The organism is Candidatus Benthicola sp. (genome assembly GCF_058719085.1).
In genome coordinates this window covers 1-57,671 of record NZ_JBZQEK010000028.1, presented here as the reverse complement: position 1 = coordinate 57,671, position 57,671 = coordinate 1, and the positions used below count along the sequence as shown (strand labels likewise).

Genomic DNA, 57,671 nt, shown 5'->3' with positions numbered 1-57,671 from the left:
TCGACGAATCCGACCTCAGGATCGACACCTACCGGGCCTCGGGTGCAGGCGGGCAGCACGTGAACAAGACGGATTCCGCCGTGCGGATCACCCACGAACCGACCGGCATCGTCGTCTCCTGTCAGCAGGAGAGAAGTCAACACAAGAACCGCGCGAAGGCGATGAAGATGCTCCAGGCGGCGCTCTACCAGCGGGCCATGGAGGAGAAGGAGGCCGAGCGTCAGGCCCTGGAGGATTCCAAGACGGACATCGCATGGGGGAATCAGATCCGGTCGTACGTCCTCCAGCCTTACACCATGGTCAAGGACCACCGGACGGACACCGAGGCCGGAAACGCCGACGGTGTGCTCGATGGAGACATTCACCGCTTCATCGAGGCCTTCCTCCGCCTGAAGGGAGCCAGTTGAGCATGCCTTCGGACGACACCAGCGGCCTGCGGGACGGCCTCCCCATCGGGGAGTGGTACAGCGCTCCGGAGCGTCCGAAGCCGGTTCGGGACCGTTTCGGGAAGCTGAAGAAGCTGCGGGAGCTCGGAGTGGCTCCGTACGCCTATTCCTTCGCGCCCTCGGCCGATCTCTCCGACGCGCTGGCGAGCTTCAAGGACGGGGACGAACCGGTCGAGGTCAAGGTGGCCGGCCGCCTGGAATCTCTGCGGGACATGGGAAAGAGCGCCTTCGGCCACATCGCCGATCGGGATGGTCGCCTGCAGGTCTATCTCAAGCGGGACGAGCTCTCGGAGATCGACCGCGAGGTCTCGCACCTTCTCGATCTGGGGGACTGGGTCGGGGTTCATGGCGAGCTCTTCAGGACCCGCACCGGTGAGATCACGGTGCGCGCGCGATCGCTCGAGCTGCTGGCCAAGTCCATGCGCCCTCTGCCTCAGGGCAAGGTGGAGGTGACCGAGGATGGCGACACCGTCGTTCACAGCGGTTTTGCCGACGTGGAGAGCCGGTATCGTCAGCGCTACGCGGACCTCGCCGTGAACCCCGACGTGCGCTCGGTGTTCGCCACCCGTGCCCGGGTGATCTCGGCGCTGCGGCTTCGACTGGACTCGGAGGGCTACCTGGAGGTGGAAACCCCGATCCTGCAACCGCTCTACGGAGGCGCGTTCGCGCGACCCTTCACGACGCACCACAACAGCCTCGATCGCACGTTGTACCTCCGGATCGCGGACGAGCTCTATCTCAAGAGACTCATCGTGGGCCAGCTCGACCGGGTGTACGAGATCTCCAAGAACTTCCGAAACGAGGGCCTCGACCGCACGCACAACCCCGAGTTCACCATGCTCGAGCTCTACCGGGCCTACGCCGACTATCAAACGATGATGGATACGGCCGAGGAGCTGATCACCCACGCCGCACACGAGGCCATCGGGACGCTCCAGGTCAGCTACGACGGCCACCAGGTAGACCTGTCCCGGCCCTGGACCCGGGTGCCCTTCTTCGAGGCGATCGAGAACTTCGCCGGGTTCGACGCACGTTCGGCGGATACCGACGAGCTCAGGCGACGAGTGGCCTCCTCCGGGCGGGACGACGCGGGTGATCTGTCGCGCACGAAGCTGCTCGACGTGGTCTTCTCGGAGTGGGTGGAGCCGGAGCTCGTGAACCCGACGATCGTCTACGACTATCCGATCGAGATGAGCCCGCTCGCGAAGCCGAAGCGAGGTGACCCCGAGCTCGCCGAGAGGTTCGAGGTCATCGTGGCGGGGACCGAACTGGTGAACGCGTTCAGCGAGCTCAACGATCCGATCGACCAGTGGGAGCGGTTCGCCGCGCAGGCCGCGGACCGAGCCGCGGGCGACGAGGAGGCCCAGGGAATCGATGAAGACTACGTCCGAGCGCTGGAGTACGGCCTCCCGCCGACCGGCGGTCTCGGGCTGGGCATCGACCGCCTCGTGATGCTGCTCACGAATCGACCGACCATCCGGGAAGTGATCCTGTATCCGATCCTGAGGAATGATGAAGCGGACTGACGGGGGACCGACGGCGAGATCGGACCGGGCTCTGCACTGGTTCATCGCGAGGCGCTATCTGTCCAGCCGCCGGGGCAGGGGATTCCTGTCGCTCATCACGCTCATCGCGATCGGAGGCGTCTCGGTCGGAGTCATGGCCCTCATCGTCGTGATCGGCGTGATGTCGGGACTTCAGACGGATCTGAGGGAGAAGATCCTCGGCGCGAACGCGCACGGGATGGTTCTGGAGATCGGCGAGTCCGTCCGCATGGAGAGCTGGGAGTCCGTGCTCCGCCGGGTAACCGAGGACGAGGACGTCGTCGGCGCGGCCCCGTTCATATACACCGAGGTAGGCCTGAACGTCCCGGGAGGCAGCTATTCCGAAGGGGCCGTCCTCCGGGGCGTGGCGAACGACTCGGTCTCGCTCTCGATCACCGAGGTGGACGAACACCTCACGTCGGGCGCCATGCCCTTCGGCGAGACGGAGTCCGGACGGCCCGGGATCGTGCTCGGCAGCACGCTGGCCGATCGGCTCAACCTGTATCCCGGCAAGACGGTGACGGTGGTTTCCTTCCAGGGAGCAGAGCTCACCCCGACCGGGATCCAGCCGCAGATGCGCCTGTACGAGGTCACCGGCATCTTCGAGACGGGGCTGTACCAGTACGACACCAAGTTCGCCTACGTGGAGCTCGAATCGGCTCAGACGCTGCTCAGGATGGGACGGGCCGTGACGGGAGTCGAGTTCAACGTCCGTGACCCGTGGCACAGCGCCGAGGTCGCGGCCCGCCTCCGGGATTCGCTCGGCTTCCCCTACTCGGTGGATGACTGGCAGCGCCAGAACGCGAGCCTCTTCTCGGCTCTGAAGCTCGAGAAGTTCGCGATGGGGATCATCCTTCTGCTCATCGTGCTGGTCGCCTCGTTCAATATCGTCTCGACCCTGATCATGGTCGTGACCGACAAGGTTCGGGAGATCGGGATCATGCGAGCCATGGGTCTGACCGCTTCCGGCATCACGAAGGTCTTCGTCCTTCAAGGTGTCGTGATCGGACTGGTCGGCACCACCGTGGGCACGGCCCTTGGTCTTTCGCTCTCGTGGCTGCTGGACCGTTACCAGTTCATCGAGCTGCCGGGGGACGTCTACTTCATCGACCATCTGCCCGTCGACACCAACCTCCTCGACGTCGGCCTCATCGTGGCAGCCTCTCTGTCCATCGCCTTCATCGCCACGATCTACCCGGCACGACGCGCCGCCGAGTACACGCCGGTAGAGGCCATTCGTCATGAATAGCCTCCCCGGAGCGAGCACCACCGATGTTTCCGCGGTTCGAGCCACCTCGGTGGAGCGGGATTTCGACGGTGCGGACGGCCGTTTGATCCGCGTGCTGCGAGGCGTCGACCTCGACCTGGACAGGGGAGAGACCGTGGCGATCGTCGGTCCGAGCGGATCGGGCAAGTCGACTCTCCTCCACATTCTCGGCGGACTTGATCTTCCCACCACCGGAACGGTGCACCTCGGAGGTCGGGATCTCGCCAATCTGGATGACATGGAACTGGCCCGCATTCGAAATCGCTTCGTCGGCTTCGTGTTCCAGTTCCATCATTTGTTGAGGGATTTCACCGCGCTCGAGAACGTGATGATGCCTCAGCTCATCGCCGGCACCCCCCGCCCGGCTGCTCGCTCCAGGGCCCTCGAGCTCCTGGACCAGGTCGGACTGGCCGACCGGGCCGGGCACGTTCCCGCCAAGCTGTCGGGCGGAGAGCAGCAGCGCGTGGCCGCCGCACGAGCGCTCGTGAACGAGCCCCCGCTGCTCCTGGCGGATGAACCCTCGGGGAACCTGGACCTGGAGACGAGCGAGGTCCTCCACGACGTCCTCTTCGATCTCGTGAAGGATCACGGTACGGCCATGGTGGTCGTCACACACAACCAGGCGCTGGCGGCACGCACGGATCGGATCTTGCGGCTCACCGGGGGGTTGCTGGAGGTTATGGCTGAGGGTGAGCACGAGCGAGGACCGGGGGACTGAACGAGCCATGCGGTGCGATGACTGCGAAAACAGTGAGGCCGAGGTTCATCTGACCGCGGTGGAGGCCGACGAGATGAAGTCGCTCCACCTGTGTCCGGCGTGTGCCGCGCGCCGTGGCTTTCCGACGGAGGCGGGGGACACGACCTCGGACAGTCACCCGCCTCTCGTGGACTTCCTGGCCCAGCTCGGGGCCGCCGGCCCGGCGACCCCGGCGCCCGCCGTCAGCGAGCCCTGCCCCTTCTGCGGCACCTCCACGGCCGATTTCCGCAAGACCGGACGGGTGGGCTGCTCCCAGTGTTACGTGCACTTCGAGGCCCAGCTGCGAGGCCTTCTGAGACGCATCCACGGATCGGCGCAACATGCCGGAAAACTCTACCTCAGTGAGACCTCGGATATCTCGGATCGCTTGGGGCGCATCTCGTCCATGAAGCGACGCATGCGTCGGGCGATCGAGGCCGAAGACTTCGAGACTGCTGCCGACCTCAGGGATCGCATCCACGAGCTGGAGCTCAAGGAGTGATCACGGTCGAAGCTCCGATCGCTGATCTGGGACTCGATTGGGTCCACGGAGGAGATGAGGCGGAGATCGTCCTCTCCTCCAGGGTCCGGGTCGCTCGCAACCTCCAGGGATTTCCGTTTCCCGGCAGAGCGGGGCCCGAAGAGAGGCAGGAAGTACTCGATCGGGTGCGCGTCGCAGCGGACCGACTGGAGGCACTGGACGGAGGATACGGCTGGAACGTGGGATCCCTGGATCCGATGGATCGTCAGATCCTGATCGAGAGGAGGCTCGCCAGCCGGGACCTGATGGATGACCGATCGGGCGGCGGGGCGGCAGCACTGATGCTGGCCTCCGACGCTTCGAGCGGCCTGATGGTGAACGAGGAGGACCATCTCCGCCTCCAATCGCTCCTCGGAGGGCTCGAGCTCCGGTCGGCGTGGCGCCGGGTCGATCGTCTCGACGAAGAGATCGGCAGCCTGGTTCCCTATGCCTACCACCATCAGTTCGGCTTCCTGACCGCGTGTCCGACCAACGTAGGCACGGGACTTCGGGCGTCAGTCCTGTTGCACATCCCCGGCCTCGTTCTCACGAAGGAGATCTCCAGGGTGCTGGAGGGGATCTCCCAGGTGGGGCTGACGTACCGCGGACTGTACGGCGAGGGATCGGAGGTGGTCGGAAACTGCTTCCAGATCTCCAACCAGACGACCCTCGGAAAGACGGAAGACGACCTCATCGACCACCTGGAACGTGTGGCTGGAAAGGTCATCGAGTACGAGAGGAGCGCCCGCACCGTGCTCCTCCGCGAGGCCCCTTCCGTCCTCGAAGACAAAGTCTGGCGAGCCTACGGAATCCTCCGCAACGCACGCAGTCTGGGCCTCGAGGAAATGATGAACCTGCTGTCGGGCGTCCGGCTCGGCGCGTCTCTGAAACTATTGAAATCACCGAGGGTAGAGACGCTCAACGAGATGCTTGTCCGTGGGCAGATCGCACATCTCGAGCGTGCGGCGGGCGCGTCGTTGAGCGAATCGGACGCGGATGTCTGTCGCGCGACCTTCGTCAGGGATAAGCTAGCGAGCGACGAGCGGCCGGCCGCCGAGGCCTCCGCAGACGGATCCAGTGACACGACGGCGGTCGATGGACCGCCCTCGGGGGGTTGATGAATTACAACTTCACCGATCGGGTGAGAAAAGTGCTTGCGATGGCGCGCGAGGAAGCCGTGCGCCTCCAGCACGACTACGTGGGTACGGAGCATATTCTCCTGGGCTTGATCCGCGAGGGAGACGGGGTCGCGGCCGAAGTGCTGCGCAACCTCGCTGCGGATCTGGACGAGCTTCTGAGGCTGGTGGAAGAGAACGTCCGGCCCGGGAAGGCATCGGCCTCGATCGGCGAACTGCCGTATACGACGCGGGCCAAGAAGGTGCTGGAGTACGCCATGGCCGAAGCCCGCGAGCTGAACCACAGCTACGTGGGAACCGAGCACCTGCTCCTCGGCTTGCTGCGAGAGGAGAAGGGACTGGCGGCCAAGGTTCTCGGGGAACTCGGGATCGGCCTGGACGAAGCGAGGGCCGAGATGCTAAAGCTCCTCGGCACCGAGTCGCCCGCCGCCGAGCCGGGCGCGGCGGCGCCGGGCCCGTCCACCCGTGGCGACTCGAAGTCGAAGACGCCCGCTCTGGACCACTTCTGCCGGGACCTGACGGAGCTGGCTCACGAAGGGGTGCTCGACCCGACGATCGGCCGCCAGGCCGAAATCGAACGGGTCATGGAAGTGCTGTCGCGCCGGAAGAAGAACAATCCGGTCCTGATCGGAGAGCCCGGTGTCGGAAAGACGGCGATCGTCGAGGGTCTCGCCCAGAAGATCGATCGCGGGGACGTGCCGGACAGCCTCAAGGACCACAGGGTTCTCGCACTCGACATGGCCGCCGTCATCGCGGGAACGAAGTACCGCGGCCAGTTCGAAGAGCGCCTCAAGGCCATCGTGAACGAGATCTCGCAGAACGAGGGCGTCATTCTCTTCATCGATGAGCTGCACACGCTGGTCGGCGCCGGGGCGGCCGAGGGTGCAATCGACGCGTCCAACATGCTGAAGCCGGCACTCGCGCGTGGCGAGCTGCAGTGTGTCGGCGCTTCGACGCTCAACGAGTACAGGAAGCACATCGAGAAGGACGGCGCGCTCGAGCGGCGCTTCCAGACCGTGATCGTCGAGGCCCCCTCGGTGGAAGAGACCTTCGAGATCCTCAAGGGGCTTCGAAAGCACTACGAGGACCATCACAACGTCACGGTTCCCGACAGTTCGCTTGAAGCGGCTGCGAAGCTGGCCGACCGCTACATCACGGACCGCTTCCTTCCCGACAAGGCGATCGATGTGATCGACGAGGCCGGGGCCCGCTCGCGGCTCGGCGCGCAGGTTCCGCCCCCGGAAGTGCAGAAGCTCCAGGAGGAGATGGAAGAGCTGGCCGGCCGCAAGGACGAAGCGATCCGGGACCAGGACTTCGAGCGGGCGGCCATGCTCAGGGACCGGGAGAAAGAGCTCCTGTCCGAGATCCGGCGCACTCGGGAGGAGTGGGAGAAACAGCAACGCGAGATGCGCCCCGTGGTCACCGAGGAGGAAATTGCCTTCATCGTCTCCCGGTGGACGGGAATCCCGGTCAGCCGCCTGAGGGAGGAGGAGACCCAGCGCCTTCTCCGGATGGAGGAGGAACTGCACGAGAGCGTCGTCGGCCAGCACGAGGCGATCGAGGCGATCAGCCGGGCGATCCGGCGCACTCGGGCCGGTCTCAAGGATCCGGACCGCCCGATCGGGTCCTTCGTGTTCTGCGGACCGACCGGGGTCGGCAAGACGGAGTTGGCCCGACAGCTCGCCCGCTTCCTGTTCGCCGACGAGCAGGCGTTGATACGGGTCGACATGTCCGAGTACATGGAGAAGTTTTCCGTCAGCCGACTGATCGGGGCCCCTCCCGGCTACGTGGGGTACGAGGACAGCGGCGCGCTGACCAAGGCCGTGCGGAGGCGACCGTACGCCGTGGTGCTTCTGGATGAGATCGAGAAGGCACACCCGGACGTCTTCAACATCCTGCTCCAGGTTCTGGACGAGGGGCGGCTCACGGACAACTACGGTCGCGTGATCGACTTCAAGAACACGGTCCTCATCATGACCTCGAACGTGGGGGCGCGGGAAATCGCCTCGACTTCGAATCTGGGATTCGACACGGGTGAATCGGAGGTCCAGTACGATCGCATGGCGGAAAAGGTCAAGGACGAGGTCAACCGTACCTTCACGCCGGAGTTCCTCAACCGACTCGATGAGGTCATCGTCTTCCACCCGCTGACCCGCGAACAGATCGGCGAGATCGTGCACATCATGATCCGCGATGTGCAGAAGCGACTCGCGGAAGAAGAGCTCACGTTGACGCTATCCGGGGAGGCCGTGGAATTCCTGGTCGAGCGCGGATATGATACCAAGTTTGGAGCGCGGCCGTTGAAGCGGACGATACAACGGTACATCGAGGACGCGCTCTCGGAGAAGATCCTGATGGCCGAGTTCGCGCCCGGAGACGAGATCATGGTCGAGCGGGCAAAGGACTCGGAGAGCCTGGAATTCAAAGCGGCATCGCATACATCCGCCAAGTGAGATACAGTCGAATCGCAGTCGGGCTCGTGGCCCTCGCCGCCCTGCACACGGCGAGGGTCGCTCCTTTGTTGGGGCAGGAGGAGCCGCTCTCCGTCACCGTGGACAGCATCGTGGTCCGGGGCCAGTCACGGTATTCCGCCGAGGGCATTCAGCGCATCGCGGAGATCCGCGTCGGCGAAACGGTGAACGGCCCGATCATCCAGGCCGCCATCCAGAGGCTCTTCGCTACGGGCGAGTTTTCCGACGTCCGGGTCCGGGTCACACCGTATACGCCAGCGATCTTCTACATCGAGGTGGTAGAGCGGCCCCTGGTGGGCTCGTATCGTTTCGAGGGAATGCAGCACGCCGATCAGGGCACGGTCGTCGACACCGTGGGCCTGATCGGGGGCGCGGCTCTCGACCCCGCCAAGATCGTCCGGGCTCGCACCATGATCCGCAAGTTGCTCGGGCAGGAGGGATTTCCTCAGGCCGAAGTGGATACGACGCTCGCCCCGGATCCGAGCGGACTGGATCAGCTCGAGGTCACTTTTCAGGTGAACGAGGGTCCCCGGCTGGCGCTCGCCCGGGTCGAGATCGTGGGGAACGAGGCGCTGACGGACCCGGAAGTCCGCGCCGCGATGACGACGGCGGAGGAAGGCTTCTTCTGGTTCTCGCCCGGGGAACTACGCCGGGAGGAGTACCGGCTGGATCTGACGGAGAACATCCCCGCCGTTTACGGGGAGCTGGGATACATCGACCTCGAGGTGCTGGGTGATACCATCGTGGTGGATACCCTGACGGGAAAGGGGATCATACAGATCCGCGTCCGGGAGGGCGCCCAGTATCTGGTCCGCTCCTTTCAGATCGATGGAAACCGCCGTTTCCCGGCCTCACAGCTGAACGAGTACTATCCGCCGGCAAGCGATGGAAAGCTGGACCCGGAGCGCCTGGCGGCCGGAGACCTCCCCCCCTTCGACCAGACCGCTTTCGAACAGGCGGCCCTGGACATCGGCAATCTCTACCGCGATGCGGGGTACCTGCAGGCGAGGGTGATCCCTGACGTGGTCCGACACCCGCCGGATTCGGCCGGTGCGAAGCCCACCGTCGACGTTACTCTGCAAATCATCGAGGGCAATCCGGCCTATATCCGCACCGTATCCATCGTGGGCAACGACTATACCCACGATCGGGTCATCCGGAAGATCCTGCTCACGCTCCCGGGAGACATCTACTCCCAGCAGCGCCTGATCCAGAGCGTCCGGAACATCCAGTCCCTGGGTTTCTTCGAGACCCTTCCGCCGGATGAGGCGATCGAGATCAACCCCCGTGAGGATGGGGACATCGACATCGTGTACCGGGTCAAGGAGAAGCAGACCGGAAACGTCAACTTCGGCATGTCGGCCGCCGCGGCCACCGGACTGGCCGGCTTCATCGGCTACGATCAGCCGAACCTGTTCGGTCAGGCCAAGATCGGGCATTTCCGCTGGCTCTTCGGCGCACGCACCCAGGACATCGAAGTCAGCTACACGGACCCGGAGCTGCTCGGAACCCAGTACAGCGGCACCATCGGGTTGCAGAGTTCGCGCGACCGATTTCAGACGTTCAACCTCGGGACCCGGCGAAGGACCGGTGGGTTCGTCGAGTTCGGATTTCCGCTGTTTCGGTTCCGCGTCCGATCCATGAGGCTCTACGTCGGGTACTCTCTGTTCGAGGAGGACGTGAGCGACCTGGATGCGTTCGGGCTCGGGCCGAGCGCGCAGGGACTGATCACGCAGGGAACCCGGAGCACCATATCGGCCCGCATCGTACGGGACACCCGGGAGGGCGGCCTGTTTCCGACCGGAGGGAACCGCAACCAGATCGCGTTCCGAAAGACGGGCGGTTGGCTGGGAGGAGACGGTGACTACAACACGTGGATCTTCGACAGTGACTGGTTCTCGCGTGTCGCGCAGTTTGGCGGTGGGCCGGGCAAGGTCCCGATCGAGGTCGTGGCAGGCCTGAACTTCAAGGCCGGATTGATCTTCGGGGACAATCCGTTCTACGTGGAGCGGTATTATGTGGGCGGCACGCAGGTCGGGCAGCGCCTGAGGGGTTACGAAGAGGCCACGGTGACTCCGAACGGCCATATACCCAGGGACGATCCCCTCGTCAACAGCCTTGCCCGGGTAGGCCAGGCCTATTTCGTGACGTCGGCATCGCTCGGTCTCAAGCTGACGGACAATATATTCGCGAGTACATTCGTGGACGCCGGGAACCTCTGGGCCACGGCGTCCCAATTCAATCCCACGGACCTCCTGGTGGGGGCCGGAGTAGGGGTAAGCCTGGTAACGCCGTTCGGCCCGATCGGCCTGGACTATGCGTACGGTTTCGACCGACGCGACATTCTGGGACGGCCGGATCCGGGCTGGCAGTTGCACTTCAGATTCGGACAGCTCTTCTGAGCCATTTGGAAGCGAACCGCAATTCAGTTCATCGGAAGGAGAGTAGACGATATGGCCCTGACACGTTGGGTTCCCCTCGCCGGCCTGTTGCTGGCGTTCTCCGCCTCTGTTGCGTGGGCCCAGGGTTCGCCCCCGGCCGGAACGCCGGTGGTATACGTCCGTGGCCAGGCGATCCTGCAGGCGGCACCGGGCGCCGCTGAGGCCGCTCGCACCTTCGAGCGCGAACTGGCCGACATGAGGACGGAGCTCCAGGAGCAGGCCGCCGCCGTGGACTCGATGCTCCAGGACTACCAGCGGCAGGAGGTTCTGCTGAGCCCTCAGGCCAAAGAAGCCAAGCAACAGGAGATCCTGGACCGCCGGAACCGGCTTCAGCAGCGCCAGGGAGAGATGGACTCCCAGGCGCAACAGCGGCAGCAGGAACTGCTGGGCCCGATCCTGGAGCGAGTAGGGAACGTGATCGAGCAGATCCGGTCGCAGAATCGATACTCGATCGTGCTCGACGCCTCGAAGGAGGGCCTCGTCGCCGCGGACACCGCACTGGACATCACGGACACGGTTCTCGAGCGACTCGGGGTGGAGCCGGTGCCTGCGCCGGCCGGCGCCGAGACACCTCAACCGTAAGTACCCGGGCCGGAGCGGAGAAGTGTCCCCCTCCGCTCCGGCGCCCCCCCGGCTTCTCCCCCCGGGTCGGGGCAACCTGCGTAGAGAACTCATATGACTGCATACACGGTCCAGGAGCTCGCCGACCTCGTCGAAGGCGAGGTCGACGGTGATCCCACACGATGCCTCGAGGGTGTCGCCCCCATCGACCGGGCAGGTCCACGGGACATCACCTTCGTGATCAACGAACGGTATGCCCGGCGTCTCGGGGCCCGTACGGTGGGCGCCTGCCTCGTGAAACCGTCCGTCGATCTCCCGTCCAGCGGCACGGTGTTCATCCGCGTCCAGAACCCGGAGCTCGCCTTTGCCCGTCTGCTCAACCTGTTTCACCCGGAGCGGAACCCGGATCCGGGGATCCATCCGACCGCGATCCTCGGCAAGGGAACGAGGCTCGGCAGCGAAGTGTGGATCGGCCCATACGTCACGATCGGAGAGAACTGCGTCATCGGGGATCGCACGCACATCGGAGCCCACACCCTCGTCGATGACGGCGTGCGGATCGGACAGGACTGTCGGGTCGGGCCGGGCTGCGCGATCCTGCACGACACGGTGGTGGGCCATCGCGTGCGTCTGTACACGGGAGTGCGCCTGGGCGTCGATGGGTTCGGATACACTCCGGGCGCCGGCGGGCTGACCAGGATTCCGCAGGTAGGACGGTGCCTCATCGGAGACGACGTGGAGATCGGTGCGAACTGCACGGTCGACCGTGGTGCGCTGGGCGATACGGTGATCGGGAAAGGAACGAAGATTGATAACCTGGTGCACGTGGCGCACAATGTGAAGATCGGGGAGCACTGCGTCATCGTGGCCCAGGTGGGGATCGCGGGCAGCACCACCATAGAGGACCAGGCCCAGCTCGGCGGTCAGGTGGGCATCGCCGGCCATGTCACCGTGGGTGCCGGATCCAGGATCGCGGCCCAGGCCGGAGTGATCGGCAACGTACCGTCCGGCGGTGTGTACTCCGGGTATCCGGCGCGTCCCCATCGCGAGGCGATGCGAGCGGCGGCAGGAACCTTCCGTACGCCCGAGATTCTCCGGCGACTGGCCCGCCTGGAGTCCCGTCTCGAAGGAAACGCGAATGAATCGAGTGACTGAACGTCCCCAGCGAACTCTGGGCTCGGAGGTGAGCCTGGAGGGTACCGGTCTGCACACCGGCAAGCCGGTGCGGGCGACGCTTCGACCGGCCGGTCCCGGGACCGGTATCGTATTTCGACGGGTCGACCTCGAAGGGGAGCCTGCCTTCGGCGCCACGGTGGACAATGTCGCGGGCACGTCGTGGGAGACCGTTCTGGGTCACGGAGAAGCTCGCGCCGGCACGATCGAGCACCTACTCGGCCCCCTGACCGTGTTCGGGATCGACAATCTCGAGATCCTCCTCGAAGGTCCCGAGCCACCGGCTCTTGACGGCAGCGGCAAGGAGTGGTGCGGCCTCATCCGCTCGGCAGGAGTCGTGGAACACGAGGGAACGGAAGCCAGCATGCTGGTCGTCCGCGATCCCTTCGTCGTCCGGGAAGGTGATTCGGTATACACCGTCGCCCCGCATGATGGATATCGCGTGACGGCGGTGATCGAATTCGATCATCCGGCCATCGGCAGACAGTCGGTAACCGTGGAGGTGGAACCGGAGACGTTTTGCGGGGAGATTGCGCCCGCGCGCACGTTCGGCCTCGAGAGCTGGAGGGAGATGCTGCACGAGAAGGGACTGGCGCTCGGAGCCACTTATGAAAACACGATCGTGGCAACCGAGGACGGGCTCGCGGAGGGAACGGAGCTGCGTTTCCCGGACGAGTTCGTGCGACACAAGGTGCTGGACCTCGTCGGAGACCTCTCGCTCGTCGGCGCTCGTATTCAGGGACATGTGGTGGCCGAGCGGCCGAGTCACCGCGGGAACGTGGCCGTCGCCCGGCGTCTGAGGAAGATGCTTGCCAGGGCTCCGGACGGAGGCCCCGTGCTCGACATCAACCGAATCCTGGAGTACATCCCGCATCGATATCCCTTTCTGCTCATCGACCGCGTTCTCGAGTTCGAAGGAGGGAAGAGGATTCTCGGGCTCAAGAACGTGACCATCAACGAGCCGTTCTTCCAGGGCCACTTCCCGGGTCACCCGATCATGCCCGGGGTCCTGATCGTCGAAGCGATGGCCCAGGCAGGCGGTCTGTTGCTGATGAACGAGTTCGATGATCCGAAGTCGAAAGTCGTCTACTTCATGTCGCTGGATGATGTGAAGTTTCGGCAGCCGGTGATGCCCGGAGATCAGCTGCTGTTCGAGCTGCAGATGCTTCAGCTTCGTGGGAGAACCTGCCGAATGCAGGGCATCACGCGGGTGGGAGGCGAAGTGGTCGCGGAAGCGACCATGATGGCCCGGGTGGTGGACAAATGAGCGAATCCCGCGCCGTGGCGTCAGCGGGCATACACCCGACGGCGATCGTAGATTCCGGAGCCGAGGTTCCCGATTCTGCCTCGGTGGGACCCTACACGATCGTCGGCCCCGGTGTAGAGGTCGGCGAGCGTGTCACCATCGATTCGCACGTCCTCATCGAGCGCGACACGGTGATCGGAGACGATTCCCACATCTGCAAGGGCGCCGTGCTGGGAACGGACCCGCAGGATCTCAAGTACGGGGGCGAGCCCACGAAGCTGGTCGTGGGGAGCCGCACCACGATACGAGAATACGCGACGCTGAACCGTGGGACCGTCGATTCGGGCACCACCGTGGTGGGGGACGATTGCCTGATCATGGCCTATGCGCACGTGTCGCACGACACCCGCATCGGAAACCACGTCATCCTGGCCAACTCCGTGAACATGGGGGGGCACGTCCTGATCGAGGACTGGGCGATCGTGGGCGGGGTGACGCCGATTCATCAGTTCGTACGCATCGGCTGTCACTCGATGATCGGTGGAGGCTCGCGCGTCCCCAAGGACGTCGTGCCGTATGTGATGGTCGCCGGAAGCCCCTGCGCCGCCTACGGACTCAACCTCGTGGGACTCAAGCGCCGCGGTTTCAAGCGTGAGACGATCGGCCAGATCCGGGAGGCCTACCGCCTCATCTTCAAATCGGATCTCAACGTCTCGCAGGCGCTGGAGCGACTCGCAGATCGGGATGACCTGGCGCCGGAAGTGGAGCACATGATCGCGTTCATCCAGTCCAGCGAGCGTGGCATCACGACATGAGCGAGATGAAGGTCGGAGTGGTCGGCGTCGGCCGCCTGGGATCCGCTCACGCGCGGATCCTCGGCGAGATCCCAGACTGCCGCCTGATCGGGGTCGCGGACGCCGACCCGGATCGTGCCCGCGACGTGGCCGGGAGACTGTCCGTGCCGGCGCTGACCTCCGAGGATCTCACCGAGGCTTGTGACGCGCTCGTCGTCGCCGTCACCACTTCCGCCCATCACGAGATCGCACGCATGGCCCTCGAGGCGGGCTGCCACGTCCTGGTGGAGAAACCCCTGACCCCGACGCTGGCCGAGGCGGACGACCTGATCGCTCTCGCTGACCGGCTCGGCCTCTTTCTGGCCGTCGGACACGTCGAACGCTTCAACCCGGCGATTCGGGCCGTCCGTCCGCTGCTTCACGATCCACGCTACATCTCGTCGCAACGGCTCGCCGTGTTTCAACCTCGTGGCACCGACGTCCCCGTCATGCTGGACCTGATGATCCACGACATCGATCTGGTCCTCGGTCTGGTAGACAGTCCCGTCCGCTCGGTGGATGCCATCGGCATCCCCGTTCTCACCGACTCCGTGGACATGGCCAATGCGCGCATCCGTTTCGAGAACGGCGCGTGCGCCGACATCAGCGCCAGCCGGGTGTCCACGGAGAGGAAGCGCGAGCTGAGGCTCTTTCAGCCATCCGGCTACTTCAGCCTCGATCTCGGCGCAGGGGAGGGCGAGTTTCTGCGCCGGCGGGACGGAGTCGAGCTGGCCGGGCTGATCAGAACCCGGGATGCCGCCTCTCTGTCCCTCGCCGACATCGTCGAGCGCGTGCCGATCCAGGGCGACGGAGCCGAGCCTCTGCGGCTCGAGCTCGAAGCCTTCCTCGCCACGCTGGAGGGAAGGGAGGAGGGGAGCGTCTCAGCTGCTGAGGGCAGGGCCGCGCTGGAGATCGCACTTCGCATCGAGAACGACATCGCGGGAGGCGCCCATGTCCCTTCACAAGATTCGTGAGGAGCGCAAAAAGCTGGGTTTCGGGGCGAAACGGGGCCCGCGCCCCCTCACCCTGGTGCTGCTCCTGCTGCTGGTCCTGCTTCTCATGGCGTACCTGAACCGGCTTGTCTGAAACCAGCGTATTCATCGCCGCCGGAGAGCCATCGGGCGACCTTCACGGCGCGGAGCTGGCACGCGAACTGAAGAGCAGGTTGCCCGGGGTCCGTCTTTACGGCCTGGGCGGCAGTCTCATGGCGGCGGAGGGGGTGCAGCTCCTCGCCGACCTGGACCGCCTCGCGGTCCTCGGCTTCTCCGAGGTGGTCCGTCATCTTCCCGATCTCGCCGCCCTGCGACGCCAGGTGCGCCGCTTTCTCGTCGAGCGGGAGATCGATCTCCTCGTACCGATCGACTATCCAGGTTTCAATCTGCCGCTGGCCCGGTACGCGAACCGTCAGGGGCTTCGGGTGCTCTACTACATCGCCCCTCAGGTGTGGGCGTGGCACGAGTCACGGGCACGGAATCTCGCTCGAGACACCGATCTCGTGTGCGTGGTCCTTCCTTTCGAGGAGGAGCGCCTGCGGCGGTGGGGAGTGCGCACGCGATTCGTAGGGCACCCTCTGCTGGACAGGCCCGACCTTCCCGAGATCGCAGACGTCGACGCTCCGCGCCTGGCTCTATTCCCGGGCTCCCGGCTTCAGGAGGTTCGCCGACTGCTTCCGGCGTTCCTCGAAGCCGCGCGCCGACTGCGGGAGGATGTACCGGAGCTGGAAATCCTCGTCGCCCGGGCTCGAGATCTGCCCCCGGAAGGGTTCGGATCCCTTGCGGATGCCCGAGTTGTGGACGCCGACGAGGCTCTGGCCTCTGCGAGGGCGGCGATCACCAAGTCGGGGACGATCACCCTCCAACTCGCTCTCGCTGGCGTGCCGATGATCGTCGGCTACCGGGTGAGTCCGCTGACGTACGCGATCGCCCGGCACCTGGTTCGGGTCGACCACATCGCACTCGTCAATCTGGTTGCCGGCGAGCGGCTCGTTCAGGAATTCATCCAGGGGCAGGTGGAACCCCGGTCCCTCGCTGCCGCCGTGCGTCCCCTCCTCGGCGAGGGACCCGAACGATCGAGCCAGCTCGAAGGACTCGCGCGGGTGGTCGATCGACTGGGCAGTCCTGGAGCTGCAGCGAGGGTTGCCGAAGAGTGCATCCGGTTGCTCGAGGATCGAGGGCGACGAAGTTGAGGACCGATGTTCGGCTCCTGGCGGCTCGTGCCCTCGGACCGAGCTTGCTCGTCGCGCTCTCCAGCACCTGGAGATTTCGTGAGATCGACGTGCAGGGAAGGCCCGTGGCAAAGCGGCATCGAATCGGCCGAGGAGTCTACGCGTTGTGGCACGCTCAACAGCTCCCCCTCACCCTGCTCCATCGGAACGAAGACGTAGCGGTCATCATCAGCCAGTCCCGGGACGGAGAGATCATCGCACGCATCGTCGAGCGAATCGGATACCGGGCCGTCCGTGGGTCCACGACGCGCGGCGGCGCGCGGGCCCTCCGTGAGCTGACCCGCGCAGCCGCCGAAGGTCATCCTCTCGCCATCACCACCGACGGTCCGCAGGGACCTGCCCGGGAGTGCAAGCCCGGGGTGTTGCTCGCCGCCTCGCGGACGGGACTGCCCATCATCCCGTGTGCTGCGGCTGCCGTGCACGCGTGGCGGTTCAGGAGTTGGGACCGGTTCATCGTGCCGAAGCCGGGCTCGATCGTGTACGTGCACCACGGCGAGCCGATCTCGGTACCTGAAGAGGTGGGTGTCGGGTCGTTGTCGAGCTGGCAGAACCGGGTGGCGGAGGCATTGAACCGGGCCACCAACGTCTGCGAAGATGCCGCTCGATCCCACCAGGGAGCCCGTCGATGACCGTCTCGGATCGTGGGCCGGGCCGCGCCGAGACGAGAGTGCGGGCCGCCTGGAAGGGTGAGGCCGGTCCCACGCTCCGGTTTCTTTCGGCCGTATGGGCGGCGGCCACCGGAGTCCGCAACCTGCTGTACGAAACGGGCGTGGTCGCAGCGAATCAAGCCCCGCTGCCGGTCGTCTCGGTCGGAGGATTGACCGCGGGAGGCGCCGGAAAGACGCCGATCACGGCAGACATGGCCGTGAGGCTGGAGAGGGCGGGTGTCCGAACGGCGATCCTCACGCACGGTTTCGAGGACGAGATGGAGGTCCATCGCCGCCTGTCGCCCCGCTCTCGCGTATACGGCGGGCGCGACCGGGCCGCGCTTGCATGGCGAGCCCAAGAGGAAGGCGCGCAGATTGCGCTGCTGGATTCCGGATTCCAGCATCGACGCCTCCACCGGGATCTGGACATCGTCGCTCTCGATTCGACCTCACTCGAAACACCGTGGCTGCACCTTCCGGCCGGCCCCTTCCGCGAACGCCTCGCTGCCATCGGCCGCGCAGATCTACTGATTCTCGTGCGCCGCGCGGCACCCGTCTTCGCTGACCCGGATCGGAACGATGGCAGCGAAAGCGAGACGGAGGACCACGTGCGGCGGCTCGGCGAGACGGACGGCTTTCCCCCCGTGGTTGCGGCTCGCATCGACCCGGGAGAGCTCGTGGCCGTTACGGAAGCAGCACGAGATGTCTCCCCGCCCAGACCCGAGCTCGCCGTGGCGGGAGTCATGTGGCCGGCCGTGTTCTTCCGACAGGTGCGGGCGCGTCTCCCGGATCTGGATCGCACGCTCCAGCTGTCCGACCATGCCAGGATCACCCCGGACGTTCGCTCGACCCTCGAACGGCAGTCCGGAGCCGGAGGGATCGTGTGCACGTTGAAGGATGCCGGAAAGCTCGCACGCGCCCTCGGAGAGTCGATGCCCATCTGGTATCTTTCCGAGCAGGTCGTCTGGGAAGACGAACGCGACCCGCCGAAACCGGTCCGATGGGCCCGGGCGCTGGTGGATCGAGACGAGGGACCGCGATGAGAATCCTCTTGCTGGGCGTAGGAGCCCCGCGGGACCGGTGGATGAGAGGGGCGATCGAGGAGTATGAGCGGCGCGTGGCCCGCTACTTCCGGTTCGAGTCGGCGCACGTTCCAGCCGGCGCCGGTACCCGGGCCTCGCCCGAGAGGACCCGTCAGCGCGAGGCCGAGCGGCTCCAGGGCCGGATTCCGGACCACCTCGAGACCTGGTGCCTCGCGAGGGAAGGAGAGCCGATGAGCTCGGTGGAGCTGACACGCGAGTTCGCGGACATGCGAACGTACGGACGACCGGGTGTCGTCTTCCTCATCGGGGGCGCGCATGGCCTCGACGGGACGATTCGTGACCGCTCCACACGTTCTCTGTCCCTCTCCCGCATGACGCTCCCCCACGACATGGCCCGGCTGGTCCTGACGGAACAGCTGTATCGTGCCGGCACTCTTCTGATGGGAGAGCCCTATCACAAAGGGACCTCCGGGTGACGACGAGCGACACACCCACCCGGGAATGGTTTCACCGCTGGTTCGGTGAAGAGTACCTCGCCCTCTATCCGCATCGGGACGAGGAAGAGGCGCGCGAAGCCGTCGATCTCTTCCGACGTCTCGCCGCGCCGCCAAGAGGTTCCCGTGTCCTCGATGTGGCGTGCGGCGGCGGCCGCCACCTCCGTGAGCTTCGCTCCGCCGGGTTCAACGCGATCGGACTCGACCTCTCCGTGACGCTGCTCCGCGCCGCGCACCGGGAGGGACCGAACGATCCGCTTGTGAGGGCGGACATGCGAAGCCTTCCGTTCGCGGACCGATCCTTCGGAGGTCTCACGAGTTTCTTCACCTCGTTCGGGTATTTCGAGGACCCCGCCGACGACCGACAGGTTCTGCGGGAGATGGCACGGGTTCTCCGACCGACCGGGACCTTCATGCTCGATTTTCTGAACTCCGCGCGGGTGCGCACGGAGCTCGTACCGGAAGACCGGCGCGTGGTGGCGGGCGAGCGGGTGATCCAGCGCCGGGAAATACTGGAGGACATGGTCATCAAGCGGATCCAGATGCAGCCGCTGGATGGAGGGGGTGCACGTACCTTCGAAGAGCGCGTCCGTCTTTATGATTGCGATGAGCTCGTATCGCTTCTTTCCGAGGCTGATCTCGTCGTGGAACGGCGACTGGGAGACTACGAGGGCCGCACGTACGGCCCGCGCTCCCCGCGTCTCATCCTGTCGGGCCGCAGGGTGAACCGGGGCCGGGGAAGCGCATGAACGGGCTGCGGTTCGAGGCGGAGCGACTGGCGCCCCCCGGTGGGCTGGTCGCCCGTGTTCTCGCGGAGGACCTGCCGGGCCTCTTCCCCGAGGGCACGTTCACGCCTCCGCCGGAAGAACGGACGGGGCCGTCCCGGTCCCTGGCCGCCCCCCTGGAGGAGGCGATTCAATGCCCGTCGGCGGCCGCTCGTCGGAGGCTGGAGGCCATCCGGGAGGGCAGGGGGGTCGTGGTCACCACGGGACAGCAGCCGCAGCTGTTCGGAGGACCCCTGTACGTGCTGTACAAGGGCCTCGCAGCCGTGAGAACGGCGTGCGAGATCGAACGACAGACGGGAGTGCCCTGCCTGGCGGTCTTCTGGGTCGCGGCCGACGACCACGACTGGGATGAAGTCGGGTCGATCGACTTCCTCGACCGCGACGAGGACCTCCGACGGCTCTCCGTGCCCCCCCCGGAGAATCGAGCCGGCCAGTCGGTGGGTCCTTCGAAACTGCCGAACTCGGTCGAGTCGCGGCTCGCCGAGTTCCTCGACGCCGTCGAGTCGGGTCCCGCCGGAGCCGTGTGGGCCGACGGTCTCAGGGATGCATACACACCGGGCCGTACGTTCACCGAGGCCTTCGTCCGCGTGGCCAGCTCCTGGTTCGGGGACCTGCCGATCGGATTCCTCGACTCGGCGCACGAGGAGGTCCGAAACGCCGCCATTCCCTTCCTTTCGGAGGCGATTGAACGTCACGACGAGCTTCGCGGGGCCCTCGGCCGAGGAGCCAGCGCCGTCGATGGGGCTGGTTTCACGCCCCAGCTCACGTACCGTGAAACCGCCGTTCCGGTATTCCGGGACGGGATAGAGGGACGATACCGCCTTCGGGCCGGAACGGATGGCATTCAGGTCGATTCCACGGGTCACCGTGTCCCCGAGCGGGACCTCATCGAGGAGCTTCAGGCCGAGCCCGGCCGATTCAGCCCATCCGCCGCCCTTCGACCCGTCCTCGAGTCCTGGCTGCTGCCGGTCACACGGACCGTACTCGGACCCGGGGAGATCGCGTACTGGGCGCAGTTGCAGCCTCTCTTCCGCCTGCTGGATGTGACGATGCCCTCCGTTCAGCCGCGCGATTCCTGGCGCGTGGTCGAGAGCCGGATCGAGCGACTGCTCGAGAAGGTCGGAATCTCGGCGGACGAAGCTCGCGACCCGGAAGCGGCCCGGCGCCGCATCGTCGAGGCGAATCGGCCGGCTTCGGTCTCGGAGCGGATCAGCGCTCTCGAGGCGCGTCTCACGCGGGAGTACGACGAGCTGGCCTCGGTCGTGGGCTCCGACCTGCCGGGGCTCCGATCTGCCGTCGGAAAGAGCCGGAAGCGGGCCTTCGATGCGATCGGGGAACTTCGAGGGACCGTGGATCGCGCCGTGGCTCGTCGGGAGAGTATCGTTCTAGGCCAGCTGGAGAGGATCGGCGCCCACCTGTACCCCGGGGGCGACCCGCAGGAGCGCAGGATTCCGACTTCGGCTTTCCTGGCCCACCACGGGGATCGCTTCCTCGACGCAGCCCGGGGCGCGGCGGAAGTCGGACCCGTCCCCGGCATGGCTGGTCCGGGCCACGACGTTGCTGGCGCCCTACCGCCGGAGTAGGTTAGCCCGACGTTTCGAGCGCCGCGATCGCGTGGCCGCCGCTCGGCTCTCTCGAGGTGCAACGACTTGATCTGGGCTGTCATCATCGCGCTGGTTCTCCTGATTCCGCTCCTGGCGATCGTCCTTGACTCATCGGTCGGCCAGGCGCTGGCGAATCGCATCGCGCGGGGCGATGAGGAGCGCGCGACGCGGGAGATCGCAACCCGGGTCGGAGAGCTCGAGGCAGAGGTGAAGTACCTCGCTGAGAGCATGGAGAGCCTCAGGGAAGAGACCGATTTCGTTCGTCGATTGATCGAGGGAGCCGACGAGGGCGGCGCCGCCCGCCTCGAGCCGGGTGAGTGACACGACGGGCCCGGCGGCCGTGCCCTCCGGCACTTCAGCTGCAGCGGACCGACTGAGTTCTTCCGCCGGCCGATCGGCCACGGCGGTCGGTTCCGGCATCCTTCTCAGCCGGATCACCGGGCTGGCCCGCGACATGGCCGTAGCGGCGTTCCTCGGAACGACGCTCCTCGCAGACGCCTATTTCGCGGCCATCAAGATTCCCAACATCATCCGGAATCTCCTTGGCGAGGGGACCCTTTCCGCCTCCTTCGTGCCCGTGTACTCGGAAGTGCTCGAGGAGGAGGGGCGGGAGTCGCCCCGGGCACGTCGCCTCGCCGGCTCGGTGCTGGGCCTCGTCCTGGTGGCAGCGCTCCTCATGAGCACCCTCGGCGTGATCCTGGCACCGTGGATCACGGACCTGGTGATGGTCGGGGCGGACGCGGAGTCGACACGGGTCACCACCGAACTGGTTCGGATTCTCTTTCCGATGTCGGGCGTCCTCATCATCGGCGCGTGGTTTCTCGGCGTCCTGAACAGCCACGGACACTTCTTCCTTCCCTTCGTCGCCCCGACCCTGTGGAATCTGGCACAGATCGGAGGGCTCTTCGTGGCGAAGGCCGCGGGAAGCGATCAACTGGCGCACGCGCTGGCATGGTCCGCGCTGGCCGGGAGTGTTCTGCAGGTAGGGATTCAGATCCCGGCCGCTCGTCGTCGCGTCGGATCCCTCAGGCCCCGCGGTGAGTGGGCGTGGGAGCCGGTCCGGCGGGTGGCGCGAAACACCCTGCCGGTGATCTCCAGCCAGGGCATCTTCCAGGTCTCGACCCTCGTAGATATCTCGCTGGCCTCTCTGGTCGGCACCAGCGCCATGTCCGCCCTCGGCTACTCTCAGCGGCTGATGTATCTGCCGATCAGTCTGTTCGGCATCTCAGTGGCGGCGTCCTCACTGCCTCGGATGTCGCGCGAGGCCACCGCGGAGAAGCTGAGGCCCAGACTGGTCAACGGATTCTTCCAGATCCTCTTTTTCGTCCTCCCGGCGGCCGTCTGTTTTCTGGTCGCGGGGGACCTGATCGTCCGCCTGGTCTTCCAGCGTGGTGAGTTCCTCGAGGCCAGCACCGTGCTGGTGGCCTCCGTGCTCGGGGCCTACGCCCTGGGTCTCGTGGCGTCCAGCAGTCTGAAGCTGTTCGCGAGCGGTTTTCACGCCCTGCAAGACACTCGGACACCGATGCTGCTGGCCGCCGTGTCCGTGACGCTGGGTATCGGCCTGGCCGTCGGACTCACCCTGACGGCCCGCTCCCGGCTTCCCGGGCCGTTCGAAACCTATGCGGCCATCGGCATCGCGCTCGGTGGATCGATCGGCGCTTGGACCAATCTCGTCCTTTTGTGGAGCGCTCTCGGCAGGAGAATCGGCCCCCTCTTCGGTCGACCGGCTCTCAGGGCGAGCCTCCGGATCGGGGTCGGCTCCCTGGCCGCGGGAGTGACGGCTCTCTGGGCCCGATCGTGGCTTTCCAGCTCGCTCGGCGGCGGGAGCTTTCTTTCCGACCTGGCCCTGCTCGTGGCGATCGGCATCGCCGGGGCCATTCCCTATCTCCTGATCGTGCGGAGGCCGCCCAGCGTCGTGCCGGAGGGCGAGGACGCCGGGGAATGACGGGTGACCGACTGAAGGAGCAGCTGGCGGCTCTTCCCAATCGACCCGGCGTATACCTCTTTCGCAGCAGAGACGGCGAGATCCTCTACGTGGGCAAGGCGTCGTCCCTGCGCAGCCGGGTGCGGAGCTATTTCGGATCACAGACGGGGCGCTCGTTCAAGGAACGGGAACTGTCACGGCGGACCGTCGACGTCGACACCTTCGTGGTCAATTCACCGGCCGAGGCGCTGTTGCTCGAGTCGAACCTGATCAAAGAGTACGAACCGCGCTTCAACATTCAGCTCCGCGACGACAAGACGTTCCCCTATGTGAAGGTGACCGTGCATGAGCCGTTTCCGCGCGTGCTCGTGACGCGGCAACTGGTGCGCGACGGCTCGCGCTATTTCGGTCCCTTCACGGATGTGGGCGCGATGCGCCGGGCCCTCCGCATGATTCGCCAGACGTTCGACGTGCGGAGTTGCCATTACGACTTGCCCCGGGAGGCGCCGGACCGTCCCTGTCTCGACTACTTCATCGAGCGGTGCAGGGCACCGTGCGTCGGCAGACAGAGCGAGGCGGACTATCGAGCGATGATCGACCGCATCCTCGCGATCCTTTCCGGCCAGACGGGAAGCATGAAGCGAAAGGTCCGCGAGGAGATGGAGGAGTCCGCCGCGCGTCTGGACTACGAACGCGCAGCGGAGCTGAGAGACGTGCTGAGGGGCCTTGCCTCCCTGGAACGCCGCAAGACCTCGATCGACGCCCGTGGCGGGGACCGGGACGTGCTCGGGATCGCTCGGCAGGGTAAGCGCGCGTGCGCTCTGTTCCTTCGAGTAAGAGAAGGGAAGCTGCTCGGCCGAGACGTCCTTCACCTGAAGACCGGCGAAGGCGCGGATGAGGGTGCGGCCGAGGACGAAGACCTGCCCGCCCTGATCGCCCGGGTTCTGGCAAGTGCGTACCTCGGACGGGAAGACCTCCCCCCGGAGCTGCTCGTCCCGGCCGACTTCGAGGATCGCGGGCTCATCGAAACCATGCTCGCCGGTTCGCGGGGCCGCGGCTTCCATATCCGTGTCCCGCAGCGGGGTACCGGAAGGAGACTCCTCGAGCTGGCGGAAGAGAATGCCGCACACGTGCTGGCCGAGCGTGCGGAGGCGGCCCGGGATGAAACGCGAGAGGTCGGCGCCGGCTCCACGGCCCGGGAACTCGCGCGGGCTCTGCAGCTCGAGACCCTGCCGAATGACATCGTATGCTTCGACATCTCGACGCTGGGGGGAACCGACTCCGTGGGCGCGGCCGTGTGGCTGCGGAACGGGAGGCCAAGGAAGCAGGAGTATCGCAGATTCCGCATCCGGCACACGAAAGAGGGACAGCTCGACGACTTCTCCATGATGCAGGAGGTCGTGGGGAGGTATTTCGCGAACCGCGTCGAGAAGGGCGAAGACATGCCCGATCTCGTCCTGATCGACGGCGGCAAGGGGCAGCTCGGCGCGGCCCGTCACGCGATGGAACGCTCGGGTGTATCGGATCTTGCAGTCGCGGCCCTGGCCAAGCGCCTCGAGGAGGTCTTCCTTCCAGGAATGCCCGAGCCGGTGCGCCTGGATTCCCGGAGCGCCGGTCTGCGCTGGCTCCAGCGCGCACGGGATGAAGCGCACCGATTCTCGGTCGATTATCACCGGAGGCTGCGGAAGAAGAGGACCCTTCGGTCCGTGCTGGCTGACGTTCCCGGTGTGGGAGCGCGCCGGGAGCAGGATCTCCTGAGGGCATTCGGCAGTGCAAAGGCGATCCGCGAAGCGACGCCCGAGGAACTCATGGCCGTCCCAGGCATCGGGCGGACCACCGCGCAGAGGATTCTGGATTCCCTGCGCGAGTCCGAGTCCTGATTGGGCTCGCCGCCCCTTCGTTCGGTGGCCGTAATCGGTGCGGTGGGAGGCGTGATGTCAGAAGCGCGGAGGAAACATGCACCCTCATGATGCGTACTAGCGTGAGTAAGGGGCTTGCAACACCACCTTCGGGGTGGCAGGATGGCTCCGAGCCCACGATCGACGCCGCCGGGGGCGGCCGGTGTCGGCCCGATGCTCGTCCTCCTTGCAGTGAACGACAAAGCCCTATAATTAGCTGTAAAAACATAACCTGAGGCAATTATGTTGAGAAATTCGTTTAGGTATGCGACGGCCGCGGCCCTGACCGTGTTGATCGGAGTGCCCGCGGGCCTGTGGGCTCAGGAATGTGCGGAGAACGGAAACCAGCACACCCGCGGAGCCGATGTCGAACTGAGCTATGCCGCCCGGCGGGACGATCCGCAGCCCAAGGAAACCCGGTACGCCCGCGCGCTCGAGAAGCTCGAGCCGACGCTCGCGGACGAGGACCCGCTGCCGCGCGCGTACCTGCTTGCCGGACAGGCCTATCTCGGACTGAGAGACTACGAGGGTGCGGATTCGATGCTGGCGAAGCTGACGACGGCCCAGCCGGGTTGCGCCGACCTCGTCAACGAGCTGCGCTTCAACGCATGGGTGCCGCTGTACAACCGTGGCATCAACTCCCTCCGTGCCGGTGATCAACAGGCCGCGCTCGAGTCTTTCCTGCAGGCCAACGTCATCTTCGCCGATGCCCGGTCTCTGACCAATGCGGGCAATCTTTACCAGCAGGCGGGAGACAACGCCGCCGCCATGGAGATGTACGCCGGGGCACTGGAGGTGGGAGGCGAGCCGGAGATGATCCGGGCGGCCAGCATCAACATGGCGGAGCTGCTCCGACAGGAGGGTCGCGCCGAAGAGGCCCTCGCGATCTACTCCGAGTATGCGGCGGACCATCCCGATGATGTACTCGGGATATTGAACTACGCCGTGGCGCTCATGGATGCGGGAGACCAGGAAGCGGCCGAACAGATCTTCACCGACCTGCTGGATCGCGACGATCTGAGCTTCAGGCAATGGTCGCAGGTCGGCATCGGGCTGTACCGTGCGCAGGACTTCGAGCAGGCGGCCATCGCCTTCGAGAAGGCTCACGAGATGAGTCCTCTCAACAAGGAAACGATGGAGAACCTGGCGAACACGTACTATCAGGCGGAGCGGTATCAGGAGCTGATCCCGATCGCCGGAGAACTCGTAGACCGTTTTCCGTTCGAGTCGGTGAACTACAATCTGCTCGCGAACGCCGAACGAGAGCTCGAGAACGCCGACGCGGCGCTGGCGGCCCTCGAGCAGAGGGACGCACTGGAGTTCGAGTTCCTGCGCTCTCAGCTGAGCATGGTATCCGAAGGCGTGTACAGCGTCGAAGGCCAGGTCATGAACAAGAGCGGTGCCGCCGGATTGGAAGTCACGGTGCCGGTCGAGCTTCTCGGAGATACGGGTGATGTGGTGGCCAGCGACGTTCTCGTCATCACGCTTCCGGGAGAGGGAGAGACGGCCTCCTTCATGCTCCAGTTCGAGGTCGAGGAGCCGGTAGCCGGCTTCCAGTACGGCCCCGAGGGAGCCTGACGACGGGCGTATCCGACCGCTGAGCGAGTTCGAACGGGCGGGGTCCGATGTCGGGCTTCGCCCGTTCGGCATCCCGTGACGATCGATTGGAAGGGAAGGGGAGCGCCGGGTATATTGCGCGGCGCCGATCTGCGCCCGCATTTCCCGAGTAGAGGAATCCACCATGGTCCGCGTCGCACGCGTACGACGCCATTCGATCGGCGCTGACCTGGAGATCCCTCCCGGCACGGCGCTGATCTCCATCAACGGACGTGACCTCAGGGATTCGCTGGACCTGCGCTTCTTCGAGGCCGATGCGGAGATCGCCCTCGAAGCCCGCCTGCCCGACGGCCAGCCGGTCGTCTACGAGATCGAGAAGCACCCCGATGAGACGCTCGGGCTAATACCGGAAGCCGACAAGGTGCGCCGATGCACGAACGCCTGCCCCTTCTGCTTCGTGAAGGGGAATCCGAAGGTCTCCAAGCTGCGGCAGCCGCTGTACGTGAAGGATGACGACTTCCGGCTGTCATTCCTGTTCGGTCACTACGTTACGCTTACCAACCTGCGGGGGGAGGACTGGGACCGGATCTTCGAGCAGCGCCTGAGCCCCCTGTTCGTGAGCGTGCACGCCACCGATCCGGAGGCGCGGCTTCGAATGCTCATCAATCCGAGGGCGGCGAACATCAACGAACATCTGGACCGGCTGGCAGCCGGATCGATCGCGGTGCACGCTCAGGTCGTCCTCTGTCCGGACGTCAACGACGGCCTCGTCCTGGAGCGGACGATCTCGGACCTGTACGAGCGGGGAAACGACGTACTCTCGCTCTCGATCGTCCCCGTGGGCCTCACCGAGTTCAACTCCGATCGCGGCATCCGTCCGCTTACACCCGAGGAATGCGGCCATGCCCTGGACCAGGTGGACGACGTTCGGCGGCGATCGATGCGCGAGCGTGGCCGGGGCTGGTGCTATGCAGCCGACGAGATGTTCCTTCAGGCGGGCCGCGAGCTTCCCGAGCCGTCCTACTTCGATGATCACGAGCTGGTGGCCAACGGTGTGGGAGCCGTGTCCTTTCTCTCGGAAGCGATTCGCTCCGACCTCGATAGCCTTCCCGACCTCTCGGGCCGACGGATCGCCCTGATCACGGGACGGTCGATGCGGCCGCACCTGGCGAAGCTGGCGGAGGAGATCGAGCGAGTGACCGGGGCCCGGATCGATACCGAAGGTGTCCACAATACGCTGTACGGTCCGCTCGTAACCACCGCGGGTCTGTTGTCGGGCGCCGATCACGCCCGCGGGCTGGAGCGGTATGCAGATCACGACATTGCCCTGTTCAGCCGGAACGCTCTGAATGATGACGACTTCTTCCTCGACGACCTTTCCCTCGATGAGCTGCGAAAGCGATACCCGAAGCTGACCTTATGGCCATCCGAACACGTGACGGACACGCTGCGGACACTGTAGGGCTTCCCACGGTGGCGATCGTCGGTCGCCCCAACGTGGGGAAGTCCACCCTGTTCAACCGGATCCTGGGCCGGCGGATCGCCATCGTGGCGGAACGGAGCGGGGTCACACGGGACCGACAGTTCGCCGAGGCGGATTGGGCGGGACGGGCCTTTCTCCTCGTGGACACCGGCGGCATCAGCGACGTCCCGGAGCGTCCGCTGGACCGGGAAGTCCGCGGTCAGGTAGTTGCAGCCATCGAGCGTGCCCACGTCATCGTTCTGGTGACGGACGGACGCACGGGACTGCACCCGGTGGACGAGCACGTGGCGGAGCTGCTGCGGCGTTCGGAGCGTCCCGTGGTGGTGGCCGTGAACAAGCTCGACGATCCGGCTTCCGCCATCGCCCAGCACGAGTTCCACGCCCTCGGCCTCGGCGAGCCCGTACCGGTTTCGGCATTGAGCGGAAAGGGCAGTGGGGATCTGCTGGATCGGATCGTGACGGCCCTTCCGGAACCGGGGCCTTCGGATTCAGGGGGCGTGGATCTGCGGCTGGCCGTGATCGGAAAGCCGAACGTGGGAAAGTCGAGCTTCGTGAACCGGCTTCTCGGCGAGGAACGGGTCCTGGTCCACGACGAGGCGGGGACCACGCGAGACGCGATCGACACGCACCTCGAGTACGAGGGCGAACGCGTGTGCCTGATCGACACGGCCGGCCTCAGGCGCCGATCCAGGGTGGACGATGACGTGGAGTTCTACAGTCGTCTGAGGGCGACCTCGGCCATCCAGCGGGCCGACGTCTGCCTTCTCGTCGTCGACTGTGCGGAGGGAGTCAGCAACCAGGACTTCCGGATCGGTGAGGAGGCGTGGGATGCGGGCAGAGGGCTCGTGCTGGTGGCGAACAAGTGGGACCTCATCGAGGAACGCGGACCGGATTCGATGGCGCGCTTCGAGAAGGCCCTCCGGGAGCGCGCTCACTATCTGCGCTGGGTTCCGATCGTCACCACCTCGGCCCTCTCGGGCAAGCGGGTGCAGAAGGTGCTCGAAATCGCGAAGCAGGTGCAGAAGGAACGGACCCGGAGGATCGCGACGTCCGAGGTGAACCGGGTCCTGCGCGGTCTGGTGGAACGCAAGCAGCCCCCGCAGGGCGGACGGGGCGATGTGAGGATATACTACGGTAGCCAGGTCGCTGTGGAACCGCCGACCTTCGTCGTGTGGTCGAATCGTCCTAAAGATCTCAAGGCTTCGTACAGGCGCTATGTCACGAACGGTTTCCGACAGGAGTGGGGGTTCCTCGGCGCACCGATCCGGCTCTCGGTACGGCAGCGTCGCGAGGGTGACCCCAGGTCGTGAGGTGAGGTTCGGTCGGCGGCAGCCCCGATGAGCGTCGCTCTACTGGCGATTGCCGCGTACCTGCTGGGCTCCATCCCGACCAGCTACCTGGTCGGACGCATGCACGGCCTGGACCTCCGGGACCATGGCAGCGGAAACCTCGGTGGAACCAACGCCTACCGTGTGATGGGTCTCAAGGCGGGCGGCCCGGTCGTTCTGGTCGACGTGCTGAAGGGATTCGTGCCCGCCTACTTCTTCCCGGCCTGGGACGGATCCCCAGTCGGCCAGCTCGCTCTGGTCTACGGTCTGGCAGCGATCGCCGGACACGTGTGGTCGATCTTCATGCGCTTCCGCGGGGGCAAGGGAGTGGCGACCGGCGCCGGCGTCCTCGTCGCCCTCGCTCCCACGTCGGCCCTGGTCGGCCTGCTGGTCTGGACCGGGCTGGTGGTCATCACTCGATACGTATCGGTCGCATCGATCGCGGCCGCCACGACGGTCCCCGTCGTGGCGTGGATGACGGATGAGAGAACCTCGACGGTGCTCTTCTGCGCGGCGATCGCCCTGTTCGTGTGGTGGACGCACAGGCAGAACCTTCGACGACTCGTGCGAGGCGAGGAGAATCGATTCGGAACGAGCCGGTCTCGTCCAGGCTCCGCAGGGGAGAGATCGTGAGCGACACGACCGAGCGGATCGCGGTGCTTGGAGCCGGGAGCTGGGGCACGGCACTCGCCAACGTCCTGGCCTACAACGACCACCGGACCTGTTTGTGGGCTTACGAGAGCTCCACGGCCGACGACATCATGTCGAGCCGACGCAACGCGAAGTACCTGCCGGGCATCGAGCTCGACCCGAAGCTGCATGCCACGGGTGACATGGAGGAGGCGCTCGAGGATGCCACGGTCATCGTTTCCGTCAGTCCGTCTCATGTCGTCCGACCGGTAATGGAACAGGCCCGACCGCTCATCGGCGAGCGGCGGCCCCTTCTCGTGAGCGCGTCCAAGGGGATCGAGATTCACACGGACCTCCGGATGAGCCAGGTGCTCGAAGAAGTCCTCGGGGCAGAGGTGGCCGGTCACTGCGTGGTCCTCTCGGGACCCAGCTTCGCGGTGGAGCTCGCCCGTCGGCTCCCCACTGCAGTCACCCTGGCATCCCGAGATGAGGCAAGCGCCCTGCGAGTCCAGAAGCTGTTTCAGAACGAGCACTTTCGGCTGTACACCCAGTCCGACCTGATCGGGACCGAACTCGGCGGCTCGTTGAAGAACGTGATCGCGCTGGCCGCCGGAATCAGCGACGGCCTCGGCCTGGGAACCAATGCGCGGGCGGCCCTGATGACTCGTGGACTCGCCGAGATCGGACGCCTCGCCGAACGGCTCGGTGGAGATGGGGCGACCCTCGCCGGACTGGCCGGCGTCGGCGACCTGATTCTCACCTGCACCGGAGACCTGAGCCGGAATCGCAGGGTCGGACTCGCCGTGGGGCGGGGAGAGAAGCTGGAAGACGTGCTGGCCGGAATGACGGCCGTGGCCGAGGGAGTCCGGACGACGGAGGCGGCCAGGGAACTGGCAGGAAGCCTCGGGGTGGAAATGCCCATCGTGGATGCCGTATACTCCATCCTTTACGAGAGCGTGGATCCGAGACGGGCCCTTGCCCGATTGATGTCCAGAGAACCCAAGCCCGAGCGCTGGAGCTGATGGCGGTGGACGACCGTATCGCCCCGAAGGAATACTACTCGATCGGCGAGGTATGCGAGATCACGGGTCTCAAGCCCCACGTGCTCCGCTACTGGGAAACCCAGTTCGCCGCTCTGAATCCATCCAAGAACCGGGCGGGCAATCGAGTATACCGGCGCAAGGAGATCAAGCTCGTTCACCTGCTCAGGCACCTGCTCTACGCCGAGAAGTACACCATCGAGGGAGCCCGACACAAGCTGGACCAGCTGCGCAAGGAGGGGAAGCTGGCGCGGGCTGCCCGGGTCGCATGGGATCGCGAGACGGTGCGCGACCTTCGGCGTGAGGCCGACGGCCTCATCGACCTCCTGAACATGGGCGAATGAGCGCGGACCGAGGACACAGCCAGCCCGCGTCCGTGGAACGTCCGACGATTCTCTGCACGAACGACGATGGCATCCATGCCGTCGGACTGAAGACCTTGATCCGGGTGGCGGCCGAGATCGGCGAGGTCCGAGTGGTCGCTCCGGACCGTGAGCAGAGCGCGACCAGTCATTCTCTGACCGTTCACCGACCGCTCCGGGCCACCCGCACACCCGAGGGACACCACGTCATCGATGGAACTCCGACGGACTGCGTGCTGATCGGAATCAACCAGTTGCTCGAGTCGCCTCCGGACTTCGTGCTGTCGGGCGTGAACCACGGTCCGAACATGGGGGAGGATGTCCTGTACTCGGGTACCGTGGCCGCGGCCATGGAGGGCACGATCCTCGGAATCCCGGCCATCGCGGTTTCTTACTCGAGCCGGGCTGCGGACCGGATACCTGCGTGGTCCTCGGTACTCACCGACCTGGTCGGACGGCTCGTGGCGAGAGAGGACTTCCCGCCGGAGACCTTCTTCAACGTCAACCTGCCCGACATCCCGCCCGAGGAGCTGAAGGGCATTCGGGTGACGACGCTGGGACGGCGGGTCTACTCGGATTCTCTGACCCGGCGCGAGGATCCGTCGGGTCGTGAGTACTACTGGATCGGCGGCGGCGTGTCGAGCTGGACGGGCCGGGACGACTCGGACTTCCGGGCGGTGCAGGCCGGGTATATCTCGGTCACCCCTCTCCACCTCGATCTGACCGACTACTCATTGATCAGCGACGTGCGATCGTGGATCCAGCGCGCGTAGACGCATCCTACCGGCGCGATCGGCGGCGGCTCATCGAGACGCTCCAGGCGGGTGGGGTCATGGACCTGGCCATCCTGCACGCCTTCGATGCCATCCCCCGGCACATGTTCGTTCCGGATGCCGTCCGACATCGGGCTTACGAAGACGTGGCCCTGCCGCTGGGCCACGGACAGACGATCTCGCGCCCCCGTGCACATGCCCTGCATCTCGAACTCGCCGGACTCAGTGGCGAGGAGCGCGTGTTGGAGATCGGGACGGGTTCCGGGTACCAGACCGCTCTGCTGAGCCAGCTGGCCGATCACGTGTACTCGATCGAGACCGTCGCGGAGCTGGCCGCGGCGGCCGCCGAGCGGCTCCGGGAACTCGGTCTACGCAACGTGACCCTGCGGACGGGCGACGGCAGTGCCGGATGGCCCGAGCACGCACCCTATGACGTGATCCTGTGCGGAGCCGCCGCACCCCGCATCCCCGAGCCTCTCGTCGAGCAGCTGGCTCGCTGCGGTCGACTCATCATTCCCGTTGGAGACGGTACGGAGCAGTCACTCGTTCGCCTCACACTGAACTCGGACGGCGAGCCCGAGGAAGAAGCGGTGGACAGCGCCCGTTTCGTCCCTCTCACGGGGCAGGAGGGGTGGTGATCGAGGCGGCGGAATCGAGGTGGGGCCGATGACCGAGGTCCTTCTCCACTACGTACAGATCGGCGCCGATCTCGGACGGACGTGGGGACCTCTCATCGTCCTCGTGCTGATGGCCGTCGAGAGCTCGTTCATCCCGTTTCCCTCGGAGATCGTGATGATCCCGGCCGGCTTCATGGCCGCCCGCAGCGAATTCGTTCCGGCTGACCCGGAGACGGCGCTCGCGGTAGCGATCGTGGCTGGAATCCTGGGTTCGCTCATCGGGGCGTTCATCAACTACGGACTGTCGCTACGTCTCGGCCGTCCCTTTCTCTATCGCTACGGCCGTTACTTCTTTCTCTCACCCGAGGCGCTGGATCGTGCGGAGGAGGTCTTCCGGCGGCACGGGGAGATCACCACCTTCGTGTGCAGGCTGATTCCGGCCGTTCGGCAGCTCATCTCCATACCGGCCGGCCTTTCCCGAATGCACTTCGGCCGGTTCTCGCTGTTCACCGGGCTCGGGGCGGGCATATGGGTGCTCATTCTGACCCTTGCGGGCTACGCGGTGGGGCAGGGGACCCGCGACATGGGCTACGAAGAGCTCGTCCACGCCGGTGAGGCCCTGGTTCGAGATCACGCCATCTGGATCCTCCTGGGACTCGGGATCATCGTGGCGGGGTACGTCTGGGCCCACCGACGAATCCTGCACGGCTCCTCACATTGACTGCGCTGCCGGGCTTACCCTACCTTCTTGTGCTCGGCACGGCCCACGGGCTTCGCTCGAGGCGGAATCGCGACGACCCGTATCTGACGTAATACACGAGGCACATGTCGCTATAGTACATACTGACAACAGTTTATCGGACCACATTACCGCCGGTCAGGCTGACCGATCCGGCGGTGGGATCAAAGGCGAAGCAGGCAAGTCATGGCGAAAAAGATAGCCCGCGAGAGGCGGCCTCAGCAGCTGGATACCGAAGACCACGTGACGGAGCGCATCATCGAGGCGGCCGCCTGGGCCGAAACTCACCGGCGAGCCGTGATCGCTGGCGGGATCGTGCTCTTTCTGGTGGTGGCCGCGGCGTTCTACTACCAGGATTACCGCAGCAAGCTGGTCGATCGCGCGTCCGTGCGGTTTCAGGAGTTGCAGATCAGCAGTCAGTCTGCGGATGAGGAGACGATACGCTCCGAACTCCGGATCTACATCGACCAGTACGCCAGCACCCCCTATGCGGACCAGGCGAGGGTCGCCCTCGCCGAGCTGGAGCTCCGTCGGGACAGCCTCGGGCTGGCCGTCCAGGCGCTCGAACCGGTTGCAGGCGAGGGGGCCTCGAATCCTCTCGGGTACACGGCCATGCGAATGATCGCCACCGCGTACGAGCAAGGCGGCGACCTCGAGCGAGCGAATCAGTGGTACGATCGGATCCGCTCGGATGCCCGGTTCGACTACCAGAGACAGCTCGCCATGGCTGAGCAGGCGAGGCTGCACACGACCGCCGGTCGGTACGCTCAGGCAGCGGGGCTGTACGAGCAACTCCTATCGGAAGTGGAAGACGATCCCGGCAGCTCGCGGATCTATGCGGTGCGGCTCGGTGAGGTGCGCCTCCTTCAACAGGAAGGGGCGCCACCGCCGGCCGGGTACGTCCCGACGGTCGAATCCACGGCGCCGCCGGGCGCCACGGGCGCCGGTGAGGCGTCAGAAGCGGGGCAAGCGACCCCCGATGAGGCCTCTCCACCCGAAGTTCCGGCGGAGTCCGGGGGGAGCGCACCCGAAGACGGAACCGAGCAGTAGAAGCCTGGAGGTCCCAGGGGAATGGTACCCCCGGCCGATGGCGCATAACATACATTATGTAAACTAGCGAACGGGTGTCTCTACCCGCTCCGGTTCCCTCCGGTCCAACTGTCTCCCCCGACACGAGCGAGGAACCGCGCGACCGAGAGACCGGACCTCGGCTCCCGTGTCAGAGCCGACCGAACCAGGCGGCGAATCGAAGAGCCCAGACCCGCCACACGGCCTCGCGAACGATCGGACCCGACATCTTGCTCTCTCCCTGGACCCGATCCACGAACACGATCGGAATCTCGCCGACCCGAAAGCCCTTCTTCCACGCCCGGAAGTCCATCTCGATCTGGAATGCGTACCCGGTCGAGCCCACCTTCGAGAAGTCGATCGCCTCCAGTACTTCACGTCGAAAGCACTTGAAGCCGGCGGTGGAATCCGAGAGCGGCAGCCCGGTCACGATTCGAGCGTACTTGTTCGCGAACCACGACAGGAGCAGTCGTGACATCGGCCAGTTGATCACGTTCACGCCGCGCACGTAGCGCGAACCGATCACCAGGTCCAGGTCCCGCTCGACCGCACCGAGCAGATCCGGCAGGTATTTCGGGTCGTGCGAGTGGTCGGAATCCATCTCGAGGAGGAAGTCGTACCCCCTCTCCAGCCCCCATCCGAAGCCCGCCAGGTAGGCGCTCCCGAGACCCTGCTTTCCCTCCCGATGGATCGCGTGCACGCGCGTGCTCTCCGCCGCCAGTCCGTCGGCCACGGCCCCGGTTCCGTCCGGAGATGCATCGTCCACGACGAGAACATCGATACGGGGGTCGGCGGCCAGCACCTCCGGAACGATGCTGGCGAGGTTCTCGGCCTCGTTGTACGTGGGCATCACCACCAGGGCCCTGCCCTTCCCGTCGCGCCCGATATCGCCTCGATCCGAAGCCGTCACGTCGTTTCCTCCCCGCTATGTGAGTCGGGCCACGCCATCGACAGGCCCAGCGCCCCGAGCTCGGTGCTCACGACCCAGAGACGGGCGATGATGGCGACGGTGGCCGCGACACCGAGCGCGAGTCCGCCGGTCTCCACCAGAAGAGCCGCCAGGGCCCCTTCGCGCACCACGAGGCCGCCGGGAGCGACCAGAACGACGTAGCCCGCGACGTAACTTGCGGCAAACACGCCTGTAAGTGTCGCAATTTCAGCTATTTGCCAGCTCACGCCGACGCCATGCATCAGCAGCATCAGGCCCACGCCATACCCTCCCCAGGCGACCAGCATACCGGCGGCGGCGCTCGCGATCCGGGTCGGTGCCATGCTCACCACGATCTCACCCTCGCCCGTCCAGCGTCCGATGCGGGCGGCCGCCCACTGAAGAACGCGGGGGTGCAGCCCGCCGATCAGCAACGCGCCGAGCACCAGGGCGCCGGGAACCCAGTCGCCCCCGGCCCCCAGCCACTGGACGCCCAGAGTAGCCACGGCGACCGCTCCGCCCGTGACCAGGACCACCACCTGGAACACGGCAGCCGAGACGAGTGCCGCCACGCCCGAGTCTCCGCGGCCCCTCATGTACACGGCGAGCCCGCCGAGTTGCCATACCTTGCCGGGGATATAGCGCCCGAAGTTCGTGACCAGCCACACTCTCATTGCAGTGATCAGGTCGGTCGACCCTCCGCTGCTTCGAAACAGGCCCGCCCACACGAGGCCCATCAGGATGAGGTTCGCCGTTCCCAACACGAGGGCCCCGATGAGCGGCCACGGTCGGAAGGTCCATGAAAAGTCTCGCGTGGAACGGAGGCCCGCGCTCAGGGAACTCGACTGACGACCCAGAAGCAACACGAGCGAAACGAGCGCCGCCAATACGAAGGCGGCGTACAGCAGGCGGCGCAGCGTCGCCCTGCTCACGACGCTCCCACGTCTTCCGGCGACTCACGTCCGGACGTCACCCGCCTCCAGCCGAGCGCCAGCCAGCCGAGCGCGAGCAGGGTCGTGAGACCCGAAAGCAGGAAGCCGGCGCGAAACTCCGACGGGGAATACCGCAGGGTCAACACGTGCGTGCCTTCGGGCACCACGACGCCCCGGAAGGCCGTGTTCACCCTGAGAACCTCGGCCGCCCCGTCGTCGATCGAGGCCTGCCAGGCCGGATAGTAGACTTCGCTCAAGAACAGGAGCCCACCCCGGGCGGCCTCTACATCGAGAACGATGCGATTCGGTTCGTAGGACCGGATCCGCGCCACGCCCTCACCCGCCGGTGGAGCCACTTCGCCGTCCACGACCGCCAGATCCGTGGGGTCGGTCGACAGCACCCGTCTGAGCGCCTCGGCGGTATCCGTCGTCGCCTCGACGCGGCGGGGAAAGAAGACGTGAGGTACCCGGGAGAGGACCCGGTACGCCGTGCCCCGGTCGCCCTCGGCTTCCGGAGAGAGAAGCTCGGCCTCCAGGCCCGGAGCCGCCACGATGAACTCGACGTCCAGCAGCCCGAGACCGGCACGCGTCCCGACGTTCTGCATGCCGAGGCCGCCGGTGAACCGCTCGTACCACTCGAGCCGGAACTTCTGGATCCCCGTGACGGTCGGAATCTCATGAACGCTGAGCTCGCTCGCTCCGTACCCGGACATGCCCGCCGGGGGAAACACGCGTTCGCCCGGCTCGAGAGTCGAGCCCAGGTGCTCGATGACCGGATCGGTCGGAAAGACGGCCCCTTGCTCCACCGTTCGGAGATATCGGGCGTCGACACGCCACCCGTCGGCGATCAGGAGCAGGAGAAGCGCCACGACCACCCATTCGGGACCGCGGCGCCTCGCCACGGCCCAGGCCGAGGCGAAAACGCCCCCGAATCCGGCGAGCACGAGCCACCCGTTGAGGCGCAGGGCCCCCGCGGCGGCGAGGGGAGCGGCGCGCGGCCAGTCGGCCGGGAACCAGGCCGTCCGGACCCACCGCATGAGACCCTCTGGCGAGAGAGCGGCCGCGAGGCCCAGCAGAAGGAGGGGGGAACCGAGGGCGAGCCACACGCCCCACGGAAGCTCACCCTCCCCACGACGCAGATCGAGGACCCTCTGCCAGCCGAGGCCGGCCAGCATGGCTACGGCGAGCGTCACCGGGGCAAGCATCATCGAGGGCGCCCGGAACTGACCGACGAAGGGAACGAGATGGTAGGCGATCCGGTGCACCGGGGTCGCCGCTCCGAGAGCGAACAGGGTGCCGAGGGCCGCGATCGCCGCCAGGAAGAGCACGCGGGTGTCCCTGCGAATCCCCGTCAGGGCCAACAACGCCAGTCCCACCGGTACCGCCCCCAGGTACTCCGTGTGCAGCTTGAAAGGGTTGCCTCCCCAGTACGTCTCCAGCGAGCCGATCAAATCAGGGAGCAGCAAGGCGGAAAGCTCCTGCGGAGGCAGGGCCCACGACGAGGCGAAGACGTATCCTGACTCGCTGGCGCCTCCGCGAACGGCCACGTCCAGGATGTGCAGGGTGGGAATGAGCTGCGCCGCCCCCACGAGGCCCGCGATCCCGAAGGCCAGAGCCCACAGCGTCGCCAGCCGCGAGCCCCTCCGCCATCCCTCCGATCGGGCGATCTGGACGACACGCATGAGCATCCACAGGGACAGACCCAGCGCCGAGTAGTACATGAGCTGGATGTGCGGAGTGAAGATCTGCAGGGCCACCACCAGTCCGAGCGCCACGAACCAGCGGGACCGCCCGCTGGAGAGCCCCCTCTCCAGCAACGCGAAGGCCAGCGGCATCAGGACCATAGCGAACATCCGGCCGTCGTGCCCCCCATACAGGGTCGAGACCACGAAGCCGGTGAGCATGAACGAGAAGCCCGCCACGACCGCCGGTGCCCGATCCAACCGAAGCGACCGGGCTGCCAGATAGGCGAACAGCCCCGACAGGAAGGTATGGAGCACGAAGGTCCAGCCGATGGCCCGGTACAGAGGCAGGACCAGATAGAGGAGCGTGCTCGGGTAGAACACGGGCCCCGGGAGGATCGCCAGATAAGGCTGCCCGCCGTACACGAAGGGATTCCAGAGGGGGAACCCCCGCCCGGACCGAATCTCCGAGATCCCGAACGAGCGCAGCTGGAAGCCCTCGTTGATCATGTCGTCCCCGTACATCATCACCGAGGGATCGAAGATGAAGTCGCGGTAGAAGACGACGACCACGAGCAGCGACGAAAGCAGGAATGCCCAGGTGACTCTGCGGTCGGACCCAATGCTCTTGTTGCCGCTCACGACGCCACCTTCCGCTCGTCTTCGGGCCGCGGCGGACGCTGCAGAAAGAAGAACCACTGGGGAGATCCGATCCTCAGCAGGCTGCGCCTGGCTGGCGCGGGCACCCGCCGAAAGGACTTCCAGCCCCGCTCCCATCCGCTTCCCCAGGTGTCGCCGATCAGGTCGTCGATGGCCTCTTCCGTCACGTCGCGGACGATGAATCCGGCCGCGCGCATGAGCCGTGTGAGAGCCCGGTACCCCAGGAATCGGACATCTTCGTACGAGGTCCCCCGGCCGCTTGCCCGCAGGTACGCTCCCGCGACGCCGGCGGGGAGCCAGCTCAGGAACGGAAGCCGGTAGTGCGGCTCCACGACCGCCCAGCGGCTGCCGGCCGTGACGTATGCGTGCCCACCCGGCTTCAGAACCCGGTAGGTCTCCTCGAAGAGCCGTCCCGCGTCGGGCACGTGCTCGTACAGGTGGTTCAGCATGGCAAAGTCGAGGCACTCCGAGGCGAACGGCATCTGGAGCACGTCCCCGCGGACCATCCGGGCGGCCTCGACAATGAAATCTCCATCGATTTCCAGTCCATAGATGGCGTTACCCGACTCGCCCTCGAGCGTCTTGCGAATGATGCCCGTCCCCGCCCCCAGATCCACCGCCACTGCGTCTCCGGTGAGATAGGGGCGGCACAGATGAGCGATCACCCGCGCCTTCCGGCGCCGACCGGCCCGGTATTCCTCCGTCGCGGTGAAGCGCTCGTACCGGTCAGGTCGCGCCACGACGCGCCTCCCGCGCCGACGCATACACGACCTTCGTATCGTCGAGGATCCGGTCCCACGAAAACCTCTCGGCCGTCTCCAGCCGGCCACGCCGGGCCACAAGCCGCGCTTCCTCCGGGGCCCCGGCGACCGCATGGATCTTCTTCGCGAGGACTTCCGCATCGCCGGGGTCGACCAGCCACCCGGTCTTCCCATCGGACACGATGTCGACGATGCCTCCCGCTCGCGAGGCGATCACCGGCCTCTCGTAGGCCATGGCCTCGAGCAGTACGACCCCCAGTCCCTCCGTATCACCCCGGGAGTCCACCACCGCGGGCAGCACGAACAGGTCACAGTCGCCGTAGGCCCGCGCCAGCTCGGAGGCGCTCACCGCGCCCCGGAGCTCGACGTGCTCGGTCACGCCCTCGAGCGCGGCGGTGCGCCGGATGTGACCCTCGCGGTTGCCCGTACCGATGATCACGAGTTCCGCCGGGCGCCAATGGCGCAGGCGCGCCAGCGCCCGTACCAGCACTTCCACTCCCTTGCGTTCGACCAGCCTGCCGACGAAGAGGATACGGACGGGAGCGGTCGGATCGCCGAACGGCACCCGCGCCGGTGCGGCACGGACCTCTGGAAGCACGGCGGCATAGGGCACGATCGTTACGTCCCGGTCGGCGATCCGAGTCACCGCCTCCGCCGTGGAACGCGAAATCGCGGTCACCGCATCGGCCGATCGGATCGTCCACGCGAGAAATGGGCGCAGCCAGCGCAATCCGTGATCGACCCAGCGGATCTCCACGCTGTAGAAGCTGCTCACCATGGCGGCGCCCGGGCCGGCTGCGTTCCGCATGGCGGCGCCGAAGAGCGCATGCGGCATCGGCCAGTGCACGTGCACCACGTCGACCCCTTCCCTGCCGAGGCGCCTGGCGGCATGCATCCCCCCCGCGAGATAGGCCGGTATGAGGGCGCCGTACGCCGGTCGGTCGCGAACCCGGTCAGGAACCGCCTGATCGTGTGTGAGCTTTTCGAGGAACCCGGGCGCATAGCGAAACCGGTAGACCGGCACACCGGAGGACTCCCGCCCCGGTCCCCCACGATACGCCGGAGCCATGACGACGGCATCCAGTCCCGCCTCCCTTTGCCGGCGCACGAGCTCCACCAGCCACGGGGTGATCGCGTCGTCGACGGTTCTCGGGAAGGCGGTCGTGATGTGTACGACCCTCACGGAGCGCTCCACAGGGCGGCTGTGCGCGGCATCGGCAGCATCCGAAGCAGGATGGTCCCTTCCTCCCCCCCCTCTGCGTGCACCACCTCGAAGCGATCCAGGTGAGCCGTGATGGCCGGAATGAGATACAGGCTCGTGGTTGCGCTCAGGCGATCCACCAGCACGTAGTCCGCCCCCATCGCATCCAGACCGGCGATCACGATCGCCGGGTCCGTCGAGTACGGATACACATCGCCCTGACGCCGCGAAAACAGAAAGAAGGTCGCCGGACTGCGATTCGCGATCACCGAGCCCGCGGGCGTGTTCTCGGCCGCCCAGCGACCCATCGCGTAGAACTCCCGATACTGGGGAAGGTCGCAGGGAGACCCGGCCCGATAGGAGGCCTGACAGTCGACTCGATCCGGTACCTGCAGGGCCATTCGGTGGAGAGACGCTGCCACGGGGGCACCCGCGAGGACGCATGCGACGGCCACCCCGGCCATCCGTGGAACCCGCGCGGCGATCGTCTGTCCCCCAAGGACGCCAAACACGATCAGGAGCGGTAGCACGGGTAACAGGAACCGCCGATCCGTCCACACGGACGGCCACAGGAGAATGAGGCCGACGTACAGGGCGAGCACCACGTGCGCCGGCCAGAGCCGCTCGGTGGCCGAGCGGAGATAGCCGACGAACGCTGCCGAGCTCAACACCACTCCGATCCCCGCCGTGAGCGCGACCGACCCCCGACGGGATGTGGCGAAGCCGAAGGACCCGGGAAGCTCGGAGCTTACGTATCGCCACAGGTTCCGGGCCGCCCGGATCGGAAAGTCCGCCAGCCCGATGGTGCCCGCTTCCGGCAGGTACGGGTTCTCCTGTATCAGCTGCTGCAGGTAGCCCGGCTGCATCGGCTGAGCCAGACGTTGATACAGCGCCCACCCGGCCACGCACACCACGAGGACGGCCAGGCCGGCGGCGATCCGCCGTCGATCCCTCGACAGCAGTGCCCAGACGGCCAGAGCGACGAGAAGCGCGATGCCTGCGGTCCGCGTAAAGAAGGCGGCCGCCGCGGCCGCGAGCGCCGCGGCTCCGATCTTTCCGCTCTTCAACGTGGCCGCGACGGTCGCGAGCACGAGGAAGGTGAACGCCGCCTCTGAGAGCACCCGATGCGAGAAGTCGAGAAACACCGGCGACACCGCCAGAAGCCCGGCGGCCACCATGGCCCCCCGGCGTCCCGTGAGCGGCTCCGCGATCCGGTACGTGAGTCCGACGCAGGCCGAAGTGAACGCCAGGGAGAGGAACTTGAAGAGCTGAAGACCGCCGAACCAGCCGGCGACCGCCAGAATCGCCGGGTATCCGGGTGGGAACTTCGCGTGCAGGGGTGAACCCGGGAGCTGGATGTCCCGGAACCCGGCACCGCTGCGGAGCGCCTCGCCCAGGACCATGTAGTGCCCTGCATCGGCCCCGGGGAACAGGGTCGGTTCGAACACCAGAAGCGCCAGAAGCACGTGGAGCCCCACGAGCAGCGCCGGCGCGGTCAAGGTCCGGACCGAACCCGGGTCCGCTCCGGGATTCCCCGTCCGCTTCGGCTCTCCCTCCGTCATCGACGGCCCCGGATCACCTTCGAAGCTCTCGTCGCAGCTCTTCCACCTCGGAGCGGAGCCCCGCGATCAGCTCGGACACCAGTCCGGCGACGAAGAGGAGACCGCCCAGCAGAACCAGGAAGACGACGAGCGTGAGCAGGGGCCGGAATCCCGTGTCCAGGACGAACCGGAGGAAGAGAGCCACGAGGCCGACCACCACGCCGAGCCCGGCGACGGCGAGCCCGGTGAGTCCGAAGAAGAGCATCGGCTTCCGGCTGAACACGAGCTGAAACCACACCGATATGAGATCGAGCAGGCCGACCAGCACCCTGCCCTTCCCCGCGTACTTCGAGTCTCCGTGACGCCGGGGGTGCAGATCGATGTCGATCTCGCCGATCCGAAATCCGCGATCGTGCGCCAGAACAACGAGGTAGCGGTGCCAATCCTCCCGAAGGTGGATCTGCTCGACCACCTCGCGCCGAAACGCCTTCATGGAGTTCAGGTCCCGGACCGGCACCCGGAACACGGCTCTCGACAGCGCGTTGTAGGTGCCCGACACGAGCCTCTTCGTGTATTCTCCGACCTTGCGCCCGGCGACGACGTCCAGTCCCCGGTCGAGCGCCTCCAGGAAGCGCGGAATCTCATCCGTCGAGTGCTGAAGATCTGCGTCGAACAGCACGAAGGCCTCCGCGTCACTCGCCCTCACGGCCGTCACCAGCGCCGACGTCTTACCGCGATTCCTCCGGTGCTGCAGAAACAGGGTGGCGTCGGTGAGACCCGCCGACCTCGCGGCTGATTTCGCCGCTTCGAACGTTCCGTCCGTCGACCCGTCGTCGACGAGGAGGATCTGACCCTCGAGGTGAAACCGGTCGAACGTACCGGCAAGCTCACCGAAGAGATCGGTCATGTTCTCCGCCTCGTTCAAGGCGGGCACGATGACCGCGAAACGTCGGAAGATCGGAGAGCTGGGGTCGGTCGAGGGACCCCCGGTCCCGGTCATACTCGCTTACGCATCCTCGCTGACAGGATTCCGAGCTGGTCTCGGTACTTCGCTACGGTCCGCCTCGCGATCTGTACGCCCTCGCCCTTGAGCACATCCACGATGGCCTGATCGGTCAGCGGCTTCTTGGCGTCTTCTTCCGCCACGAGCTTCTGAATCCGCGCACGAATCCCGCGCGCCGAGACGTCCTCTCCGTAGTCGGTCGACAGCCCGGAGGAGAAGAAGAACTTGAGCGGCAGAACCCCTCGCGGCGACTGCACGTACTTGTCGTTGGTCACCCGGGACACCGTGGACTCGTGCATGTCGATATGCTCGGCCACCTCCCGGAGGGTGAGCGGGCGGAGGTGCTCCACTCCCTTTTCGAAGAACTCGCGCTGCCGATCGACGATGAAGTTCATCACCTTCAGCATCGTCTGACGCCGCTGCTCGATGGCCTGAATCATCCACTGGGCGCTGTTGAGCTTCTTGGAAATGAAGGCCTTGTTCTCGCCCTTGAACTGATTCCGGTCCTGGGCCACCTCCCGATAGGAGCGTGACAGCTTGAGTCGCGGCAGCGACGAATCGTTGTGGAATACGAAGTACTCCCCGTCCACCTTCTCGACGACGAGGTCGGGAACGACGTAGTTGTCGCTCATGTCGGCGTACTTCAGACCCGGCTTCGGGTCGAGCTTCGATATCGCGTCGGCCGCGCTCTGTACGTCGCGGGGCGAGATCCCGTGCTCCTTCGAGAGCTCGCTCCACCGGTGATTCACCAGCTGGTCGAAGTGGTCGTGGACGAGACGGAAGCCGAGGGTGTCCTCCTCTCCGCGGTCCCGCAGCTGGATCAGAAGCGTCTCGCGAAGGTCCCGCGCGCCCACACCGGAGGGATAGAAGCCCTGGATGATGGCGAGAACCTGCTCGGCTTCCTCCAGGGTAAAGGGCTCCATTTCCGCCCACAGCTCGGGCTCGCTCTCGGACAGCCAGGCGTTCGCAGCCTCGACGACCTCCTCGAGGCTGCAGGCGAGCAGCCCCTCACGGTCAATGTTGCCGATGATCTCCTCGCCGAGGGCCCGCTTGCGATCCGAAAGCTTCAGCAGGTTCAGCTGTTCCCTCAGGTGCTCCCACAGGTCCGGCGGCGCCGCCGGAGTCGGCATGAAGTGTTCCTTGTCCTCGAACTGGCTTCTCCGGCCTCCCGCATCGAACCCGTTCAGGAGGATCTCCTCCCAGTCGATCTCGTCTTCGTCCTCCTCTTCCTCCTGCTTCTCCTCGGGTACATCATCGTCCGCCAACTCGGTGAACTCGAGGAACGGATTCGCCAGGACCTCCTGCTTGAGGTGAGCCTGCAGGTCAAGCAACGGCATGTAGAGAAGATCCATCGCCTGATACAGGCGTGGATTGATCTTGAGTTCCTGCCGCATGCCGAGGCTCTGAGTGAGCCCTCGCCTGAAGTTGGCCATTTGCTGCCCGATCACTCCGCTTGATTCAACGTGCGCCCCGCAGGCCGCCTGACGCCTGTAAGATAGTGTACGGCGGAGGTACGGCACACCCCTTGCAGCGTTCGAGCCGCCCGGGGAGGCGAAGAGCGCGGATCAGAGCTCGAAGTCTAGCCCCAGATACATCTTGCGGGCCTCGGGGTCCTCCACGAGAGTTTGGGCGGGGCCTTCGATGTGAATCCGGCCGTTAAACATCAGGTAGGCGCGATCCGTGATCGACAGGGTCTCTCGTACGTTGTGATCGGTGATCAGCACTCCCAGGCCACGCTCCCGCAACTCGGCCACGATGCGCTGAATGTCGTCCACCGCGATCGGATCCACTCCGGCAAACGGCTCGTCCAACAGCATGAATTTCGGCTTGGTCACCAGCGCGCGCGTGATCTCCAACCGGCGGCGCTCGCCCCCCGACAAGGAGTCCGCCTTGCTCTTGCGCAGATGTCCGATGGAGAGCTCCCCCAGGAGCTGATCGAGGCGTGCGTTGCGCTCCGACCGGCTGAGATCCAGGGTCTGCAGGATCGCCATCACGTTCTGCTCGACCGTGAGCCGCCGGAAGATCGACGGCTCCTGAGAGAGATAGCCGATTCCGGCGCGGGCCCGCCGGTACATCGGCACCCGCGTCAGCTCCTCCTCATCCAGATAGACACGACCGGCATTGGCGCTCAGCAGGCCGACGATCATGTAGAACGTGGTCGTCTTTCCCGCCCCGTTCGGACCCAGCAGCCCCACGATTTCTCCCTGCCGGACGTGCAGATCCACCCCGTCCACCACCCGACGCTTCCCGAAGGTCTTCACGAGCCCCTCGGCCCGCAGAACGCTGGGTTCGCTCACCGGTCCCCCCCTTCCCCCTCGGGCTCCAGGTAGATGCCGATCGCGTCCCGTGCCATCACGTCGGCAGGCTCGCCGTCTTCGAACCGCACTTCGATTCGAGTGCCGAGCAGATAGTTGCGAGAGGGCGCCTCCGAGCGGGCCGAGTCGCGAACCGAGGCGTAGAACGACCTTGCGCTTCCCAGCGCCATGAGCCGATCCGGTGCCGGGTCCGACGGTGACTCCAGTTCGAGCGGGTCGGTGGGCAGGACGATGAAGTAGGCTCGGATGGTGTCACCGGTGAGCCAGTTGGATCCCGGATCCAGACCGAGCGTAGGCTCGGCGAGCGTCTCCCCGGGAACGAAGTCACCCGTCTCGGCGGAAACGGCCTGGCCCACCGCGGCGATCGAGTCGATTCGTCCGGCCGTCAGCGAGAACTCGATCGAGTCCCCGGCCAGCTGAAATCGACCCGACGCGGCGATCGAACGGCCCTCACCGAACGCCCAGAGCCGCTCCACCTCTCCGTCCCGAATCTCGGCCGTGACGGCATCGGACTGCAGTTCGAAGTCCTCTCCGCTGGCGGAGGCGTCACCGAACGATCGCACTTCCCGCAACTCGTCATTCTCGAATCGAGCCCGGACGCTGTCCCCGGTGAGCTGGAAACTCTCTCCCCGGATGACCGGACGACCGTACAGGACCCCGAGGCCACCCGCGTCGAAGCGCGCGCTGTCCGCGGTCGCGTCCAGATCGGATCGCCGGATCTCGACCGCCCCTCTGGCCAGAGCTCGCTCCTCTCCCTGGAACTCCGCCTCGTCGGAGTCCACGACGAAAGGCTCGGTGCCGGGGCCTCCGGTGGGTATGGTCATCCTGGGCCTGCCGGTAGCCAGAGTCCGGCTTCCCCGCATCGGCGTTCTGAGGAAATCGACGCGAGGGCCCTCGAGAGTGGCGCCGGACGCCAACCTCTCGAGGCGCACATCTCCGACGGCCACGACCCGGTCGGAAAGGCCGAAGTAGGTCACCGTGTCGGCATCCAGCACCCGCGTGGTGTCCCGGTAGCGCACCGACCCGATCATCCGTGCTTCGGCAAGGTGCTCGAGGTGAACCGCGCTGTCGCCGGTCATCGTCGCATCACCACACCGGCCGAGCACGAGTCCGCCTCCGAGGTGCATGGCGTACCGACCCTCCACGCCGGGGATCGCGATCATGTTGCTGCGCGGCTGCTCCGTGCTTCCCGCCTCGGCGACGACCCGTACCTGCAACTGGCAGCTCGGGCTCCGCTGTGCCGGCGCGGATCCGGAGGCGACCAGAATCGCCGACGCCCCCATGGCGAGGCCGCGCGTACCGACCCGGCTCCCCCGCCGGGAACGCCGGAAGAGCGGCTCGATCATGGAGCGGAATCACGCGCCACGGCCGGATCCGTCCCCTCCGGGCCCGCGGCCTCGACCTCGCCGGGGTCGCTCCGCGAAACGAAGCTCGGCTGCGCGCTCTCCACGTTTTCGAGTCGCGAGTCGCTGACGAAGCGGGTGCCCCGCATCTCGATACCGGGACGGTAGAGAACGAACGCCGTGTCACCGTACAACGAATCCGCCTCCGCCGAGTACCGGAGCCGCTCCGTCTCGAGACGCTTCGAGCCCACCGCCTCGGTGACTCTCACGTCTCCCCGAACGTCCACGTCCCCGCTCTCGAAGGAGTACTCACCCTCCTGCCCGGTGAGCACGCCTTCCTCGAGACCGGTGTCCCCGAAGAAGGTGATCTCCAGGTTGCGGAGCCTCAGCGTTCCTTCGTCCTGGTAGCTGAACGCGGTGTCAGAGCGAAGCACGGCGCTTCGGACGCCGTCGCGGGTCAGATTCATCTCTACCCCGACGAGCACCTGGTCGGCCTCGAGGCCGAGCAGGGTGTCCGAGGCGAGCGGCTTGTTCGTCTCCTTCTCGCACCCGGCCAGGAGGGCGAGGCCGACCATGACCCCGATCCGGCCGGCTCTCGATGTCCACCGGCCGCCGCACGCACGGAGCCCGTTCACCCGAGCCTCGCCTGCAGCAGGTCGTGCAGGTGAATCATTCCCAGCAGCCGCCTGTCCGGATCGACCACGGGCATCGCCATGATCTCATGGTCCTGGATGCGGGCGAGGGCGTCGATGGCGAGCTCGTCGGGGCCGATCCACTTCGGGTTCCGATTCATCGCCTCCGCCACGGAACGGGAGAGAAACTCCGGGTGAACGTCGGCGTATCGAGTCAGGTCTCCGGCGGTAATGATCCCGATCAGGCATCCTCCCGCGTCCAGGACCGGTACCGTTCCCTGCCGGTGCGCGATCTCGTGCATCGCCGCCCCGAGGTCTGCATCGGGACCGAGGTGCGGAACGCGGTCCTCTCCGACGACCATCACGTCACGCACGGAGAGCGTCAAACGGCGCCCGAGGTCGCCACCGGGGTGGAGACGGGCGAAGTCTTCGGGGCCGAAGCCTCGCAGTTCCGAGACGGCCATGGCAAGAGCATCTCCGAGGGCCAGCGCCGCGGTGCTGCTGGCCGTCGGAGCGAGATCGTGGGGACACGCCTCCACCGGGACCCCCACGTCGAGCACGATGTTGGCGTGTCGGCCGAGGAAGGACCCGGGCTCCGCCGTCAGGGCGACCACCGGGATATCGAGACGTCGGATGACGGGCAGCAGACTCTCGAGCTCGTTCGACTCGCCGCTCTTCGAGATGGCCAGCAGCAGATCGCCCCGGACGAGCATCCCCACGTCACCGTGCGCGGCCTCGACCGGGTGGAGAAAGATGGCCGGGGTTCCCGTCGAAGAGAAGGTCGAAGCCAGCTTGCGCGCCACGATGCCGGACTTTCCGATTCCGGTGAGCACGACACGGCCCGGAGTGGAATCGACGAGGCGGACCGCGGAGGCGAACTCGTCCCCGAGCCGCTCCGCGAGGGCAGCCACGCTCTCGCTCTCGATCCGCAGCACTTCGCGTCCGCGGGCCACGATCCGGGCATTGGTCTCCGGACCGGGCTGCTCTTCACTCAACGGCCGCCCTCCAGCGCTCGACGCACTCGGCGACGTAGGCCTCGACCAGCTCATCCCATTCACCCCTGGCGCGGAGCAGCGCTTCGACGAACTCCCGAACCGCTCCGGCTCCGCCTCTCCTCGAACCGACCCAAAGCGAAGCGCTCTTGACCTCGGGAACGGCGTTCGACACCGCAGCCGGTAACCCTACCTTCCGGAGCACGGGAAGATCCGCCAGATCGTCAGCCAGGAACGCCGCCTCGGACCAATCCGCTCCCGCTCTGCCGAGGACGCCCTCCACGGCCACGAGCTTGTCGAACGCCGACACCTGGTGAATCTCCTCGATCTTCAACGCCTCCATCCTCGCGCGGACGGCGGCCGACACCTTGCTCGACACCACTGCGGTCCGGATCCCCGCTCTGTGGAGCATGTAGACGCCCATCCCGTCGTGTACGTCGAATCGCCGGCCCTCGCCGATACCGGACTCCGTCGAAGACAGGTAGAGGCCGCCGTCGGTCATCACTCCATCGACATCGAGGAGCACGACCCGGACGCCGGCCGCCCGTTCCGCCGCCAGGGTGTTCACCGGATCACGAGGGCGCCTGGCCGGGAACGTCCCTGGCCGCCGCCCAGATTGCCAGCAGATCGGCCACCAGGGGCTCCAGTCTCGCGAGCGGAAGCATGTTCGCGCCGTCGGATGGCGCGCGTCGCGGCTCCGGGTGCGTCTCGACGAACACACCGTCGGCGCCCGCGGCCACCGCCGCGCGGGCCAGGGTCCCGATCCAGCGCGGCTCGCCACCGCTGGCGGATCCTCCGGCGCCGCCCCCGGGAAGCTGAACCGAGTGCGTGGCATCGAACAGCGCCGGGCAACGGCAGGCCTCCCGCATGAGGGCGAAGCTCCGCATGTCCACGATCCACCGTCCGTACCCGAAGGCGGTGCCCCTCTCCGTGACGCACACGCCGCCCGAGCCGGCGCTCCGGACCTTCTCGACGGGGTGTCGCATCTCCTCCGGTGCCAGCCACTGGCCCTTCTTGATGTTCACCGGCAGTCCGGTCCGGCCGGCGGCCGTCAGCAGATCGGTCTGACGGCAGAGGAACGCGGGTATTTGAAGCGCATCCACCACGCCGGAGACGATCTCGGCCTGGGCTGCCTCGTGAACATCGGTGAGCACCGGGAGCCCGGTGGCCGATCGCACCCGGTCGAGCCGCTCGAGGCCTGATTCGAGCCCGGGGCCGCGCGCGGACTCGATGCTCGTCCGATTCGCCTTGTCGAAGGAAGCCTTGAAGATCGCCTTCACACCGAGTCGATCCGCGACGTCCCGCACATGCTCGGCAACCTCCAGATTGAGCGCATCGTCCTCGAGCACGCACGGCCCGGCGATGAGAAGGAACCGACCCCCCGTGTCGAAGAGCGTCATTTCTGACCAGCCGCGGCCCAGTCGGCTTCCCGGTCGACCCCGGCTTCCGCGTCGCGGTGCGCAGCGGCCGCCGCGATGAAGGCCGCGAACAGCGGGTGCGCACGGGTGGGCCGAGACTTGAGCTCCGGATGAAACTGCGTGGCCACGAAAAAGGGATGGTCCGATCGCTCGATGATCTCCACCAGACCTCCGCCGGGAGAGAGCCCGCTGAACGTGAGCCCGCCGGAGGCCAGCGCCTCACGGTACTCGTTGTTCACTTCGTACCGATGTCGGTGGCGCTCGGCGATCTCCTCGACCCCATACAGCTCCCGTACACGCGAGCCCTCGACGAGGTGCGCCGGATAGGCGCCGAGCCGCATCGTTCCCCCCTTCATCGTGACCTTGAGCTGAGAATCCAGCAGAGAGATCACGGGATGCGGGGTCTCCGGCTCGAACTCCGCCGAGTCCGCCCCCTCGAGATCGCACAGGTTTCGGGCGGTCTCGATGATCGCACACTGGAGACCCAGGCAGATGCCAAAGAACGGAACGCCTTCCTCCCTGAGATACCGCACCGTGTCCACCATGCCCTCGACGCCCCGTTGTCCGAACCCTCCGGGAATCAGGACCGCATCGTACGGGGCGAGCGCATCGGTACCCTGGGCATCGATCGCCTCCGATGACAGCCAGTCGATGCGTACCGAGACATCGTTGGCGATCCCTCCGTGTACCAGAGCCTCCTGGATCGACTTGTAAGAGTCCACCAGCGAGGTGTACTTGCCCACCACGGCTACCCGGACCTCACCGTTTCCGGGCTGCTTGATCCGATCGACCATCGTCTCCCAGTCCGTCAGGTCCGGAGCGGCGGTCTCCATCCCCAGGTGCTCCACGATCCTCTCGTCGAGGCGCTGCTCCCGGAACCGCAGCGGCACCTCGTAGATCGTGTCCATGTCCCGGCTTTCGATCACGTCGCGAATGTCGACGTTGCAGAATCGAGCTACCTTGCGCCGCACGTCCTCCGGCAGCGGCCACTCCGTGCGACAGACGAGGATGTCCGGCTGGAGGCCGATCTCCATCAGCTCGCGCACCGAGTGCTGAGTCGGCTTCGTCTTCAGCTCTCCGGCGGCCGCGATGAACGGGACGAGCGTGAGGTGGATGAGGACCGTGTTCTTCCACCCCACGTCCTGCCGGAACTGGCGGATGGCCTCCAGAAACGGCAGCGACTCGATGTCACCTACCGTTCCCCCGACTTCGGTGATGACCACATCGTGCTCGGGGGCGAGCATCTGAATGTAGGACTTGATCTCGTCCGTCACGTGCGGAATCACCTGAACGGTCGCCCCCAGAAAGTCCCCGCGTCGTTCCTTGGTGATGATGTTCTGGTAGATGCGGCCGGTGGTGACGTTGTTCGCCTGGGAGAGAGACTCGTTGATGAACCGCTCGTAGTGGCCGAGATCCAGGTCGGTCTCGGCGCCGTCATCCGTCACGTAGACCTCTCCGTGCTGGAACGGTGACATCGTTCCCGGGTCCACGTTGATATAAGGATCGAACTTCTGAATGGTCACAGCGAGACCGCGTTCCACCAGAAGGCGGCCGATCGAGGCCGCCGCGATCCCTTTGCCGAGGGACGATACGACGCCCCCCGTGACGAAGATGTACTTCGTGTTCCCCGCTGGAGTCTCAGGCATCGGCTCTCACTTTCGGCGACGTACCGCACCCGCTCGGCGGATCACGCCGCAGACGGGGGCACATGGATGTCAGAGAAGAGTTGACGCTCGGTCTGCGCCCGAAAGCAAAGGCGGCCCGCAGGGGCCGGGATCGGATGCGTGACGGCGGCCAATTCACGCTCCGTAAACTAATTTGTGCCAGAAGGCACTGTCAAAGGGCCGCTCAGAGATCCCCCGGAAACCGGAAGATCGCATAGATCGTGGCATCCGTATCCCCGCTCGGGTCGAACGCCACGCCGCCCTCGAGGATCCAGAACCGGAGTCCGGCCACCAGGTTCACCTTCCAATCCGCCGACTGCTCCTCGTCCCATGCCGCGCCGGTACCGACGCGCCCGAAGACGCCGGGAGAACCCAGCCCTCCAGCTTCCAGAACGCCGATCGGAACCGTATAGCCGACCTGGCCGTACGCGACACGAGGTCCCCTGAACTCCAGGATGTCGAACGTCGGAAGGGTGGCCCGGCCCCCGAATCCCGTCCACCTCTGTCCGGGCAGGGAACCCGCCAGGTCTCCCCGAAGGAGCGCATACAGGTCGACTTCGTGCGACGCGAAACCGGGCGTCTTCCACCGCGCCTGCAGCTCACCGAGCAGATACGAGAAGTTTCCGGCCACCGACGAGTCCGCCCCCTGCACCCGCACCCGGCCGGAGAGCCGGCCCTTTTGGCCGGTCTCGCGATCGAAGTCGACGGACAGAGCGATACTCCAGTCGTCCCCGTCGTCGATGGCCGGATTGGGTCGGATCTCTTCCGGGCCGAAGATCGTGAACGGATCTCCAGCCAGGCGGCTCCACGCGTCCTCCCATTCGATGCGGACCTCCGGAGTCCACCATCGCCCCTCTCCCCCCCGGACGACCAGCGCGGCGTGATCCGTTCCGTAGTAGTTCCTGAAATCATCTCCGAGGAAGAAGAAGGAGAGCGAGTTCGACACGGGAGCGCGCGTCCAGCGCTCCTGCGTCCTCGTCGACCGTCCGGCCTCGAAACCGAACTCCACCGGGCCCGGGTGCCAGAACTGCCGCACCGTACCCTCGAACTCACCCTGCCCCGACCGGTACCTGCCGACGAGCTCGAGGCTGGGACGCCAGGCCCAGCGCGCCGCGGTAAGCGTGAGGCCCCAGGCCACGGTCAGAGCGTCCACCCTCTGGTACGTGGGCGCCTCGAAGCCGTAGAGCCCGTGCAAATCCACCACCTCGGGCAGCTTCTCGATCGGCCGGATGTCGAAGCCGCCGCCGTCCGGTACCACCGTGTACCGCTCGGCAGGCTTCCAGAGCGTCTCCCCTCCCACGGTGGCCATTCCGGAGCCGTAATAGCCTCCGCCGAGCACGACGACGTCTCCGGTGACGACGGCGCCGGGACGGAGAAAGAGATCCCCGTCGACCACGAAGATGTCCCCGTCCACCCTGCCGGAAAGCCGCACCTGTGCCGAAAGCACGAGCAGCCCCCCGGACACGACGGCTTCGGAGGACACGACCGTGTCGCGAACCCAGGTCGCGGCCGGTCCCTGTGCCAGGAAGTCCGAGAGTCGTGAATCGAGCACGCTGGACGACCGGGGCTGGAAGCGGATTGCCTGACCGGCTACGGCGCCCGGCGTGCACAGGAGCAGAACCACGATCCAACCCGCAGCCGAACGCCCCACGCGAGGTCTCCCGATCCATGGAATCATGGCAAACCTCCGGCGCCCGTATCGCCCCAGCGATCCCAGGCGATCGTCACGCTTTCCGGCCGTCTCGAGGGGAGGGAGCGGTATCCATCGGGATAGCCGAGGGCCAGCAGTGTGATCACCGGCACGTCATCCGGAATCTCCAGAATGTCTCGCACCTCGCTCTCCCGGAAGCCGGTGATCCAGGCGGTCGCGAGACTCATGTCGGCCGCTCCGAGAGTCATGGCCTCCGTCGCCGCCGCCAGATCCATCGGGTGACTCGGCCGACCGCTTCCCGCGATGTTCGAGTGTATACGGGCACAGCCCACGATCAGCACCGGCGCCGTCCGAATGAGATCTCCTTGAAAGACGGCCCGGGCGAGCCGGTGCCGCTTCAACGCGTCCTGGACCACGACGAAGCGCCAGGGCTGATCCTCCCTCGCCGAGGGCGCGTGCCGGGCGCAGTCGAGGATACGACCGAGAATCTCGGTCGGAATCGGCCGGTCGGCGAATCTGCGGACGGCCTGTCGATTGCGGGACAGGTGGAGCACACGGGATACCGCACTCACCGGGGATCAGCCCCGGGGATGGTGTCGGCGATGCTCTTCCTGAAGGTATCGGCGGTCCACATGGGTATAGATCTGCGTCGTCGAAATGTCCGCGTGACCGAGCATTTCCTGCACCGCGACCAGATCGGCCCCGCCCTCCAGCAGGTGCGTGGCGAAGCTGTGCCGGAACGTGTGGGGCGTGACGTCGCGGTCTACCCCGGCGTTTCGGACGTGCTTGCGGACGATCTTCCATGCCCCCATGCGGCTGAGGGGACGTCCATGCTGGTTCAGGAAGACCGCTCCTCCGGACTGGCCGCGGTCCAGCTCGGAGCGTCGCCCTCGAAGGTATCGCCGCAGCACCCGGACCGCACGACCTCCGAGGGGCACGATCCGATGCCGGTCGCCTTTACCGTGCACGGATATCAGGCCCTCGTCCAGCGACAGGTCCCGGACGCGCAGGCCGATCAGCTCGGAAACGCGGAGACCGGCGCCATACAGCGTCTCCAGGATCGCCGTGTCCCGGTCCGCGTTCGCGTACACGTCCGGACGGAGGGAGGCCGCGGTATCCAGGATCGCCTCGATTTCCCGGTACGAGAGAACGCCGGGAAGCACGCGCGGCACCCTGGGGGCCTCGAGTCGCTCCGTCGGATCTTCCGTCAGGATACCCTCGGCGACCAGGAAGCCGAAGTAGGTCCTGAGAGCGGACCGGCCCCGCGCGATCGTCCTCGGGGCGAGCCCGGCCTCGGCACGTGAGGCCAGGAACGATCTCAAGTCCGCGTACGACACATCCTCCGGGTCACGCACCGCGCGAGCCACGAGGTGCCGGATGAGAAAGCGGCAGTCGCTCAGGTACGCTCGGGCGGTGGTTCGGGCCAGACCCCGCTCGTAGAGCAGGTAGTCCGAGAACGGCTCCAGATGGAAGGCGGGCAGGTCTTTGGCGATCGGTTCCGAACGCCCGGACGACGCCCGCTCCTCACCCATCGTCCTCACCCTGCTCTTCCCGCCTCGAGCGCGCCCACAGGAGAGCCAGCACCACGGCAACGAGGAGCGCCACCAGTCCCCCCGTCGTGTTGACGGCCGTCAGCGCCTTCACGATCCGGGGGATGTTCCGGGATGCGAGAACCCCCGCGAACACGAGCACCGCGTACCACAGGGCCGAGGCGAGCGCCAGCGGGATGGCGGTTCGCCAGAAGGCCAGCCTGCTGATCCCCGCGAAGGCGGGCACGAGAACCCGGAATACCGGAAAGAACCGGCTGACGAGGATGGTGAGCGTGCCGTAGTCCTCGTAGAACAGCGACATCCTCTCCAGCTGGGCAGGCCGGAGGAGCCAACGACCCCAACGCGTCGAGAAGATCCCTCCGCCGAAGTGTCTGGCGGCCACGTAGACGCCGAGGGCGAGCAGCAGGTTGCTGACCCACGCGATCATGAAGACGAGCCAGGCATCGAGCACGCCCCGGTCCGCCAGAAGACCCCCGGCGACGACGACCACGTCCGATGGGACCGGGGGAAACAGGTTCTCCACCGCGGCCCCGACGCCCACGAGCACGTAGACGGTCTCGACCGGGATTCCGCTCACCAGTTGAAGAAACGCCTCGAGCTGTTCCTGCATTCGCTTCCCGCTATCCGGACGAGCGGACCGAGTCAGCCGTAGCGTCGCCGTCCGCCATCCGGTCGAGGAGCGCGACGGCAAGCACCGCCAATCCTTCGCCTCGGCCGATCCACCCCATCGTCTCGTTCGACTTGCCCTTGATCGACACGCAGGACTCCGAGATCCCGAGGTGAGCGGACACGCGCCCGGCCATCGCCGCCGCCCACGGTCCGATGCGCGGGCTCTCTGCGACGACGGTGACATCGACGTTCACGACCCGGTAGCGGCTCTGCTCGATCTTCCGAACCGCGGCTTCGAGGAGCCTCATGGAGTCGGCTCCACTCCACTCGGGACGGGTGTCGGGGAAGAGCTGGCCGATGTTTCCGAGCCCGGAAGCGCCCAGAAGTGCATCGATGATGGCGTGTGCGATCGCATCGCCATCGGAGTGCCCCACCAGGCCCGGATGGTCGGGAATCCGTACACCGCCGAGCACGAGCGGCGTCTCGGAATCGAAGCGGTGAGAGTCGTAACCGATGCCGACGCGCACAGCGCCCTCCTATGGGCTGGAGACCGGCTCAGGAATCGTTGCCGCCTCCGAGCAGACGAAGCGCCAGGTGCGCCGCGTTGCGGGAATTGTCGATGCCCACGGCCGCCACGGGCACCCCGGGCGGCATCTGGGCGATCGACAGGAGTGCGTCGAGCCCGCCAAGTGTGCCCGCCGAGATCGGGACCCCGATCACCGGGAGCGAGGTATGGGCCGCGACCACTCCGGGTAGCGCCGCAGACAGACCTGCACCGCAGATGACCACGGAGAACCCTTCCGACTCGGCAGAAGTGGCGATGTCGGCGGTGCGAACCGGCTCCCTGTGTGCGCTGCTCACGACGACTTCGACGTCCACACCCGCCTCGGTGAGGACGTCCACGCCCTTCTGCATGGTGGGTCGATCCGACTCGGACCCCATCATCACCAGAACACGACCCGCCATCATGGACCCCTTCGGTTCAAGCACACGGAGCAGCCGCAGTACCAGTCGAGCTCCTCATTCACCGGGGTATAGTCCTGATACCTCGGAACCGCTTCGAAGCCAGCGTCCTCGATGAAGCGGACGAGGGTCGCACGGGGCATGATAAAATCCGTCCCCGTTGCGGAAACGACGTTCTCCTCCATCATCAGCGACCCGAAGTCGTTGCAGCCGAAGTGAAGAGCGACCTGTGCGACCTTCGGTCCCTGCGTGACGTAACTCACCTGGACGTTCGGCACATTGTCGATGACCAGCCGGGAGATCGCCACGGTCTTCAGGTATTCCACTGCCGTGGTCTCCGGCGCGCCCTCCATCCCGGTCCCATCCGCCTGGAGCGTCCAGGGAATGAACGCGGTGAAGCCTCCGGTCTCGCGCTGCAGATCCCGAACCCGGATCATGTGTTCGATCCGGTCCTCGCGACTCTCCCCCGCCCCGAACATCATCGTCGCCGAACTCAGAAGCCCCTGTTCGTGCACGGCCCGGTGGATATCGAGCCACCGGGCCGTGCTGATCTTCTTCCTGGCGATGCGATCGCGCACGGCGTCGACGAGAATCTCGGCCCCCGCCCCGGGCACCGAGTCGAGACCCGCGGCCTTCAACTCGGCGATCACGGGGCCGACGTCCCGCTTGTGGACTCGGGCGATGATGTCGAGCTCGGAGGCAGAGAAGCCGTGCACGTGGATCGGATGGTGTCGCTTGATGTGCTCCAGAAGACCGGTATAGTAGTCGAGCTTCAGATACGGGTTGTGCCCGCCCTGCATCAGGATCTGGACGGCCCCGATGGCCTTCGCCTCGTCGATCTTCGCCCCGATCTCCTCGTTCGAGAGAACATAGCCTTCTTCGTGCCCCGGTCGCCGGTAGAACGCGCAGAACGAGCAGTCCGTCACGCACACGTTCGTGTAGTTGATGTTCCGGTCGACGATGTACGAGATCTTGCCTTCGGGGCATGCCTCTCGGGCCCTGTCACGGGCCAGCGCTCCCAGCTCGAGCAGCGGAAGTCGATACAGCTCCTCGAATTCCCTCAGCTCCCGGAGGTCCACCGGGGCGAGGTCGGCCGAGGTCACGCCGGATCCCGAAGTCATGCCGCCACCGGATCGCCGACCGGCCGGTAGAGAGAATCCCTCTCGACCGGCGTCTTTCCCGCGTCCCGGATCAGACGGACGATCTCGTCGAGATCCAGCCCGATGGGCGTGTCCG

The 57,671-nt window shown here is 66.2% G+C and carries 55 protein-coding genes (1 of these 55 running past the window's edge); 33 read left to right on the top strand and 22 right to left on the bottom strand.

Features of this window, described 5'->3' with window-relative positions; all coding sequences use genetic code 11:
- From prfB to AC36XV_RS02320, 33 genes are all read left to right on the top strand, one after another.
- The gene (gene prfB, locus AC36XV_RS02480; RefSeq protein ID WP_492202090.1) for a peptide chain release factor 2 occupies nt 1-407 on the top strand; it begins 701 nt to the left of the window's first position. Within the gene, nt 1-407 belong to an annotated coding region that runs on past the window's edge; the region does not span the whole gene.
- Between the two features lie 2 nt (nt 408-409).
- On the top strand, nt 410-1,972 hold the full coding sequence (gene lysS / locus AC36XV_RS02475; RefSeq protein ID WP_492202089.1) for a lysine--tRNA ligase: 1,563 nt from the start codon (nt 410-412) through the stop codon (nt 1,970-1,972).
- Nucleotides 1,956-3,239 carry an FtsX-like permease family protein gene (locus AC36XV_RS02470; protein ID WP_492202088.1) on the top strand — a complete coding sequence of 428 codons (1,284 nt, stop codon included), beginning with the start codon at nt 1,956-1,958 and terminating at the stop codon, nt 3,237-3,239. Before lysS ends, AC36XV_RS02470 begins: the two co-directional genes overlap by 17 nt.
- Nucleotides 3,232-3,975, top strand: coding sequence for an ABC transporter ATP-binding protein (locus AC36XV_RS02465; RefSeq protein ID WP_492202087.1), 744 nt, complete (start codon nt 3,232-3,234; stop codon nt 3,973-3,975). Before AC36XV_RS02470 ends, AC36XV_RS02465 begins: the two co-directional genes overlap by 8 nt.
- A 73-nt stretch (nt 3,976-4,048) precedes the next feature.
- Nucleotides 4,049-4,495 carry a UvrB/UvrC motif-containing protein gene (locus AC36XV_RS02460; RefSeq protein ID WP_492202086.1) on the top strand — a complete coding sequence of 149 codons (447 nt, stop codon included), beginning with the start codon at nt 4,049-4,051 and terminating at the stop codon, nt 4,493-4,495.
- Nucleotides 4,492-5,631 (top strand): ATP--guanido phosphotransferase, encoded by a 1,140-nt coding sequence (locus AC36XV_RS02455; protein ID WP_492202085.1) that lies wholly within the window; start codon nt 4,492-4,494, stop codon nt 5,629-5,631. Before AC36XV_RS02460 ends, AC36XV_RS02455 begins: the two co-directional genes overlap by 4 nt.
- Nucleotides 5,631-8,102 (top strand): ATP-dependent Clp protease ATP-binding subunit, encoded by a 2,472-nt coding sequence (locus tag AC36XV_RS02450; RefSeq protein ID WP_492202084.1) that lies wholly within the window; start codon nt 5,631-5,633, stop codon nt 8,100-8,102. The genes AC36XV_RS02455 and AC36XV_RS02450 overlap by 1 nt, the downstream gene beginning before the upstream one ends.
- Entirely contained in the window at nt 8,099-10,522 is a 2,424-nt protein-coding gene (bamA, locus tag AC36XV_RS02445) for an outer membrane protein assembly factor BamA (protein WP_492202083.1), read from the top strand. The genes AC36XV_RS02450 and bamA overlap by 4 nt, the downstream gene beginning before the upstream one ends.
- Nucleotides 10,523-10,573: 51 nt before the next feature.
- Nucleotides 10,574-11,143: an OmpH/Skp family outer membrane protein gene (locus AC36XV_RS02440; RefSeq protein WP_492202082.1), complete on the top strand. Its 570-nt coding sequence runs from the start codon at nt 10,574-10,576 to the stop codon at nt 11,141-11,143.
- Between the two features lie 93 nt (nt 11,144-11,236).
- On the top strand, nt 11,237-12,277 hold the full coding sequence (gene lpxD / locus AC36XV_RS02435) for a UDP-3-O-(3-hydroxymyristoyl)glucosamine N-acyltransferase (RefSeq protein ID WP_492202081.1): 1,041 nt from the start codon (nt 11,237-11,239) through the stop codon (nt 12,275-12,277).
- Nucleotides 12,261-13,562, top strand: a complete 1,302-nt coding sequence (gene lpxC / locus AC36XV_RS02430; protein WP_492202080.1) for a UDP-3-O-acyl-N-acetylglucosamine deacetylase — start codon at nt 12,261-12,263, stop codon at nt 13,560-13,562. Before lpxD ends, lpxC begins: the two co-directional genes overlap by 17 nt.
- Complete coding sequence (lpxA, locus tag AC36XV_RS02425) at nt 13,559-14,356, top strand: acyl-ACP--UDP-N-acetylglucosamine O-acyltransferase (protein ID WP_492202079.1); 798 nt, start codon at nt 13,559-13,561, stop codon at nt 14,354-14,356. Before lpxC ends, lpxA begins: the two co-directional genes overlap by 4 nt.
- Entirely contained in the window at nt 14,353-15,348 is a 996-nt protein-coding gene (locus tag AC36XV_RS02420; RefSeq protein ID WP_492202078.1) for a Gfo/Idh/MocA family protein, read from the top strand. Before lpxA ends, AC36XV_RS02420 begins: the two co-directional genes overlap by 4 nt.
- The gene (locus AC36XV_RS02415) at nt 15,326-15,460 is read left to right on the top strand and encodes a hypothetical protein (RefSeq protein WP_492202077.1); all 135 of its coding nucleotides are present in this window, start codon (nt 15,326-15,328) and stop codon (nt 15,458-15,460) included. Before AC36XV_RS02420 ends, AC36XV_RS02415 begins: the two co-directional genes overlap by 23 nt.
- The gene (gene lpxB / locus AC36XV_RS02410; RefSeq protein WP_492202076.1) at nt 15,453-16,559 is read left to right on the top strand and encodes a lipid-A-disaccharide synthase; all 1,107 of its coding nucleotides are present in this window, start codon (nt 15,453-15,455) and stop codon (nt 16,557-16,559) included. Before AC36XV_RS02415 ends, lpxB begins: the two co-directional genes overlap by 8 nt.
- Nucleotides 16,556-17,227, top strand: coding sequence for a lysophospholipid acyltransferase family protein (locus AC36XV_RS02405; protein ID WP_492202075.1), 672 nt, complete (start codon nt 16,556-16,558; stop codon nt 17,225-17,227). The genes lpxB and AC36XV_RS02405 overlap by 4 nt, the downstream gene beginning before the upstream one ends.
- Nucleotides 17,224-18,288, top strand: a complete 1,065-nt coding sequence (locus tag AC36XV_RS02400; protein ID WP_492202074.1) for a tetraacyldisaccharide 4'-kinase — start codon at nt 17,224-17,226, stop codon at nt 18,286-18,288. The genes AC36XV_RS02405 and AC36XV_RS02400 overlap by 4 nt, the downstream gene beginning before the upstream one ends.
- Entirely contained in the window at nt 18,285-18,764 is a 480-nt protein-coding gene (locus AC36XV_RS02395) for a 23S rRNA (pseudouridine(1915)-N(3))-methyltransferase RlmH (protein ID WP_492202073.1), read from the top strand. Before AC36XV_RS02400 ends, AC36XV_RS02395 begins: the two co-directional genes overlap by 4 nt.
- Nucleotides 18,761-19,531, top strand: a complete 771-nt coding sequence (locus AC36XV_RS02390) for a class I SAM-dependent methyltransferase (protein ID WP_492202072.1) — start codon at nt 18,761-18,763, stop codon at nt 19,529-19,531. The genes AC36XV_RS02395 and AC36XV_RS02390 overlap by 4 nt, the downstream gene beginning before the upstream one ends.
- The gene (gene bshC, locus AC36XV_RS02385) at nt 19,528-21,150 is read left to right on the top strand and encodes a bacillithiol biosynthesis cysteine-adding enzyme BshC (RefSeq protein WP_492202071.1); all 1,623 of its coding nucleotides are present in this window, start codon (nt 19,528-19,530) and stop codon (nt 21,148-21,150) included. Before AC36XV_RS02390 ends, bshC begins: the two co-directional genes overlap by 4 nt.
- A 66-nt stretch (nt 21,151-21,216) precedes the next feature.
- Nucleotides 21,217-21,492 carry a hypothetical protein gene (locus AC36XV_RS02380; RefSeq protein ID WP_492202070.1) on the top strand — a complete coding sequence of 92 codons (276 nt, stop codon included), beginning with the start codon at nt 21,217-21,219 and terminating at the stop codon, nt 21,490-21,492.
- Nucleotides 21,485-23,116 (top strand): murein biosynthesis integral membrane protein MurJ, encoded by a 1,632-nt coding sequence (gene murJ, locus AC36XV_RS02375; RefSeq protein WP_492202069.1) that lies wholly within the window; start codon nt 21,485-21,487, stop codon nt 23,114-23,116. The genes AC36XV_RS02380 and murJ overlap by 8 nt, the downstream gene beginning before the upstream one ends.
- Nucleotides 23,113-24,975, top strand: coding sequence for an excinuclease ABC subunit UvrC (uvrC, locus tag AC36XV_RS02370; RefSeq protein WP_492202068.1), 1,863 nt, complete (start codon nt 23,113-23,115; stop codon nt 24,973-24,975). Before murJ ends, uvrC begins: the two co-directional genes overlap by 4 nt.
- A gap of 261 nt (nt 24,976-25,236) precedes the next feature.
- Nucleotides 25,237-26,571, top strand: a complete 1,335-nt coding sequence (locus tag AC36XV_RS02365; protein ID WP_492202067.1) for a tetratricopeptide repeat protein — start codon at nt 25,237-25,239, stop codon at nt 26,569-26,571.
- A gap of 163 nt (nt 26,572-26,734) precedes the next feature.
- The gene (locus AC36XV_RS02360) at nt 26,735-28,012 is read left to right on the top strand and encodes a DUF512 domain-containing protein (protein WP_492202066.1); all 1,278 of its coding nucleotides are present in this window, start codon (nt 26,735-26,737) and stop codon (nt 28,010-28,012) included.
- 11 nt (nt 28,013-28,023) lie between these two features.
- A complete protein-coding gene (der, locus tag AC36XV_RS02355) occupies nt 28,024-29,343 on the top strand; it encodes a ribosome biogenesis GTPase Der (protein WP_492202065.1) in 1,320 nt (439 codons plus the stop codon).
- Nucleotides 29,344-29,370: 27 nt separating this feature from the next.
- Nucleotides 29,371-29,994: a glycerol-3-phosphate 1-O-acyltransferase PlsY gene (plsY, locus tag AC36XV_RS02350; RefSeq protein ID WP_492202064.1), complete on the top strand. Its 624-nt coding sequence runs from the start codon at nt 29,371-29,373 to the stop codon at nt 29,992-29,994.
- Nucleotides 29,991-31,013 carry an NAD(P)H-dependent glycerol-3-phosphate dehydrogenase gene (locus AC36XV_RS02345; protein ID WP_492202063.1) on the top strand — a complete coding sequence of 341 codons (1,023 nt, stop codon included), beginning with the start codon at nt 29,991-29,993 and terminating at the stop codon, nt 31,011-31,013. Before plsY ends, AC36XV_RS02345 begins: the two co-directional genes overlap by 4 nt.
- Before the next feature lie 5 nt (nt 31,014-31,018).
- A complete protein-coding gene (locus AC36XV_RS02340) occupies nt 31,019-31,375 on the top strand; it encodes a MerR family transcriptional regulator (protein WP_492202062.1) in 357 nt (118 codons plus the stop codon).
- The gene (gene surE, locus AC36XV_RS02335; RefSeq protein ID WP_492202061.1) at nt 31,372-32,166 is read left to right on the top strand and encodes a 5'/3'-nucleotidase SurE; all 795 of its coding nucleotides are present in this window, start codon (nt 31,372-31,374) and stop codon (nt 32,164-32,166) included. The genes AC36XV_RS02340 and surE overlap by 4 nt, the downstream gene beginning before the upstream one ends.
- The gene (locus tag AC36XV_RS02330; RefSeq protein WP_492202060.1) at nt 32,148-32,804 is read left to right on the top strand and encodes a protein-L-isoaspartate(D-aspartate) O-methyltransferase; all 657 of its coding nucleotides are present in this window, start codon (nt 32,148-32,150) and stop codon (nt 32,802-32,804) included. Before surE ends, AC36XV_RS02330 begins: the two co-directional genes overlap by 19 nt.
- A 28-nt stretch (nt 32,805-32,832) precedes the next feature.
- A complete protein-coding gene (locus tag AC36XV_RS02325) occupies nt 32,833-33,504 on the top strand; it encodes a DedA family protein (RefSeq protein ID WP_492202059.1) in 672 nt (223 codons plus the stop codon).
- A 204-nt stretch (nt 33,505-33,708) separates the two neighbouring features.
- Entirely contained in the window at nt 33,709-34,572 is an 864-nt protein-coding gene (locus AC36XV_RS02320) for a YfgM family protein (protein WP_492202058.1), read from the top strand.
- Nucleotides 34,573-34,741: 169 nt separating this feature from the next.
- Here AC36XV_RS02320 and AC36XV_RS02315 read toward each other — a convergent pair whose 3' ends face one another.
- The 22 genes from AC36XV_RS02315 to mqnC form a co-directional block, all read right to left on the bottom strand.
- Nucleotides 34,742-35,500, bottom strand: coding sequence for a polyprenol monophosphomannose synthase (locus tag AC36XV_RS02315; protein ID WP_492202057.1), 759 nt, complete (start codon nt 35,498-35,500; stop codon nt 34,742-34,744).
- A complete protein-coding gene (locus tag AC36XV_RS02310; protein ID WP_492202056.1) occupies nt 35,497-36,450 on the bottom strand; it encodes a hypothetical protein in 954 nt (317 codons plus the stop codon). The genes AC36XV_RS02315 and AC36XV_RS02310 overlap by 4 nt, the downstream gene beginning before the upstream one ends.
- Complete coding sequence (locus AC36XV_RS02305) at nt 36,447-38,774, bottom strand: YfhO family protein (protein WP_492202055.1); 2,328 nt, start codon at nt 38,772-38,774, stop codon at nt 36,447-36,449. The genes AC36XV_RS02310 and AC36XV_RS02305 overlap by 4 nt, the downstream gene beginning before the upstream one ends.
- Complete coding sequence (locus tag AC36XV_RS02300; RefSeq protein ID WP_492202054.1) at nt 38,771-39,532, bottom strand: class I SAM-dependent methyltransferase; 762 nt, start codon at nt 39,530-39,532, stop codon at nt 38,771-38,773. The genes AC36XV_RS02305 and AC36XV_RS02300 overlap by 4 nt, the downstream gene beginning before the upstream one ends.
- The gene (locus tag AC36XV_RS02295; RefSeq protein ID WP_492202053.1) at nt 39,519-40,736 is read right to left on the bottom strand and encodes a glycosyltransferase family 4 protein; all 1,218 of its coding nucleotides are present in this window, start codon (nt 40,734-40,736) and stop codon (nt 39,519-39,521) included. The genes AC36XV_RS02300 and AC36XV_RS02295 overlap by 14 nt, the downstream gene beginning before the upstream one ends.
- On the bottom strand, nt 40,733-42,316 hold the full coding sequence (locus AC36XV_RS02290; protein WP_492202052.1) for an ArnT family glycosyltransferase: 1,584 nt from the start codon (nt 42,314-42,316) through the stop codon (nt 40,733-40,735). The genes AC36XV_RS02295 and AC36XV_RS02290 overlap by 4 nt, the downstream gene beginning before the upstream one ends.
- A 13-nt stretch (nt 42,317-42,329) precedes the next feature.
- Complete coding sequence (locus tag AC36XV_RS02285) at nt 42,330-43,295, bottom strand: glycosyltransferase (RefSeq protein WP_492202051.1); 966 nt, start codon at nt 43,293-43,295, stop codon at nt 42,330-42,332.
- Nucleotides 43,292-44,731, bottom strand: a complete 1,440-nt coding sequence (gene rpoN, locus AC36XV_RS02280) for an RNA polymerase factor sigma-54 (protein WP_492202050.1) — start codon at nt 44,729-44,731, stop codon at nt 43,292-43,294. The genes AC36XV_RS02285 and rpoN overlap by 4 nt, the downstream gene beginning before the upstream one ends.
- A 132-nt stretch (nt 44,732-44,863) precedes the next feature.
- Complete coding sequence (gene lptB / locus AC36XV_RS02275; protein WP_492202049.1) at nt 44,864-45,595, bottom strand: LPS export ABC transporter ATP-binding protein; 732 nt, start codon at nt 45,593-45,595, stop codon at nt 44,864-44,866.
- Nucleotides 45,592-46,959: a hypothetical protein gene (locus AC36XV_RS02270; protein WP_492202048.1), complete on the bottom strand. Its 1,368-nt coding sequence runs from the start codon at nt 46,957-46,959 to the stop codon at nt 45,592-45,594. The genes lptB and AC36XV_RS02270 overlap by 4 nt, the downstream gene beginning before the upstream one ends.
- Entirely contained in the window at nt 46,956-47,591 is a 636-nt protein-coding gene (gene lptC, locus AC36XV_RS02265) for an LPS export ABC transporter periplasmic protein LptC (protein WP_492202047.1), read from the bottom strand. The genes AC36XV_RS02270 and lptC overlap by 4 nt, the downstream gene beginning before the upstream one ends.
- Nucleotides 47,588-48,583 (bottom strand): KpsF/GutQ family sugar-phosphate isomerase, encoded by a 996-nt coding sequence (locus AC36XV_RS02260; RefSeq protein ID WP_492202046.1) that lies wholly within the window; start codon nt 48,581-48,583, stop codon nt 47,588-47,590. Before AC36XV_RS02260 ends, lptC begins: the two co-directional genes overlap by 4 nt.
- On the bottom strand, nt 48,576-49,148 hold the full coding sequence (locus AC36XV_RS02255) for a KdsC family phosphatase (RefSeq protein ID WP_492202045.1): 573 nt from the start codon (nt 49,146-49,148) through the stop codon (nt 48,576-48,578). The genes AC36XV_RS02260 and AC36XV_RS02255 overlap by 8 nt, the downstream gene beginning before the upstream one ends.
- 4 nt (nt 49,149-49,152) lie before the next feature.
- Entirely contained in the window at nt 49,153-49,980 is an 828-nt protein-coding gene (kdsA, locus tag AC36XV_RS02250; protein WP_492202044.1) for a 3-deoxy-8-phosphooctulonate synthase, read from the bottom strand.
- The gene (gene pyrG / locus AC36XV_RS02245) at nt 49,977-51,644 is read right to left on the bottom strand and encodes a CTP synthase (protein WP_492202043.1); all 1,668 of its coding nucleotides are present in this window, start codon (nt 51,642-51,644) and stop codon (nt 49,977-49,979) included. The genes kdsA and pyrG overlap by 4 nt, the downstream gene beginning before the upstream one ends.
- Nucleotides 51,645-51,846: 202 nt before the next feature.
- Nucleotides 51,847-53,340: a bactofilin family protein gene (locus AC36XV_RS02240; RefSeq protein ID WP_492202042.1), complete on the bottom strand. Its 1,494-nt coding sequence runs from the start codon at nt 53,338-53,340 to the stop codon at nt 51,847-51,849.
- Nucleotides 53,337-53,885, bottom strand: coding sequence for a nitroreductase family protein (locus AC36XV_RS02235; protein ID WP_492202041.1), 549 nt, complete (start codon nt 53,883-53,885; stop codon nt 53,337-53,339). Before AC36XV_RS02235 ends, AC36XV_RS02240 begins: the two co-directional genes overlap by 4 nt.
- 6 nt (nt 53,886-53,891) lie before the next feature.
- A complete protein-coding gene (locus AC36XV_RS02230) occupies nt 53,892-54,845 on the bottom strand; it encodes a site-specific tyrosine recombinase (RefSeq protein WP_492202096.1) in 954 nt (317 codons plus the stop codon).
- Nucleotides 54,838-55,473, bottom strand: a complete 636-nt coding sequence (locus AC36XV_RS02225) for a DedA family protein (protein ID WP_492202040.1) — start codon at nt 55,471-55,473, stop codon at nt 54,838-54,840. The genes AC36XV_RS02230 and AC36XV_RS02225 overlap by 8 nt, the downstream gene beginning before the upstream one ends.
- 10 nt (nt 55,474-55,483) lie before the next feature.
- On the bottom strand, nt 55,484-55,999 hold the full coding sequence (ispF, locus tag AC36XV_RS02220) for a 2-C-methyl-D-erythritol 2,4-cyclodiphosphate synthase (RefSeq protein WP_492202039.1): 516 nt from the start codon (nt 55,997-55,999) through the stop codon (nt 55,484-55,486).
- A gap of 28 nt (nt 56,000-56,027) precedes the next feature.
- Nucleotides 56,028-56,441 carry a 5-(carboxyamino)imidazole ribonucleotide mutase gene (purE, locus tag AC36XV_RS02215; RefSeq protein WP_492202038.1) on the bottom strand — a complete coding sequence of 138 codons (414 nt, stop codon included), beginning with the start codon at nt 56,439-56,441 and terminating at the stop codon, nt 56,028-56,030.
- Nucleotides 56,438-57,556, bottom strand: a complete 1,119-nt coding sequence (gene mqnC, locus AC36XV_RS02210; protein ID WP_492202037.1) for a cyclic dehypoxanthinyl futalosine synthase — start codon at nt 57,554-57,556, stop codon at nt 56,438-56,440. The genes purE and mqnC overlap by 4 nt, the downstream gene beginning before the upstream one ends.
- Between the last annotated feature and the right edge of the window lie 115 nt (nt 57,557-57,671).

Excerpts from the sequence above, each read along its gene's own strand:
- lysS (WP_492202089.1), top strand. The coding sequence starts at position 410 with ATGCCTTCGGACGACACCAGCGGCCTGCGGGACGGCCTCCCCATCGGG.
- AC36XV_RS02470 (WP_492202088.1), top strand. The coding sequence starts at position 1,956 with ATGATGAAGCGGACTGACGGGGGACCGACGGCGAGATCGGACCGGGCT.
- AC36XV_RS02465 (WP_492202087.1), top strand. The coding sequence starts at position 3,232 with ATGAATAGCCTCCCCGGAGCGAGCACCACCGATGTTTCCGCGGTTCGA.
- AC36XV_RS02460 (WP_492202086.1), top strand. The coding sequence starts at position 4,049 with ATGAAGTCGCTCCACCTGTGTCCGGCGTGTGCCGCGCGCCGTGGCTTT.
- AC36XV_RS02450 (WP_492202084.1), top strand. The coding sequence starts at position 5,631 with ATGAATTACAACTTCACCGATCGGGTGAGAAAAGTGCTTGCGATGGCG.
- AC36XV_RS02440 (WP_492202082.1), top strand. The coding sequence starts at position 10,574 with ATGGCCCTGACACGTTGGGTTCCCCTCGCCGGCCTGTTGCTGGCGTTC.
- lpxD (WP_492202081.1), top strand. The coding sequence starts at position 11,237 with ATGACTGCATACACGGTCCAGGAGCTCGCCGACCTCGTCGAAGGCGAG.
- lpxC (WP_492202080.1), top strand. The coding sequence starts at position 12,261 with ATGAATCGAGTGACTGAACGTCCCCAGCGAACTCTGGGCTCGGAGGTG.
- lpxA (WP_492202079.1), top strand. The coding sequence starts at position 13,559 with ATGAGCGAATCCCGCGCCGTGGCGTCAGCGGGCATACACCCGACGGCG.
- AC36XV_RS02420 (WP_492202078.1), top strand. The coding sequence starts at position 14,353 with ATGAGCGAGATGAAGGTCGGAGTGGTCGGCGTCGGCCGCCTGGGATCC.
- AC36XV_RS02415 (WP_492202077.1), top strand. The coding sequence starts at position 15,326 with ATGTCCCTTCACAAGATTCGTGAGGAGCGCAAAAAGCTGGGTTTCGGG.
- AC36XV_RS02400 (WP_492202074.1), top strand. The coding sequence starts at position 17,224 with ATGACCGTCTCGGATCGTGGGCCGGGCCGCGCCGAGACGAGAGTGCGG.
- AC36XV_RS02395 (WP_492202073.1), top strand. The coding sequence starts at position 18,285 with ATGAGAATCCTCTTGCTGGGCGTAGGAGCCCCGCGGGACCGGTGGATG.
- bshC (WP_492202071.1), top strand. The coding sequence starts at position 19,528 with ATGAACGGGCTGCGGTTCGAGGCGGAGCGACTGGCGCCCCCCGGTGGG.
- uvrC (WP_492202068.1), top strand. The coding sequence starts at position 23,113 with ATGACGGGTGACCGACTGAAGGAGCAGCTGGCGGCTCTTCCCAATCGA.
- AC36XV_RS02365 (WP_492202067.1), top strand. The coding sequence starts at position 25,237 with ATGTTGAGAAATTCGTTTAGGTATGCGACGGCCGCGGCCCTGACCGTG.
- AC36XV_RS02360 (WP_492202066.1), top strand. The coding sequence starts at position 26,735 with ATGGTCCGCGTCGCACGCGTACGACGCCATTCGATCGGCGCTGACCTG.
- plsY (WP_492202064.1), top strand. The coding sequence starts at position 29,371 with ATGAGCGTCGCTCTACTGGCGATTGCCGCGTACCTGCTGGGCTCCATC.
- surE (WP_492202061.1), top strand. The coding sequence starts at position 31,372 with ATGAGCGCGGACCGAGGACACAGCCAGCCCGCGTCCGTGGAACGTCCG.
- AC36XV_RS02325 (WP_492202059.1), top strand. The coding sequence starts at position 32,833 with ATGACCGAGGTCCTTCTCCACTACGTACAGATCGGCGCCGATCTCGGA.
- AC36XV_RS02320 (WP_492202058.1), top strand. The coding sequence starts at position 33,709 with ATGGCGAAAAAGATAGCCCGCGAGAGGCGGCCTCAGCAGCTGGATACC.
- AC36XV_RS02290 (WP_492202052.1), bottom strand. The coding sequence starts at position 42,316 with ATGACGGAGGGAGAGCCGAAGCGGACGGGGAATCCCGGAGCGGACCCG.
- AC36XV_RS02285 (WP_492202051.1), bottom strand. The coding sequence starts at position 43,295 with ATGACCGGGACCGGGGGTCCCTCGACCGACCCCAGCTCTCCGATCTTC.
- rpoN (WP_492202050.1), bottom strand. The coding sequence starts at position 44,731 with ATGGCCAACTTCAGGCGAGGGCTCACTCAGAGCCTCGGCATGCGGCAG.
- AC36XV_RS02270 (WP_492202048.1), bottom strand. The coding sequence starts at position 46,959 with ATGATCGAGCCGCTCTTCCGGCGTTCCCGGCGGGGGAGCCGGGTCGGT.
- kdsA (WP_492202044.1), bottom strand. The coding sequence starts at position 49,980 with ATGACGCTCTTCGACACGGGGGGTCGGTTCCTTCTCATCGCCGGGCCG.
- pyrG (WP_492202043.1), bottom strand. The coding sequence starts at position 51,644 with ATGCCTGAGACTCCAGCGGGGAACACGAAGTACATCTTCGTCACGGGG.
- AC36XV_RS02240 (WP_492202042.1), bottom strand. The coding sequence starts at position 53,340 with ATGATTCCATGGATCGGGAGACCTCGCGTGGGGCGTTCGGCTGCGGGT.
- AC36XV_RS02230 (WP_492202096.1), bottom strand. The coding sequence starts at position 54,845 with ATGGGTGAGGAGCGGGCGTCGTCCGGGCGTTCGGAACCGATCGCCAAA.
- AC36XV_RS02225 (WP_492202040.1), bottom strand. The coding sequence starts at position 55,473 with ATGCAGGAACAGCTCGAGGCGTTTCTTCAACTGGTGAGCGGAATCCCG.
- purE (WP_492202038.1), bottom strand. The coding sequence starts at position 56,441 with ATGATGGCGGGTCGTGTTCTGGTGATGATGGGGTCCGAGTCGGATCGA.
- mqnC (WP_492202037.1), bottom strand. The coding sequence starts at position 57,556 with ATGACTTCGGGATCCGGCGTGACCTCGGCCGACCTCGCCCCGGTGGAC.